Genomic DNA, 56,091 nt, shown 5'->3' with positions numbered 1-56,091 from the left:
CCCTTGCCGGTTTCGATGGTCGCCGAGACCTGCGCGTTCCGCCCGGTGGTGCTGGAGGCGCTTAACGAGCACGGGCTGGAATGGCGCACCGTCTTCGAAAACGGCAGCATCGACGTGACGACGGCGACGGTACGTTCGGACTTGGCCGTCACCACCTGGTTGGCGTCAACCGTGCCTGCCGACCTCGATATTTTGGCCAACGATCCGGAACTGCCGTCGCTGCCGAATTTTTCAATCAATCTGCATTTGCCGAAGCACGGCGTCGCGCCGGCTGCATTGGCATTCGCGGGCCACCTCCGCGATGGGTTGGCACGGCGGCGAGAGGCGGCTTAGAAAACAGCAAAAAGGACGGCCGGTGTTCAGCCGTCCTTGATCGCCCCGCAGCCTCTATTTCCAGTTCTTGCGCCGCTCGATCTCGGCTTCGGACGGCTGTTCCGGAGCAAAGGACCCGGTCTTGATCTCGCCGGAGCGTTCATAGCTCGCCATCAGCACGCCAGTGGTCGATACCTGCGAACGGGTCAGCTTGAAGGCGGCAGGTATCGTGCCCCTGCCGAACAGTTTTTTGCCCTTGCCCAGCACCAGCGGGAAAATCAGCAGGCTGATCTCGTCGATCAGGTCATTGGCGAGCAAGGTCTGGATCAACTCGCTCGATCCCTGAATGAGCAGGTCCGGGCCGTCCTCCTGCTTCATCCGGCGCAACGTCGCCACGACATCGCTGCCGAGCGGCTGGCTGTTTTGCCAGGACAGCGTATCTGGCCTGTGCGTCGCCACATATTTCGTGACGGCGTTGAAGCTGTCGGCGATCGGACCGCTCTTCTGGTACGGCCAGTGGGCGGCGAAGATGTCGTAGGTCTTGCGGCCGAGAAGCAGCGCGAACGGTTTTGAAAACGTCTCGCCCATGGCGGCGCCCATCACATCGTCCCAGTAGTGAAACGTCCAGCCGCCGAATTTGAAGCCGCCGACAGGGTCCTCTTGCGGGCCGCCGGGTGCCTGCATGACGCCGTCGAGGCTGACGAATGTTGCGGCGATGATCTTCCTCATTGGAGCTCCCTTTCCCTGATCCGTGCCGTCATGGCCGGACTTCGGGCCAAGGACGGGCGAACGGACATTTGTCCGACAGCGGTCGGCAAATTTCCAGGGCTGGAAGGGCAGATGACTGCCGACCTTGTTGCGTCGGCTTGGAGCAGAGAAACGCTCAGCCCAGACCGACGACCGTATCGTAGAGCAGCTTGAAGTTGAGCACCAGGATGAGCGCGGCGACCACCCAGGCCAGCACGGCAACAGCGCGGGAAATGGCGAAATTACCCATCTTGCGCTTGTCCGAGACGAACTGCACCAGCGGTACGACAGCGAAGGGAAGCTGCATCGACAGGATTACCTGGCTGAAGACCATCAACTGGCCGGTTCCCTTCTCGCCATAGAGCGCAGTGACCACCACCACCGGGATGATGGCGATGCCGCGCGTCAGCAGGCGGCGCGCCCATTGCGGGATGCGCAGCCGCAGGAAGCCTTCCATCACGATCTGGCCGGCCAGCGTCGCCGTGACCGTCGAGTTCAGGCCGGAGGCAAGCAGCGCTACGGCAAACAGGATCGAAGCGATGCCGAGGCCGAGCAGCGGCGACAGAAGCTGGAAGGCCTGGCCGATCTCGGCAACGTCATGATGACCGGTGCCGTGGAACGCCACCGCCGATACGATCAGGATGGAGGCATTGACGAACAGCGCCAGTATCAGCGCGATGGTAGAGTCGGTCGTCGCCCATTTGATGGCGTCGCGCTTGCCGCGATCGGTGCGCTCATAGGCGCGGGTCTGCACGATCGAGGAGTGCAGGTAGAGATTGTGCGGCATCACCGTGGCGCCGATGATGCCGATGGCGATGTAAAGCATGGCCGGATTGGTGACGATCTCGGACGACGGCACGAACATCGCATGCAGGATGGAGCCGACCGGCGGCGCGGCGGCAAAGATCTGGATGGCGAAGCAGCCGAAGATGATGATCAAAAGCGCTATGATGAAGGCCTCGAGGAAACGGAAGCCCTTGTTCATCAGCAACAACAGCAGGAAGGCATCGAGCGCGGTGATGATGGCGCCGCCGATCAGCGGAATCCCGAACAGCAGTTGCAAGGCGATCGCCGTACCAATGACCTCGGCCAGGTCGCAGGCGATGATGGCCAATTCGCAAGCGACCCAAAGCATGAAATTGACCGGTCGCGGATAATAGGCGCGGCACGCCTGCGCGAGGTCGCGGCCGGTGGCGATGCCGAGCCGGGCGGCGAGCGCCTGCAGCAGGATCGCCATCAGGTTCGACAACATGATGATGAACAGCAGCGTGTAACCGAACTGGGCCCCGCCGGCGAGGTCGGTCGCCCAATTGCCCGGATCCATGTAGCCGACCGAAACCATGTAGCCCGGCCCCATGAAGGCGAACAGCCGGCGAAGCCAAATCCCCGAGTGCGGCACGGCGATCGTGGCGTTGACTTCGCGAAGGCTGGGCTGCTCGCCGTCCTCCGGGCGGGCAAATCGCCACATGGACCGGGGGGCTGAGGTGGCTTCGGCTTCCGACATGAACTGGCTTTCCACTCGCGCGATAGATGTTGCCTCCTTATCTATGCCACGGCTGAACATTATGCAATATGCTATATTTCATTGTCGGAGCTTTTTCGTGTGGCCGCTTGGCCGTGCGGCCGGAACGGCAGTGAACGCCGGTTGCACCGGCCACCGAATGGAAATAAACGGCCAGAACCAATAGGGTTCCGTGTTATGACTGCAATGTCGATTCAAACTGCCGGGAGGAGCGCGTATTGGCGCTGAAGAAAAGACCGGTTCCTCGCGAAAAGCCGCTGCCTGACGCAGAAATCCACTCGGAAGGCTTCAGGCAGACGCGTGAAGCGCGCCGCAGTGCGCTGGTCGAGGATTATGTCGAGCTCATCGCCGACCTGATCGAGGATGGCAACGAGGCGCGCCAGGTCGACATCGCGGCACGGCTCGGCGTCGCCCAGCCGACGGTGGCGAAAATGCTGACGCGGCTGTGCGCCGACGGGCTGGTCTCCCGGAAGCCCTATCGCGGCGTGTTCCTGACCGATGCCGGCCGCAAGGTTGCGGAAGAGAGCCGCATTCGCCACCAGACGGTCGAGGCCTTCCTGCGCTCGCTCGGGGTCAGCGCCGAGACGGCGCGCATCGACGCCGAAGGCATCGAGCACCATGTCAGCGCCGAGACGCTCGAAGCCTTTCGCAAGGCAATAATCGCCGCGCGCTGATTGATCGAAGCGATATGCAGTGCGACTGACCTGCTCACTCGTTCGTATCCTGCACCCAGTTGCGCGGGTGACCATCGACGCGAAACTGGAAGATGAAATAGGGTGGGATGCAAGTGCCCTTGCCGGGCTTTGCTTCCGGCAGATCGTCAAAACCGGCGGTGCAGATATAGTCCTCGCGGCAGGGATGGGCCTTGTCGCAAGCACGCAGGCCAGCGGTCTTGGTGAATTCCCTGGTGCAGAATTTGTGGTCCTTGCCGGAGCCTATGCAGTCGTTGAAGCCGGTCTTGGCGAGGCGGCCGCAGCTTGCCTCGTCGGGCAGCTTTTCGCAGGTCGCCTTGCGCAGCATGCCGCCGGGAAAGCCGCCAGTCTTCTGCTCGGGATTATCGTAACGCTGGCGCGCCGCGCCGTAGCCGGCGAGCTTTATCGGCGGTTTTCTGTCCCTGGCCGGGTCGATGGCGCAGGCCTTCGCGGTTGCCGGTGACAGACGGCAATATTGGTCGTTGCCCCATTTCGACATCCTGATCTCGCCGAACTCCACCGGATCGCCGACCGCGGTGCCGGCCTCGCTGACGCAGGTACCAAAGCCCGGATGGATGGCGCTCTCGTGGACCCCGGCGCAACGCAGGCCTTCGTCGCAGGTCCAGTCCACGAAACTTGGGTCGGCGCCGCGATAGCAGATCGAGCCCCATCCATTGTAGAGATCGGTGCCTTTCAGCGCTTCGGCGTATTTTGCCTCCGGACGGCCGGCAAAGCCGCGGCTGAAATCCGGGTGTCTGCCAGCGGCGAACGACTCGACAATGGCGCGGCGGCGCGGCAGGTCGGCAAAAAACACAGCCGAGCCCGGCACGAACACCGCGTTGCGGCGCGGTTCGTTGGCCGGGTCGGCGCCGGTGTAATGGAACCCGGCGATGCCGTGCGTCTGGTGACAGCCGGTGCAGGTCATCTCGTTGAGGCGCAGATTGAAGCCGGCCACCGATTTGACGGTGCGAAGCGTATTGCCCTTGGCGACATAGTCCCTGAGCGCTTTGTCGATAGCATCGTCGTCGAGCAGCCCAAAAGCCAAATTGTTTTGCGACCGGTTCATACCGCCGGGTGCCACCGAAACCGCGGTGGTCGCGAGGAATTTTTCGTCGATCACCAGACGGCCACGGTCGAGATCATAGATGTTGCGGTCGGTGAGCAGCCATCTTTCGAAGGTTTGCCTGTCGGCCAGCACCAGCTTGCGGTCGATCTGGTTCTCCATTTTCGCTTCCTGGAAAATGGCTTTGGCAGGGTCCCACTTGAATACCTTCAACAGATACTCGGCGTGGCCGCCGAAATCTCGCCGGCTCGAAGCCGATAGGCGCACGACCTGCATGTTGAGCTCGAGCCGCATGGTCTGCGAAGAATTCAACATCGCGCTGGAAAGCGGGCCTTCTTCCGAGCGCAGCCAGGCCGCCAGTTGATCCGGCTCCAGATTCTTCTGCCCGGCGACAAGCCAGCGCTTCGCCACGTCCGCGCAGGAACCGTTAGCCGAGCGCGGACGGTCCTTCGAGGCGCGAGTCTGTGCCGAAGCCGGTATGGCGTTGAAGACCAGGCTCAGGGTCAGCGGCAGGCGCGACGAAATGCGTTGCCCAGGCTTCTCCTCGACCGAATAGTGGAAGCGGTAGATCAGCCTGATCTCGCCGCATTCGGTGTGGCCGAGATAGCCGCGATCCATGCGATTGACGATGCCGGTCAGGTCCAGCGTCGAACCGTCGTCGTCGATGTATTTCGGATTGAACTTCTGGTTGATGTCTTTCGACTTTGCCAGAGCGGCTACATAGGAGTCGGGGCTGTTCCTTGGTTCGTCTAAGATCTGCTGTTTGACGGCGTTGCGGACCGGGCTCAGCGCGCGCACCGAAAACAGCCCGCGATTGTCGACGTCGCGTGTCAGTCCGAGCGCTGGCCCAAGCAGACGGCTGATCGATAGCCCGCCGCGCTCGAGCGCCTGCAAGGTCTCGGGATCGGTGATTGCGACACTGGAATCGAGAGTGACGGCGCTGGCCGGCGCGGGGCCTAGGCAAGACAATGCCGCAAACAGCAACAGAACCCGCCCGAGCATCCGCAAGCGCCCCCTCGCTTCCACAGCCACGGTGGATGCTACAGACCTTGCGACGTCTAAGCCAGAGCAGACCCGCGTCAGCAGGCATTGCTCGTTAGCGCGAAAAATACTGTGACTTGGCGTAACCATTGGGATAATTGTTTGCTGGGTTGGAACCGGCCAGGACATCGGCGGGTTGAGTGCAAACGTGCATCACGGGGAGTTGCCATGCTCTGGAGAGGCCGCCGTCAAAGTGACAATGTCGAGGACGAGCGCGGCCAGAGTGGCGGGCTTGGCGGCGGTCCGGGGCAGTTTCGCATCCCGATCGGCGGTCGCGCCGGCGGCGGCGGCATGTCGGGCATTATCATCGTAGCGTTGATTTTCCTGGCAGGGTGGTATTTCGGCTTCGACCCGAGCCAAATTCTCGATGACAGCGGCTTGCAGCCTGGCGGCGGCGGCCAGATCACCGACAATAGCGGCGGGCAGGGCGGCGGCACCGGTGCGCCGGCGTCCGACGAGATGAAGCAGTTCGTGTCGACCGTGCTGGCCGAGACCGAGGATACGTGGACCGGTATTTTCCAATCCGAAGGTCTGACCTATCAAGATCCAAAACTGGTCCTGTTCAGCGGTCAGATCCGCTCCGCCTGCGGTTCTGCCTCGTCAGCGGCCGGACCATTCTACTGTCCCAACGATCGCAAGGTCTATCTCGATACCACCTTCTTCCAGCAACTCGACCAGCAGTTCGGCGCCTCGGGCGATTTCGCACAGGCCTATGTTATCGCGCACGAGGTCGGCCATCACGTGCAGAACCTGACCGGCATCCTGCCCAAATTCAACCAGATGCGGCAGAATATGAGCGAGGGCGACGCCAACCAGATGTCGGTGCAGGTCGAGCTCCAGGCCGACTGCTTTGCCGGCATCTGGGCACATTTCACCGGTCAGAAGGGCATTTTGGAACAGGGCGACATGGCGGAGGCACTGAACGCCGCCAAGCAGATCGGCGACGACACGCTGCAGAAGAAGATGCAGGGCTACGTCGTGCCGGAAAGTTTCAACCACGGCACGTCTCAGCAGCGGCAGACCTGGCTGGCGCGCGGCTTCCAGAACGGCAAGCTATCGGACTGCGACACGTTCAACAACCCGATCTGAGCCGACGGTTTTCTCGTAATCCGAGAGACTGGATCGCAGTCAGGGGGATGTCAGGATGAAAACACTCTGCCCGTTCCCTCATTGTTCCCAGCGATGTGCTCGCCTATAAGGTGTGTTCCCGTTCGCTCGGGCGGCCCGAGGAGATACCATCATGATAGACCCCAAAACCGCCAGGCGGGGCCTTGCGCTTGTTTTCACCACCCTGCTGCTCGACGTCATTGGCTTCGGTATCATTATGCCGGTGCTGCCGGCCTATCTCAGGGAATTGACCGGCGTCGGCATCAGTGAGGCGGCTATCGAGGGCGGCTGGCTGTTCTTCGTCTATGCGGCGATGCAGTTCGTTTTCGCACCAGTGATGGGCGGGTTGAGCGACCGGTTCGGGCGGCGGCCGATTCTGCTCGCCTCGGTGCTGACGTTCGCTATCGACAATCTGATCTGCGCTATCGCCTGGTCCTATCCGATGCTGTTCATTGGCCGCGTGCTGGCCGGCATTTCCGGCGCCAGCTATTCAACGACATCGGCATTCATTGCCGATATCTCGACCGACGAAAATCGTGCGAAGAATTTCGGGCTGCTCGGCATTGCTTTCGGCGTCGGCTTCGTCATCGGGCCGGTCCTGGGCGGGTTGCTCGGCACGTTCGGGCCGCGCGTTCCGTTCTATTTCGCTGCAGGGCTTGCTTTCGCAAACTTTCTGATCGCGCTGTTTCTGTTGCCGGAAACGCTTGATAACAAGCACCGTCGCCGCTTCGCGTGGAAACGCGCGAACCCGGTCGGCACGCTCGTCCAGATGCGCAACTATGAAGGTATCGGCTGGATCGGACTTGTCTTCTTTCTGATGACGCTCGGGCACATGATGTATCCTGCGGTCTGGTCGTTCGTCTCCAGTTATCGCTATGGCTGGAGCGAACAACAGATCGGCTTCTCGCTCGGAGCCTTTGGCCTGTGCGGCGCGATCGTCATGGCGACAGTCCTGCCGCGCGTGATCCCTACACTTGGCGAGTGGAAGACGGCGGTAATCGGTCTGGCATTTACCGCACTCAGCGCCTTCGGCTACGCCTTCGCGTCACAAGGCTGGATGGTCTATGCAGTGATCGTCGTCGGATGTCTCGAGGCGTTGGCCGACCCGCCGCTCAGAAGCCTGGCGGCCGCCAAGGTGCCACCCTCCGCCCAGGGCGAACTCCAGGGCGCGATGACCTCGATCTTCTCGATCACCTCAATCATCACACCGCTGTTTTATACGGCGATCTTTTCCTGGTTCACGGGGCCGAGCGCGCCCATAGTTTTCGGCGGTGCCCCGTATCTGCTCGGCGCGATTTTCCTCACGCTGGCGCTCGTCGTCTTCGTCAGTAGGGTGGCCAAGCCGACGCCGAAGGAAGTCAAACGCATGCACGCGCAGCAAGCGGTGACGGACGGGGCTTGATCGGCGCCGGGAGCCCGGCCGGCGCCGTCAGTCAAATCCGTTTTTACGCAATGCGCTAGACACGCTCGGCCAGTGCCGGCTCGCCGCGCTTTTCGCGGATCAGATTGACGAAACGGCGGAACAGATAATGCGAATCCTGCGGGCCGGGCGAGGCTTCCGGATGATGCTGGACCGAGAAGACCGGCTTGCCGGTCAGCGCAATGCCGCAATTCGAACCGTCGAACAGCGAGACATGGGTTTCCTCGACGCCGCTCGGCAACGAGTCGGCGTCGACGGCAAAGCCGTGGTTCATCGAGACGATCTCGACCTTGCCGGTGGTGTGGTCCTTGACCGGATGGTTGGCGCCGTGGTGGCCCTGATGCATTTTTGCGGTCTTGCCGCCCAGCGCCAGCGCCAGCATCTGGTGGCCGAGGCAGATGCCGAACAGCGGGATTTCGGTCTTCAACAGATCCTGGATGACCGGCACGGCGTAGTCGCCGGTGGCTTCCGGATCGCCGGGGCCGTTGGACAGAAAAATGCCGTCCGGCCGCATCGCCATGATCTCCTCGGCGCCGGTCTTGGCCGGCACCACGGTGACCTTGGCGCCGAGGCCGGCCAGCAGGCGCAATATGTTGCGCTTGACGCCGTAGTCGATGGCGACGACGTGCATCGACGGGTCGGCCTGTTCGCCAAAGCCCTCGTTCCAGACCCAGGGCGTCTCGCGCCAGACCGAGGACTGGCCGGAGGTGACCTCCTTGGCCAGATCAAGCCCGATGAGCCCGGACCAGGCGGCGGCGCGGCGCTTGAGGTCATCGATGTCGAAGGTACCGTCTGGGGCGTGCGCGATGACGGCATTGGGCATGCCCTTTTCGCGGATCAGCGCGGTCAGCGCCCGCGTGTCGATGCCCGAAAGTGCGACGATGCCGCGCTTCTTCAGCCACTGGTCGAGGCCGGCTCCGGCGCGGTAGTTCGACGGGTTGGTGACATCGGCCTTGAACACGGCGCCGACGGCGCCGGCGCGGGCCAGCGGATTGAGGTCCTCGATGTCTTCGTCATTGGTGCCGATATTGCCGATATGCGGAAAGGTGAAAGTGACGATCTGGCCGGCATAGGATGGGTCAGTGAGGATTTCCTGGTAGCCGGTCAGCGCGGTGTTGAAGCAGACCTCAGCCACGGCGGAGCCGGAAGCGCCCAGACCGCGGCCCTCGATGACGGTGCCGTCGGCCAGCACCAGCAGGGCTGTCGGCCTCTCGGTGGCCCAAGGGGGGGTCGACGCGGCGGTCATCGTTGCCATGGCGGCACTCCTAAAGGCTGCGCCCCTCAATCGGCGCAACAAAAGGCGCGAAGCGGCAATCTCACAGCCTCGGCGCGCTAACTTTTCACTTGTGCATGTCGTGGCCCCAAAACCGCTACGCACTTTTGGGCGACGTGCACTAGAATTCAATTCATGCAAGGCCCAGTACATAGGGGAAGGCGCCAAGGCGGTCAATGATGCCGCGCCGTGCGAGCCTGGATTTATTTCGTCGAACAATATCAGCGGTTTGCCGGACGCCATCGAGTTTGCCTTGAGCTATCGGCACGACTATTGTCCGCCGCATTCGAAGGAGAAAGCACTATGCGAGGAAAAATCGCCGAATCCCTGAAGAGCGCGATGAAGGCGCAGGACAAGCGCCGGCTGCCCACATTGCGGCTGATCCAGGCGGCCATTCATGATCGCGACATCGCCAATCGCGGCGCCGGGAAGGAGCCGGCCAGCGACGACGAAATCCTGCAGATCCTTGCCAAGATGGTGAAGCAGCGCGAGGAATCGGCCAAGGCGTTCGATGACGGCAAGCGGCCGGAGCTTGCAGCGCAGGAGCGCGACGAGATGGCGATCATCCGCGACTTCCTGCCGACGCAACTGGGCCAGGCCGAGACGGAAAGCGCCGTCCGTTCCGCCATCGCCGAGACAGGCGCCAGCGGCGTCAAGGACATGGGCAAGGTGATGGCGGCGCTCAAGGAAAAATACGCCGGGCAGATGGATTTCTCCAAGGCGAGCGGCATCGTCAAGAGCCTGCTTCAGTAGACTGCTGTGGAAGGCCCTTGCCGTCGCGCCCGCAATCCTGGCGGACAGCCAAAAGCTCGCGCTCATGATCGAACTCGTCAAACCGGCGTTTGAACACCTGCCGTCCTACAAGGCGGCCCTCGAGCGCGGCTGGTCGCCGGACAATGTGCGGCTGCTCGACGCGACGCGCGAGCAGCTTGCGGCTATCGAAAAGGATCCAGCGACTTTCCTTGCCGATCTCGACGATTCCGATGGCAAGGGACCGCCGATTGCCTTGCCGGACGGTTCGACGGTGCCGCGGCTGCCCGGATTCCGGCGCTGGATCTGGGACGGGGAAGTCTTAGGCTCGATCGGCTTGCGCTGGCAGCCCGGCACCGCGGCGCTGCCGTCGCACGTGCTCGGCCACATCGGCTATGCGGTGGTGCCGTGGAAACAGGGACGTGGCTATGCGACCGAGGCGCTGCGGCTGATGCTGGAGGAGGCGAGGGCGGTTGGCCTGCCCTTCGTCGAAATCACCTGCAAGCCTCACAATGTGCCCTCGCAGAAGGTCGTTCTGGCCAATGGCGGCCGGCTTGTCGGGCGTTTCTTCGAAGACGCTGCCTATGGCGGCGTAGAAAGCCTGCGCTACCGGATCGATCTGTAGTCCTATTCGGCGGCAGCCGGCAGCGGCGGCGCAGCCCGGCTGCGCCATTCCCAGACATGCGAGGCAAGCGCGACCGCGACCGCGACCAGCATGGCGATCGCGCCAACCACCGGCAGGCTGCGATAGCCATAGCCGGCATTGAGCATGGCCGCGCCGAGCGATGCGGCGAGTGCGATGCCGACGTTGAAGCCCGACGGAATGAGTGACGAGGCAAGGTTGGAGGCGTCCGCGGTCCAGGTCAGGATGCGGGTCTGGATCGGCGTGCCGATGGCGAAGTTGAGGCCGCCCCAGACGAAGATCGCTATCACCATCGGCAGCGGGTAAGAACTGACGGCGTAGATCAAGGCGAGCATCACCGCCTGCAGGAAAAGCATGGCGATAAGCGACGGCATCAGCTTCCAGTCAGCGAGCCGCCCGCCGACAAAGACGCCGATCGTTGCGCCGACACCGTTGAGCAGGAGCACCCAAGGTATCCATTTCTCGTCGAGGCCGGTGACCTCAAGCAGCGTCGGCGTGATGTAGGTGAACAGGCCGAACTGGCCGATCATCAGCATCAGCATGATGATGAGCGAGGTCCAGACCTGCTGGCGTGCGAGTACGCGGACCTCACTGCCAAGACTGACGGACGGGTTCGACGATCCCGTCTTGCGCGGCAGCAGGGCGCCGATTGCCGCGAAGGCCACCACGCCGAGCGCGCACATCACCCAGAATGTCGCACGCCATCCCCAGATGTTGCCGATTGCCGTGCCGGCCGGAACGCCGATTACGTTCGATACGGTGAGGCCGGACAGGATCAGCGCTACCGCCATGCCGCGCTGGTCTTCGCGCACCAGGCCGACGGCCACCACCATGGCAACGCCGAAATAGGCACCATGCGCGACGGCCACCGCTATCCGCAACAGCAGCATCGAGGCGAAGTCGGGCGCCAGCGCGCAGGCCGCCTGGCCGATGGTAAAAGCCGCAGTCAGTCCAAGCAGCAGAGCCTTGCGGGAGAACCTTTTGGTAGCGAGCGCCAGCAGCGGGCCGCCGACTGCAATGCCGCCGGCATAGCCGGAAACGAGATAACCGGCGGTCGGGATCGCGACGCCAAGGCCATCCGCCACCTGCGGCAGCACGCCGGCTATGACGAATTCGGTGGTGCCGAAGGCGAAGGCGGCAATGAACAGGGCAATGAGGGGGAGCATGGCGGAAAGGCGATCCTCGGATAAGGTGGCCTCAAACCACGGATGAGGGCGGCGGGCAATCCAGAAATTGTCGACGCCGCTTTAGCTTTTCTTGATCGCCGGTCAGGCGCCCGCCGCGGAGGCAAGAGCTAGGCGGCTGCCTTCCTTCCATAAGGAATTTTCAGCCACGCCCGCTCGTGAAGATAGTAGAGTAGCGACTTGGTGACGACCTCGGTCAGGCCGATGGCCGCGGCGAGCTTGATGCTTCCGGTCACGACGAGCGAAATGATCATCGTGTCGATGGTACCGGTGACGCGCCAGGAAAGCGCTTTGGCGAAGCTGCGAGAATGGGTGTCCATCGACTTTCCTTCCGGTAGATGCGGCGATCTTTAGCCGACAGACAGGAGGTGGCGCAAAGATAATTTTTGCGCATTGGCCCACAGCAATTTTCATAGGCGATGTTCTGAAGCTACCCGGCTTGTGGACGCAATCTATCCAGCCTTCAGCCGCGAACCGGTGAGCAGGCCGCGCTCCTCGAGCACGGGATAGGCCATCGAGGCGAGCAGCGAGTTGATCTGCTTGAGGTCACGAATGGTGTCGAGATGGATGGAGCTGGTCTCGACGCTCTTGGCGGTGCCGTCGCGCAGCCGCACGAAATGGCTCTGGCTGGTTTCCTTCTCGCGGTCGCGCAGCCGGTCCTTTTCCAGCACCAACTGGCGAGCGGTCTCCGGATCGCGAGACACCAGCACGTTGAAGGCAAGCCTGGCATTGGCAAGCACCAAGGCATGGAAGGCGCAAAGCTCGCGCCAGCCTTCCGGCGTGAACTCCAGCCCGCGCTCGAATTTCTTCTTCACGTGGACCAGCATGTTGCGCACGATGATGTCGCCGACCTGCTCCAGCTTGACGCAGGCGCCGATCAGCTCCTGGCAACGCAGCGCCTCGTCCTCGCTCAGCGGGTTCTTGGTGACCTTGGCCAGATAGAGCTTTATCGCCGCGTGCTTCCTGTCGACACGGTCGTCGAGCGCGGCCAGCGCGCTGATCTTGTCGGCGTCGGCGCTCTCATAGAGTTCGATGATCCGTTTCAGCATGATCTCGACCGTCTCGCAGACCCGCACCACCTCGCGGGTGGCGTTGGCCAAAGCCTGGCTCGGCACGTCGAGCGCACTTTCGTTGAGCGCCGAAAGCTCGACGACGTCGAGCGCGTTGGCGGGCTGCGGCTTGGTGCCCAGCGCCACGATCTTTTCCGAGGCACGATAGACCAGGCTCGCCAGCGGCAGGCCGGCGATCAGGATCAGGATGTTGAAGACGATGTGGGCATTGACGATCTGCTCGGGCACGGTGCTGCCCAAGAAGGCGACCGGCGGCCTGAACGTCAGGAACAGGATCAGCATGATCAGCGAACCCATGCCGCGCATCAGGAGATTGCCGATCGGCACGATACGAACGCCGGGTTCTGCGTTGCGGGTTAGAAGCGGCGCGATGATCGAAGAGCCGAGATTGACACCGAGCACCAGCACGATGCCGAGTTCGGGCGGGATGAAGCCGCGGCCGGCCAGCGTCACCATCAGCAGCACCGCGGCGATCGAGGAATGGAACAGCCAGGTGACCAACGCCGCCAGAAGGTAGGCGGTGACCGGATCGCCAGAGAAGTAATCGACGATGAGTGGCATCAGCGTGCTCTGGCGTAGCGGCTCCGACGCCTGGCCGATCATCTCCAGCGACAAAAGCAGCAGGCCGATGCCGACCAGGATGCGGCCGAACTGGCGCCAGTCGCGCCGCTCGGTGGCCATGAACATCACCGTGCCGGCGACAAGGCAGACCGGCACCAGCAGCGACAGATCGAAGGTAAGCAGCTTGACCACCAGGGCCGAGCCGATCTCGGCACCGCGCACCGCAAGCTGGCCCGACATGCCGCTGACAATACCGGAGCCGGCGAATGAGCCGACCAGCAAGGTGACGGCGGTCGAGCTTTGCAGTGCGACAGCTAGGCCGCAGCCGGCCAGAACCGCCATGAACGGATTGCGCATTGTGGCGCGCAGTTTGTGGCGCAGCACATCGCCATAGGCGCGCTCGACGCCGGTCTTCACCAAACGGGTGGCAAACAGCATCAGTGCGACCGCACCGGCAAGGTGCAGCAAAACGACGGAGCCACTCATGCCCGACCCCGCAACCCGACCGGTATCAGCGACGCGGGCGCCGTGACGTCAAAGGGGCAAAAGTGGGCGCGAATCGTGGACATTGCAGAGGTTAATATAACTCCGATTTATTTTAGCCGAATAATAAATTTTGCGCGGTTCGGACGCCTGTTGGCACGCGACGGAGCGTGTCGGAAATGGATGGCTGACAAAATGGTTGCATAGACTGCCGAGTTGCGGAGGGTCATGCGTCCATTCTCGGACGGCCGCTTTAAAGGTAGCGCTGAATTAGTCGTGCTAAATGTAAGAAATCATTACGAAAACGTAATCTCTGTGTTCAGTTTCGGTTCATTCTTCCGGCTCTATTCCGTAGGCATCGACAACCAAGGAGTACCCGCTATGAAACGTATCGTTCTTTCCGCCGTTGCCTTCTCGATGCTGGCTGCAACCGCCTTGCAAGGCCAGGCTGCACCACTGAACACACCAAACGCGCCGCAGTCGAACTACAGCCAGGTCGACTGGCAAAGGCCCGGCAGGCATGTCGACGTGAACAAGCATGTCGACGTGAACAGGCGCGTCATAGTGAAGAAGAAGATCGTGGTGAAGCGCAGCCATTGGCGCAACGGCCAGAGATATTCGAGCTGGAAGCGTCACCAGCCGATCCGCGACTATCGCCACTATGGCCTGCGCCGTCCGGGTCCCGGCCAGGAATGGATCCGGGTCGGCAATGACTATCTGCTGGTCAGCGTTCTCTCCGGCCTGATCTTCGGCGCCATCGCCGCGCAGTAGGTGCGGAACGGCTGACCGGCGCTGCGCCGGATTAGATCGACAAGGCGGCCCGCGGCCCGCCTTCTCTTTTGGCCTGTGAAAACCGGGTATGGTCGCCATTAGGAGTCGTCGGGCTTCGCCCGTGTGATTATATGGAGGCCAAACGAGCTGTCCCCCATGCGCTTTCCGCCTGCTTTCCTCGACGAGATCCGCGACCGCGTACCGATTTCTTCGGTGATCGGCCAGCGCGTCGCGTGGGACAGGAAGAAGACCAACGCGCCACGCGGCGATTATTGGGCGTGCTGTCCGTTCCATGGCGAGAAGAGCCCGTCCTTCCACTGCGAGGACAAGAAGGGCCGTTATCACTGTTTCGGCTGCTCGGTTTCGGGCGACCATTTCAAGTTCTTGACCGAACTCGATGGGATGAGCTTTCCCGAGGCAGTCGAGAAGATCGCCGACATGGCCGGCGTGCCGATGCCGGTTCGCGACGCCGATGAGGAACGGCGCGAAAAGGAACGCGCCAGCCTGACCGATGTCATGGAGATGGCGACGGTGTTCTTCCAGGAACGGCTACAGGGACCGGAAGGGGCAAAGGCCCGCGCCTATCTGCGCGACCGTGGGCTGACACCGGCGACGCAGCAGTCTTTCCGCCTCGGCTATGCCCCCGACAGCCGCAACGCGCTGAAGGAGCACCTTGCCGCCAAGGGTGTCCCCAAGGCCGACATCGAGGCGTGCGGGCTGGTGCGCCGTGGCGACGACGTTCCGGTTTCCTACGATTGGTTCCGCGACCGCATCATGTTCCCGATCCCGGATTCCAGGGGCAAGATCATCGCCTTCGGCGGGCGGGCACTGGCGCCGGATGCGCTGGCCAAATACATGAACTCGCCCGATACGGAGCTCTTCCACAAGGGCAACGTCCTCTACAATTTCGCCCGTGCGCGCCAAGCGCTGGGAAAGGCGGCGCTGGGAAAGGGGACGCTGGCCAAGGGCGGCACGGTCATTGCGGTCGAAGGCTACATGGATGTGATCGCGCTGGCGCAGGCCGGCTTCGAAAACGTGGTGGCGCCGCTCGGCACCGCATTGACTGAAAACCAGCTCGAACTTCTATGGCGCATGGCTGGCGAGCCGGTGCTGTGCTTCGACGGCGACCAGGCCGGGTTGAAGGCAGCGTGGCGCGCCGCCGACATGGCGCTACCGGCGGTCCAGGCAGGCCGCTCCGTGCGCTTCGCCCTGCTGCCGGAGGGCAAGGATCCCGACGATCTGGTCAAGGCCGAAGGGCCGGACGCATTCCGCGCCGTGCTTTCCGAGGCGCGGCCGCTGGCCGACCTCTTGTGGATGCGCGAGACCGCCGGCGGCATCTTCGACACGCCGGAACGGCGGGCGGAGCTCGAAAAGACGCTGCGCGAACTGACCAGCCGCATCCGCGACGAGAGCCTTCGCTATCATTACCAACAGGAAATGCGCGAGCGGGTACAGAGCTTCTTCGGGACCCAGCGCGGACGCCAGGGACGTCAGGACGGACGGCCCGGTGAGCGCTTTCAGGGCAGGGCCTCAGCACCCGGCGGGCAGTTTGCACGTGGCGGCGGTGCCGGTGGGCGCACCGCGATCACCGAAAGCCTCGGCCGCTCGGCGCTGGTCAAACGCGGCGGCGAGGGCATGTCGGTGCGCGAGGCGACGATCATTGCGGCCCTCGTCAACCATCCCGTGCTGATCGACGAGAATTTCGCCCATGTCGAGTTCCTCGATCTCGCCAATTCCGATCTGAAGCGGCTGCATGCGGCCATCCTCGACGCCATGGCGCATGATATGGCCAACGACCGCAACGCAGTGATCGCGACGATCGAGCGGGCCGGCTGCGGTGAGATCTGGCAGCGCGCGGTGGCGCTGATCAAACGTGCGCGGCAATGGCCGGCGCTGGAAACGGCAGCACTCGACGATGCTCGCGACGCGTTCAGCCAGGCTCTCCACTTGCAGCGCAGCGCGCGCACCTTACATAAGGAGCTGAAGCAGGCGGAAGCAGCGCTCGCCAGCGATCCCACGGACGAAAACTACTGGCACCTGGTCGAAATCCAGGCGCAATTTCGTGATGTGCAGGCAACGGAAGCGCTGATCGAAGGGTTTGGCGTATCGTCGGGCAGGGCTGGGCGCGTTTAGATCGAAGCCTCCAGAAGACTGAAATGTCCAGAAGACTGAAATGTAAGGACGTGCTTGCGCGTTGAATCAAGCGTGCGGTGCTCTAAGTCGGGTAATTGATTCGCTTTTTTCATGCGAATCATGCGAGAGGCGCTTGACCTTCCGGCAGAATGGCGGAATCAGGTCGATTCGAAACGTTAACCCGCCCCGGCATCGACGGGAATGCAGCGATGTAAGGTACTGATCACTGGACAGGCAGTCAGCTTGCCACAGATATCAGGGTTAATCTGGACTTAACGAGAGATGCAGTTACTGGCCCGGTAAAGCGCGTTCTGGAAGGAGCGCATCCAATTTGACCGGACCGGCAGCTTACGCGGCTTTGATACTCAGCCGCTTGGAGAAAATAAAGACTATGGCGACAAAAGAAAAGGAAGAAGTCGAGACCGAACGCGAGGCCGCGACTGATGGCCCTCTGCTCGACCTTTCCGACGATGCTGTCAAGAAGATGATCAAGGCCGCCAAGAAGCGCGGCTATGTCACCATGGACGAGCTGAATTCGGTGCTGCCCTCGGAGGAAGTGACCTCCGAGCAGATCGAGGACACGATGGCCATGCTTTCCGACATGGGCATCAACGTGGTCGAGGACGACGAGCAGGGCGAGGAGCCCGAAGCCGCCGATACCGCCGCTGACGCCGAGGAAGACGCCAACGAGCTGGCCGAGCAGACCGGCACCGCCGTCGCTGCCACCACGACCAAGAAAGAGCCGACCGACCGCACCGACGATCCGGTCCGCATGTATCTGCGCGAGATGGGCTCAGTCGAGCTTCTGTCGCGCGAGGGCGAAATCGCGATCGCCAAGCGCATCGAGGCCGGCCGCGAGACGATGATCGCGGGCCTGTGCGAAAGCCCGCTGACCTTCCAGGCCATCATCATCTGGCGTGACGAGCTCAACGAATCGAAGATCTTGCTGCGCGAGATCATCGACCTCGAGGCGACCTATGCCGGGCCGGAGGCCAAGCAGGCGCCGGTTGTCGAGCGTATCGAGGAAGCCAAGACCGAGGAAAAGTCGCGCCGTTCGCGCGAGGACGAGGACGACATCACCAATGTCGGCGGCGACACCCGTGGCCTGGTGGACGACGACGAGGAAGACGATGACGAGGCGAGCCTGTCGCTGGCGGCGATGGAAGCGGAACTGCGCCCGCAGGTGATGGAGACGCTCGACGTCATTGCCGACACCTACAAGAAACTGCGCAAGCTGCAGGACCAGCAGGTCGAGAACCGGCTGGCCGCCGCCGGCACGCTGTCCCCCAGTCAGGACCGCCGGCTCAAGGAGCTGAAGGACCAACTGATCAAGGCGGTGAAGTCGCTGTCCTTGAACACGGCGCGCATCGAGGCGCTGGTCGAGCAGCTCTACGACATCAACAAGCGCCTGGTGCAGAACGAAGGCAAGCTGCTCAGGCTGGCCGAAAGCTATGGTGTGCGCCGCGAGGAATTCCTCAAGGAATATCAGGGCTCGGAGCTCGATCCGAACTGGACCCGCTCGATCGGCAATTTGACCTCGCGCGGCTGGAAGGAATTCACCAAGAACGAGAAGGACGCCATCCGCGACCTGCGCGCCGAGATCCAGAACCTCGCCACCGAGACGGCGATTTCGATCCAGGAATTCCGCAAGATCGTCAACCAGGTGCAGAAGGGCGAGCGCGAAGCCGCGATCGCCAAGAAGGAAATGGTCGAGGCCAATCTGCGCCTCGTCATCTCCATCGCCAAGAAATACACCAATCGCGGCCTGCAGTTCCTCGACCTGATCCAGGAAGGCAATATCGGCCTGATGAAGGCGGTCGACAAATTCGAATACCGCCGCGGCTACAAGTTCTCGACCTACGCGACATGGTGGATCCGGCAGGCGATCACCCGTTCGATCGCCGACCAGGCGCGTACCATCCGCATTCCGGTGCACATGATCGAAACGATCAACAAGATCGTGCGCACCTCGCGCCAGATGCTGCATGAGATCGGCCGCGAGCCGACGCCGGAAGAACTGGCGGAAAAGCTCGCCATGCCGCTGGAAAAAGTGCGCAAGGTGCTGAAGATCGCCAAGGAGCCGATCTCGCTCGAAACGCCGGTCGGCGACGAGGAGGATTCGCATCTCGGCGATTTCATCGAGGACAAGATGGCGATCCTGCCGATCGACGCGGCGATCCAGGCCAATTTGCGCGAGACGACGACGCGCGTGCTGGCCTCACTGACGCCGCGCGAAGAGCGCGTGCTCAGAATGCGCTTCGGCATCGGCATGAACACCGATCACACGCTTGAAGAGGTCGGCCAGCAGTTCTCGGTCACCCGCGAGCGTATCCGCCAGATCGAAGCCAAGGCGCTGCGCAAGCTCAAGCATCCGAGCCGCTCGCGCAAGCTCAGAAGCTTCCTCGACAGCTGAGGATTTTTAGGTGGGCGCGACCTACGGAACCGTCAGCATAAAGGGGCCAACGCAAGAAGCGTTGGTCAACTGGCTGAGGACGAAGACCATCGACGCCTTCGTCACAACCGAACAGAATGGTTGGACCACTTTCTCCGACCGTTACACAGACCAGCTCGACCCGCGCTGGATTGAATCCTTGCTTCAGAGCCTGACCCTCGATCTGACCTGCATCGGCATCGCGATTGCCGTCTATGATGAGGAACAGCTAAACCTCTGGGCGGCAAAGCACGGTGTTCTCCAATCGCGCTACAATTCCTGTCCGGGCATGGAGATGAGTGACCCTGACGATGAGGACATGCGTCCTCGGCTGGAAGACGCTCCCGCCTTGCTGGCTATGATCGGCAAGCAGGCCGCGCCTGACGATTTGCTTCAGATATTGGGAATGGATGGAGCGAAAGAGTACATGGCTCCGCTCGACCTCCATGAGGAACTCGCCGCCTATCTGGGACTTCCGGAAAATTCGGTTGGCCTTGGCCACAGATACATTCTGAAGGACAAAATCGATCTGTCAGAGCAGGGCTTGATCAGGACGGTCGATAGCTGACGTCGTGCTCGAGCATGCTCGGAACCGTCTGAGGAGCTGACACTCAAGAATGACCGAACGATTCAGAGGGCGCCATCCGGCGCCTTTTTAATTTTATCATCCGGCCGGTTGTTCTTGCGGTGCACCGGTCGTGGGAGGATAATTCCGCGACGGATGCATTCTCTGGGCGACAACCCCGGATGCCCGCCCCGGCGGTTGGACGCCGTGCTCCGTGGCTCCGGAGGGAGGTGTGCCATGACAACTTACATCGTGCTGATCAACTGGACGGAGCAAGGCGCCAAAAATGTGCGCGAGTCGCCGAAGCGGCTCGATGCCGCCAAAAAGCTGTTGGGAGACATGGGCGGGTCCTTCAAGGCATTTTATCTCACCATGGGGGATTGCGACATGGTGGCGGTGGTCGAAGCGCCCGACGATGCGGTGCTCGCCCGTTTCTCGCTGATGCTGGCGACGGGCGGCAACGTCAGGACGCGGACGCTCAAGGCTTTCCCGGAGGATGCCTATCGCGAGATCATCACCTCGCTCGGGTAGGTTGCACTCCAGGCCTGGCCATTTCGCGGGTGTCGTGTTGCGTTGCGGCGCAACGGCGTTTGCCGGATAGTCGGTGCGCGTCCCTCTGGTGCCGTTTCGAAACATGAGCAAGCCTCTGCTGACCGTCTGGTATAATACGCGCTGTCCGGTCTGTGATGCCGGCATCAGCCGGCAGAAGCGGCGGCTGATCGAGGCGGTCAAGGCCGGGCGGATCGAATTTCGCGACATCAATGCCGAACCGACGGCGCTGGCCCGCTACGGCATCGGGCTGGAGGATATCCGGCGCCGGCTGCATGCGACCGACGCCGACGGCAAATTGCTGGTCGGCGCCGATGTTGCCGTTGCGGTGTGGCTGATAACGCCGGGCGAGGGCTGGTTGGCGACGCTGTTCGGCAATCCCGCCGCGCTGCCGTTGACGCGCTATGCCTATGATCGTTTTGCTGATCTGCTCTATGCCTGGAATCGGCGCAAACGCCGCTGGTGACGGTGCCAGTTCACTTGGCACCAAAAGCCACGAGATTGTTTCCAAGCCTTCGTATGGCCGGCTATCGAGCCACAGGCTCGCAAAGCCAGCCAACGATGCGGCGCACCGCCGGCAGCACCAGCAGCAGCGTCGGAAATGCCACCAGCCAGGACAGGCCCCAGGCTGTCAGCCAGGTGGCCGGCAGATCGGGCTGGAAGCCAAGGCTTTTCAGTGTCGAGATAAACGACACGATGAACGTCATCAGCAACGACAGCACCAGCGGGCTGACGATGGCGGCATAGTGCGCTGGCAGCTTTCTGCGCGAGGTTTTCACAATCATCTGGGATTTTCCCTGAAGCATCCGGTCCGTCGCTTTGGCATCCATTCGCCGGTCTTCGGCGTCACTGCCCGGAACGACCGAGGGTGGATGCGTTGCTTCACGTCAGACGCTTAGGGAGTGGCCTTCGGCCCTCACGCGCTTCCTAGCTGCGCTTCTCGCGCGAAATCAATCCTGCCGGCGCTATTTTCAGATACATCGTAAGATATATCTTGACTCGGTCGCTATGGGTATCTAATTGAGATATATCTTAAGACATAACTCAAGGAGCAGGCAATGCACAAAGGCAATCATTTCGGGCATCATCGTTTTGGCGAACACGCCGAGCGCGTTTTCATGCATATGGCCGGCAAGTTCGGCGGACGCGGCGGCTTCGGCCCGTTCGGGCATGGCATGAGAGGCGGCGGACGCGGCGGGCCGGGCGACATGTTCCGCGCCGGGCGCATGCTGGCTGACGGCGACCTCAAGCTGATCACGCTGTCGCTGCTGGCCGAGGCGCCGCGGCACGGCTACGACATCATCAAGGCGCTGGAGGAGCGCACCAGCGGCTTCTACAGCCCGAGCCCCGGCGTGGTCTACCCGACGCTGACCTTCCTGGAAGAGGCCGGCTACGCCGTTTCTGCGGCGGAAGGCAACAAGAAGGTGTTTTCAATCACCGAGGCTGGGCAGGCGCACCTCAACGAAAATCGCGAGATGATCGACCACGTGCTCGAACATCTCGAGCGCTTCGGCCGCAAGATGGCGAAGGCGCGCGACTGGTTCGGCTGGAACGATGACGGCGACGGTGGCCGCCGCGGCCGCGGCCGCTCGGAAAAGCGCGACGAGTTTCGCGCCGTGCGCCACCGGCTACGCGCCGCGCTCGGCGAAATCGTCGATGCGCCTGAAGCAAAGCAGGCCGAGGCAATCAGCATATTGGAAGCTGCCGCAGAGGCCTTGGAAGCGTTGTCGCGCGACTGACCTCTGAGTGCCAAACCAGCTGCGGCCCTTGCCCGCTCGGCCAAGGACCGGTACTGAAAATCATCCTGCACCGCGCTATGTGGTGCAGGATGATTGCCGTTGGAGGATACCCCATGTCTTTTCTGAAGCGTCTTTTCGGCGGAGGCAACGAAGCCGCCGAGCCAAAGACAGCGGCGCCGGCAAAGCAGATCGAGCACAAGGGATTTTTGATCAGCGCCACGCCCTACAAGGCGGAGGGCCAGTACCAGACCTGCGGCGTGGTTTCAAAGGAGATCGACGGCGTGATGAAGGAGCACAAATTCATCCGCGCCGACCGCTTTGCCGGGCTTGATGACGCCGTCGACATCTCGATCAAAAAGGGCATCCAACTGGTCGACGAGCAAGGCGAAAAGATCTTCGGGTAGATCGGCTACTACTACAGCCTTGGGTCGATTGGCTCGCTTTCCAACGCCAGCACGGCGAAGACACACTCGTGAACCCGGCGTAGCGGCTGCTTGGCGACAAATCGCGTTAGCGCTTCGTGACCAAGCGCGAACTCTCTGAGCGCCAAGCTGCGCTTGCCGGCCAGGCCGCGTTCTCGCAGGCGGACGAGATTGTCGGGCGCGTCATATTCGGGACCATAGATGATGCGCAAATATTCCGGGCCGCGGACCTTCAACGCAGGCTGGATGAGCCCCTTCTTGCCACGGCTGACGAAGTCGCGTGGTTTGACCACCATGCCTTCGCCGCCTGAGCCAGTCAGCGTCTCCCACCAGGCGATGGCCTCGGCACACGCGCTGCCGTCGGCCAGATCAACCATACGCCATCGAGTCGGCGTGACCACGCCACCATGGGCAGCCAGACGGTCCGCGAGCGACATGTGCCAGACATGGTCCTGGTCAAACCAAACACGTCCCTCGCTGGCCAGCAGGTGGAAAGGCGCGGCCTTGAGGTCCTCGACGCCCGAAACTGGCCATACGTAGGGCGCCCAGGCGGTGGCGTATTTGGCTGCGCGGACGGCCCGGTCTTCAAGGCGTGCGTTCAGGCCGGCTGCATCGACGCCGCGCGCCATCGCACGGGCCAGCGCCTCGCTGCTGGCCTTGAGATCGGCGGCAGAGGATGTGGCCACAGGCGCATACTGGCTTTCGATCAGACTGCCGGCTTTGGCCGACCAAGGCATTATCTCGGTGTCCAGCAGCAGCCAGTCGCTGTTCAATTCCTTCCACAGGTCCGCCGTGTCGACCTCGGCGCGGAGACGGGCGAGCAGGCCCTCCGTCATGGCACTGTCGTTGAAAAAGGAGCGTCCGGTGCGGGTCCAGATTGCGCCGGTTTCGTCGCCAGGGACCCCGAAGCGGCTGCGTGCCGCCTGCGCGTTCCGGCAGAGCGCGATCACTGCCCGCGAACCCATATGCTTCTCCTCGCACACGACCTGCGCAACGCCGCGCTCGCGGAAGTAAGCGAAGGCATCCTCCGGACGTTCCAGCCAGCCGTCCTGGCTGCTGGTCTCGGACGGCGACATGGTCGGCGGCAGATAAATCAGCCATTGCGGCGAGAGCGCGAAGCGGCTCATCACCTCCAGTGCTGCCGACGCATTCTCCTCGGCCACGACAATCCGGCCCCTCAGTCCGGTCTCGATCCAACGGCGACCGGAGACGTCCTGATAATCGAGCACGCCGTCGGCGTCGGCCTGTGCCGATTTGTCCGGACCGGGCCTGCCCAGCGGACGTATCGGCTCCGACCAGGTCTGGATTGCCGGCACCTCGACCAGTTCGCGTTCCGGCCAGCGCAAGGCCGTCAGCTTGCCGCCGAATACGCATCCGGTGTCGATGCACAGGGTGTTGTTGACCCATTCAGCCGATAGCGTGGGCGTATGTCCATAGATTATGGCCGTCTTGCCACGATAGGCCGCGGCCCAGTCGGCGCGGACGGGCAGCCCGAACTCGTCGGTCTCGCCTGTGGTCTCGCCGTACAGAGCGAACTCGCGCACGGCGCCGGAACCGCGTCCGACCATCTCTTCCTTGAGGCCGGCATGGGCGACGGCGAGACCTCCGCCATCGAGCCAGACATGGCTGCGCAGGCCGTCGAGAAAGGCCGGCAGCGCCTCGCGCAGGCCTCGGTCCTGTGCACTTAGCTGATCGACAGTCTGCTGGAGGCCGTGGGCGACCGTGACCTTGCGGCCTTCTAGCCAGCGGCTGAGTTTGCGTTCATGATTGCCCTGGACACAGTATGCGGTTCCAGCCGCGACCATGCTCATGGCAATGCGCAATATGTCGGGCGAGTTGGGGCCGCGATCGACGAGGTCGCCGACAAAGACGATCTTGCGGCCCTCTGGTGGGACCACGATGACCGTTCGGTCGCCCTGATGCTCGGACCAGGCGATGCTGTAGCCCAATCGAGCGAGCAGGATATGAAGCTCATCCGAACAGCCGTGGATGTCACCAATGATATCGAAGGGGCCATGGTCGTCGCGCTTATCGGTCCACAACGGCTGTCGCGACACCTCGGCCGCGTCGATGCTGGCCTCGCTGGTAAGCTTCCAGACTTGGCGGAAGCCCTCGCGTTGCAGGCCGCCAAGACCCTTGCGAATCTCGGTTGTCATGCGCTGGGCGACCCCGGCGCCAAACGGCCGGTCGGCCCGCACCGCATTGCGTGCGACGCACACCTCGACGCCTGGATCGAGGACCACGGCGACGGGCAAAGCGTGCCACTTGCGCGCCAGCTCAATCCAGGCCTTGCGGTCGGCGGCTCGCACATTGGTGGCGTCGATGACGCCCAGCCTGCGGTGTTTAAGCCGTTTGCCGGCTATTTCGCGAACCAGATCGAAGGCATCCGCAGAGACGTCCTGGTCCGTTTCGTCGTCGGAGATCAGCGCCCGGCACTGGTCCGAGGAGATGATCTCGGTCGGCAGAAAATGCTTGGCGGCAAAAGTCGACTTGCCCGATCCGGTCGAGCCGATCAGCACGACGAGGGCGAAGTCAGGAATGGTGAGGTTGGTCTTGTCGGGTTCTCTCATCGGGTGAACACCGCCATCTGTGTGGGGGCGCCGAGGGTAGCGTCCTCGGCTCCGATACCGCTGAAGGTGGCTGCATAGCCATAGATCTCGCCGATTTTGGCCGCCCAGGCTTGGAACTGAGCCCGGCTCCATTCGAAACGGTGATCGGGATGGCGAAATGCGCCGGGGGCCAGTCTTGGAAACAGAGCGTTGTAGTCCGCATTCGGAGTGGTCACGATGACGGATTTGGGCGCCTTCTCACCGAAAACGATGCGTTCGACCAGGGGCAGCCTGTCCTCGTCGAGATGCTCGATAACCTCGACCAGAACAGCGACGTCGGCTGCGGCCCAACGGCTGTCCCGGTAGGTCAGCGATCCATGCAGCAGCGTGACCCGGCCCTCGGGCGGCCCGCCTAATTCGTTCAGCTTGAGACGCTTTGCAGCCCATTCCAGTTCGCGCACCGCCGGATCGAGCCCGAACAGCTTATGCACCCATCGCTCGCGCACGAGCCGACCGAGCAGCTTGCCTTCGCCGCATCCCAAATCTGCAATCGAGGTTGACCCCGTCGCCTGAATGGCCTGGACCACAGCTTCCATGCGCAGATCGTTGAGCCGGATCGGCGTCTCCAGCGCTTCCTCGGGCGTAACGCGCAGCTCGGCAGATTGTGCCTCGCCAGCCGTCTCGGGAGCCAGCCGCTCCAGGGCGATGCGGGCCAAAGCCCTGCGATTGCCAAGATAGCGGCGCACGATCAGGTCTTTGGCCGGATGGTTTTCCAGCCAGCCCTCTCCCCTGGACAGCAGCTTGTCGATCTCTGCTTCGCCAATCCAATAATGCTTGGCATCGTCCATCACCGGGATCAGCACATAGAGGTGATTCAACAAGGCGCTGAGCCGGCCCGTGCCGGTCAGCTTCAGATGGCCGTATCGGGGCTCGGCTGCAGTCCCGATTTCTTCGATTGGCGTCAGATCGACTGTCCAGCCCAAGGGTTCGAACAAACTTCGAACCAGAGCCTCACCGCCGCGCATCGGCAGTGGAGTAACCACGGCCTCCAGCGGCAGTTCGCTGTCGGCTAGTTCCTGGCGCTCCTTCGATATACCGGTCATCGCCGGCCGCAGCATTTTGTTCAGCGCCACCGACAGGAAGGATGATGCAGCGTAAGGCCGGTCGTTCACATATTGGTCGAGCAAGCCATCTGCCTGGCCCTTGCCTCGCACCAGTCCCACCGGGTCAACGTCGAGCAGGAGTGCAGCCTCGCAACGGTCTTCGGTTGCCTCGGGATAGAACAGCCACGCCTTGCCGAAAGACAGGTCGGTCTTGTGCAGGCGATCCGGATGCTTGTGCAGCAAGAAACCGAGATCGGTGGCCGGACGGTGCGTTGTGGCAACAGACAGGAACATCAGCGACCGATAGCGCAGACAAGCGGAATAACCAATGGCGGTTGTGTGGCCCACGACAGGCTGTCGCTAACGAGAAACAAGGGCAGGCGCCGGGCGCCTGCCCTTGTACAATTCAGACGATGCTGACGCGTTACGCCGCGGTGGCGACGCGCTCGGCATTTCCGGTCGCAGCCACAATGGCATTGACCTTGGCCGTGGCCTTGGCCAGCGCTGCTGCCACCGCGTCGGCGCCCATGCCGACTCCTTCGATGCGGATGACCTCGACATCGGTCATGCCGAGAAAGCCGAGCACGCTGCGCAGGTAGGGAATGGCGTGATCGAACTGCACGGCCGCACCTTCGGAATAGATTCCGCCCGAAGCCAGCACGATATAGACCTTCTTGCCGGTGACGAGGCCCTTGGGGCCAGCATCGCCATAAGCAAAGGTTTTGCCGGAGCGGGCGACGTGGTCGACCCAGGATTTCAGCGTCGACGAGATGTTGAAGTTGATGAAGCCGGTGGCGAGAATGACGGTGTCGGCCGCAAACAGCTCGTCCAGTACAGTATCAGAAACGCCGACGACCTCAGCCTGGCGCTGGGTGCGCGCTTCGGCCGGCGTATAGATGCCGGTCGAATAGTCGGGGTCGATATGCGGCAGCGGGTTGGCGACGAGGTCGCGGGCGACAAGCTTGGCCGAAGGATCGGCGGCAAGCAGTTTGTCGGCGAGTTCGTTGGCGACGCGGGTCGAGTGCGAGGCGGCGCCGCGTGGGCTGGATGTGACAAGAAGGATGGACATGGTGACTCTCCAGGGTTGGATTAAAATCTCCCGGCAAATATGTGTGCGCAGACTCATTTGAAAAACTGGTATATTTTGTATATGATCCATCTAAATTGTGGATTGAAAGATGCAGCCCAACCCGACGCTTGACCAACTGCAGATCCTGGTTGCGGTGGCCGACACCGGTTCCTTCTCGGCTGCCGGCCGTAAGCTCAACCGCGCGCAGTCGGTCATCAGCTACGCCATTGCCAACCTCGAAGCGCAGCTTGGGCTGAAGCTGTTTGAGCGTGAGGGCACGCGTGAGCCGCAACTGACCGATGTCGGCAAGGCGACGCTGGAAGATGCGCGGCGCATGGTCGGCGTGCTGCAACGCATCCGCTCGCGTGTCGACGGATACCGGCAGGGATTGGAGGCGGAAGTTGCGCTGTCGGTCGACGTGACGCTACCGTCGCCGGTGCTGGTTCGGGTGCTAAAGGCATTCGAGGCGCAGTTCCCGGCAGTGACACTGCGTCTGCATATCGGCTCGCTTGGCCTTATCCTCGATCATGTTGTCGGCGGACAGGCCGATCTCGGCATCGGAGGGCTTCTGGGCGAGGCGGACGTGAATCTGCTGCGCATCGGTTTCTTCTCCCTGGTGCCAGCCGCAGCGCCTGATCACCCGCTGGCGCTGCTGCCAAGACCAGTTGCGCTGGAGGATGTCCGCGAACACATCCAACTGGTCGTCTCGGACCAGTCCGAGCGTACGCGCGGGCGCGACTATGGCGTCTTCGCCTACCGCACTTGGCGGCTGACGGATGTGCGCACCAAGCACGTGCTGATGCGCGAGGGGCTGGGCTGGGGTGGGCTGCCGCGATGGCTGATTGCCGATGATCTGGCGAACGGCCGGCTCGTCGAACTCGATCTCGAGCCTTACAGCGAAGTCCGCTCGCCGCTTTATGCCATGCACCGCGCCGATCGCAGCCCGAAACCGGCGGCCGCTTGGCTGATCGACCAGTTCAAGCGCCAGCTAGGCTGTTTCAACGAGTTCGAACCGGGTGAGGTGCCTGAGGGGGAGCCGGAGACAGGCCGTCGATCAGCGCCATGAGAACGGCGCGATAGTCCTCGATCGATGCTCCAGTTTCGATAGCGAGCGCTGCGCGGTCGAAGGCGGCGGCGAGCAAAGCGGTCAGTGTTTCCACAGGCAGTCTCGTCATGGAGTGCGAGCGCATTGCGGCGACAAGGCCCTCGCGCAGCGAACGGTTGCCATGGCGATTGTCGATCGCATCCATGGCGGCGCGGCCGAGCACGGCCGGGCCATCAAGCAGCAAGAGCCGCGTGCGGCCGGGCGCACGCATGGCAGCCAGATAGGCATCCGAGCCGGCTATCAGCGCATCGCGGGCAAATAGCGAAGGCGGTGACGCGCGTTCGATCTCTTCCGAGACGGCTTGCGCCTCCTGTTCGACCACAGCGGCAAACAGCGCCTGCTTGTCGGCAAAGTGATGATAGAGCGCGCCGCGTGTGACGCCGGCAGCGGCGACGATCTCGGGTGTGCCGGTTTCGGCATAGGACTTTTCGGTGAACAGTTTGCGCGCCGCGGCGATGAGCTCGGCGCGTGTCGCCTCGGTGCGATCACGGTTGGAGCGACGAGCGGACCCCGGTTGCATACATGCAGCCTGTATGTTAATGCGATTTACATGCAGACTGTATGTTATTCGCCGGGAGAAGGAAAGATGAGGACGACGAGCTATTATCCGGTGCTGATGACGAGCGACGTTGCCGGCACGGCGGCCTTTTATGTTGAGCATTTCGGCTTCAAGCGGCTGTTTGAGGCCGACTGGTACGTGCATCTGCGCTCAGCCGAAGATCGCCGCGTCAACCTCGGCATCGTCCAGGGCGATCATGAGACGATCCCGGAGGAAGCGCGGGGCCGCACGTCCGGTCTGCTGATCAATTTCGAGGTCAGGGATCCGGATGCCGTCTATGAGCGGATCACCGCCGCTGGCCTTCCGATCCTGCGAACGCTGTGCGACGAACCCTTCGGCCAGCGCCATTTCATTACCAGGGATCCCAACGGCGTGCTGATCGACGTGATCAGGCCGATCCCGCCGAGCCCAGAATTCCTGGCGCTATATGCGCAGGGTGCTGCGGCGCGCTAACTCGCCCGCGCCAACGGCATCACCGTGACCTGAGTGATGCCGGAGCGGCGCACCACCGTGCACAGTGTCTCGTGGCCGATGCGCTCGGCGTCGAGCATGCGCACCAGATCGTCGACGCCGGTGACCGGGCGGCCGTCGATAGCGGCAATAATGTCGCCTTCCTTGAGGCCGGCCTTGTCCGCCGGGCTGTTCTTCTCGACACTGCGCAGGCGCACCGCCGTGCTGCTCGATACTTGCGACAAAAGGGCTGCGCGGCGCGGCAGGTTGGTGGTGTCGGCGGAAACGCCGATGAAGGCACGGCGCACGCGGCCGAAGCGGATGATTTCCGAGATGACGAAATTGGCCGTGTTGGAGGCAACCGCGAAGGCGATGCCTTGTGCACCATGGATCATCGCGGTGTTAACGCCGATCACCTCGCCGGCCGAGGACACCAGCGGTCCGCCGGAATTGCCGGGGTTGAGCGCGGCGTCGGTCTGGATGACGTCGTCGATCAGCCGGCCGGTGGAGGCACGCATCGAGCGGCCGAGTGCCGAGACGACGCCAGTGGTGACGGTCCATTCGAAGCCGAGCGGATTGCCGATGGCAATTGCAATCTGGCCACGCCTCAAACGCTTGGAATCGCCAAGCGGCGCAACGTCGGCAAAGTTGCCGTCGGCGCGCACCAGCGCAATGTCGGTGTCGGGATCGCGGCCGAGCACGCGGCCTTCCCTGGAGGCGCCGTCCGGCATTGATACGCGCACGCTGCGCGCATCGCCGACGACGTGGAAGTTGGTGACGACCAGCCCGTCCGGCGCGATGACGAAGCCTGAGCCATGGCCGCCCGGGCCACCGACGCGCTCGATGCGGCAGACGGCGGGCCCGATACGGTCGACGGCATCGGCGACCGTCGCCGAATAGGCATCGAGAAGGCCATCGTCATATTGCAATTGCTGGGCGGGCAGGGCCATCTGAGGGCTCCGTAGCTTTTTTGGAACAAGATGAACAATGCCTATATGTGCGGAGCGGCCGGACCGGCCGCGACCTGACCAGATGGCCAGTCAAATGCCCAACTAGCCGTCAGGCGAGTATCCGCCAACGCTCTGCGGGGCGATATCTGGGTCACGAAGAACCCAGGAGACAAATCATGAGCGATTTCAATCTGAGCACGTTTTCCGACGCCATTGCCGACATCGCGGCAGCCGCGGCACCAGCGACGGCCAGCTTCGCGACGCACCACCGGACGTCAACTGCTTTCCACTGGCGGGACGGCTATTTCGTCACTGCCGAGGAGGCGGTCGAGGCCGGCGAGGAGATCGAGCTGACGTTTTCTTCGGGCGAAGCCGTCAAGGCCGAACTGGTCGGCCGCGACCCGTCCACCGGAACGGCCGTTTTGAAGCCGGCCGGCGCGCCGAGCGTGCCGTCACTGGTAAAGGCGGATGCGGTGCGGCCGGGCAATCTGGCGGTCGTCGCGGGCAATAGCGACGGCACCTCGCTCGCTACCTTCGGCACGGTCGGCGAGGTCGGTCCGGCTTGGCGTTCAATGCGCGGCGGCACGATCGACCGGCGCATCAACCTTGCCGTCAATGCCGGCGGCCGTTTCGAGGGTGGCCCTGTGCTCGACGCTAAGGGTGGACTGATCGGCATGCTGCTGTTCGGGCCACGCCGGCGGGCGCTGGTGATGCCTTACGAAACGATCGAACGGGCAGTCACGACGCTGCGCGAGAAGGGTCATGTGGCGCGCGGCTATCTTGGCGCCGGCCTGCATCCGGTCCGCAATGGTGATACACAGGGCGCCATGGTGATGAGCCTCGACGATAACGGGCCGGCGAAAGCAGCCGGTCTCAGTCTCGGCGACATCATCGTGTCGTGGAACGCAGAGACGGTGCATGGCCCGCGCGAGCTGATCCGCAAGCTCGGGCCGGACAGCGCCGGTGCCTTGGTGACACTCGGCGTGGTGCGCGGCGGCGAGAACCGTGAAGTCTCCCTGACTATCGGTGAAAAGCCACTGAGCTGAGGGATAGATGGTAAGCGGTGAGGTCGCTGGCAGACGGCTGACGGTGCTGATCGCGCTCGGTGACGTCGAGCGCGCGCGAAGTCTGTCCGCGGCTCTCGCTGCGACCGATGATCTGCGGCCGGTTCTGGCGGGCGAAGTCGACGGGCGTGGGGCGGCGGATGTCGCCATCGTCGATGATCATGGGCTACAAGGCGGTCTCTTCGACGCGGCGATGCCTCGCGTGCTGCTATCGCCGCGAGCGGCCCGTGAACGGCCGGCCGATACAGTGTTTGCCGTGCTGCCGATGCAAGCGGACGAGTTGCTGATCGCCGCCGCCGCGCGGCTGGCGGCGGCGGGCTACCGGATTTCGCGTGACAGCCATGCTCTATCCGATCGGCATCACGATTTGACCTTCCATGACAGCGACCGGTTCGAAGAGGAACTGACAGACGAGCAGATCGTCCGGCCGACGCTTTCGCCGCGCGAAAGCGAGGTGCTGGCACTGCTCGCCGAAGGCGCGCCCAACAAGGTCATCGCGCGGCGGCTGAACATCTCCGTGCATACGGCGAAATTCCACGTCGCAGCGATCCTGACGAAGCTCGGTGCCGCCAACCGCACCGATGCGATCGCCATCGCTATGCGGCAGGGCCTGGTGCTGGTCTAGCTCAGATTGTCTCAAGGCCGACGCAGCGTAACCCGCATCCGGTGTGTTGGGCCTTGCGCGGCGGTTCTCAGCCGCGCAAGGATCGTGTCTTTCATGTTGCAGGGAGGCGCGAGGATGTCGCTCAAGGGAAAGACGCTGTTCATCTCCGGCGGGTCGCGCGGCATCGGGCTGGCGATTGCGCTGCGCGCCGCGCGCGACGGCGCCAATGTGACGATCGCGGCCAAGACCGCCGAGCCGCATCCGAAGCTGCCGGGGACGATCTACACGGCGGCGCAAGAGATCGAGCAGGCCGGCGGCAAGGGGCTGCCGGTGCTGTGCGACATTCGGGATGAAGCACAGGTCGCCGAAGCCGTCGCCAAGACCGTGGAGAGGTTCGGCGGCATCGATGTCTGCATCAACAACGCCAGCGCCATCCAACTCACCGGCACGCTGGAGACTGACATGAAGCGCTACGATCTGATGCACCAGATCAACACGCGCGGCACTTTTCTCGTCTCCAAAATGTGCATTCCGCACTTGAGGTTAGCGGAAAATCCTCACATCTTGAATCTGGCGCCGCCGCTCGACATGAAGGCCAAGTGGTTCAAGAACCATGTCGCCTACACGATGGCGAAGTTCGGCATGTCGATGTGCACGCTGGGCATGAGCGCCGAGTTCGCCAGGGACGGCATCGCGGTCAATTCGCTATGGCCGATCTCGACCATCGACACGGCGGCGGTGCGCAACCTCCTGGGCGGAGCGACGGTGGCGGCGATGAGCCGTTCGCCCGACATCATGGCCGATGCGGCATACGCCATCCTGGTCAGGCCGTCGCGTGAGACGACCGGCAATTTCTACATTGACGAAGAAGTGCTGCGCGCTGAGGGCGTCAGCGATTTCTCGGCCTATGCGCCGGGTGCGACAGGCCCGCTCGCCGGCGACTTTTTTGTGCCGGACGAGGTGTTCGGCCGGACGGATACCAAAATCAAAGGTATCTACTGACGAAAAGTATCTAGCTACAGAAGCATCTCTTAAAAGACCGGCACAGACGCGTGCTCACTCCTCGGCTTTCTTGGCTTTGCCAAGACCCATCAGCCGGTCGATATAGGCAAGCATCAGTGCCGAGAGAACGAAGGCCAGATGAATGATGGTCAGCCACATCAGCTGGTCGGTCGTGTAGGAGACCGAGTTCAGGAACACCTGCAAGAGGTGGATCGAGGAGATCGCTACGATTGTCGAGGCGACCTTGACCTTCAGCGAGCCGACATCGATCGTGCCCAGCCAATGCACCTTGCCGTCATTTTCATCGAAGCGGCTGACGAAGTTTTCGTAGCCCGAGATGATCACCATCACCACCAGTGAGGCGACCAGCGCGGCATCGATGAGGCCGAGCATTTTCAGGATGGTGTCGGTATCATCGAGCGTGAAGGCGACGGGAACGAACTCGAACAGCTTCTTGCCGAAGGACACGGCATAGATGGCAAGTGCCGCACCCAGTCCGAGATAGAAAGGCGACCAGCAGCCAGCGCGAGGCGAGAATGATCGATTCGATGGCGAGTTCGAGGCGCTTCATGCGGCGGTTCGGGCTCCGTTGTCGGAGTGCCGTATTTCGGGCAGGCTGCGGCTGTTTGCAAGGTTCCAAAAAAACGAAACCCCGCCGGGGAGGGGAACCGGCGGGGCTCGTGTGTCCCGCTGGAGTCGGGACAGGGCAGGGAACGCCCTGTCCAGAATCTGGGATTGGTAACCACGCGTTTCAAGATTGATGACCGCGCGATTCAATGGTTGATCAAATCGCGCGGTTCACATTCCGATTTATTGGGCGCTGGCCACCGGCGCCACCAGGGGGGTAATCCGGCGGATGGCGACGCGGCGGTTCTCGCGGTTGGGTCCCGACGTGTTGACCTTGAGATACTCCTCTCCATAGCCCTGGGTCGTCAGGTTCTCCGGCGGGATGCCAAAGGCGTTGGTCAAGGCTTCGGCGACCGCCTCGGCGCGGCGGTCGGACAGAGCAAGGTTCGCTTCCGGTGTGCCGACAGCGTCGGTATGGCCCTCGATCAGGAAGCTCTCGGCCGGGTTTTTCTTCAGCAGCTTGTCCATGGCGTTGGCAACACCCTCCAGCTTCTGGACCTCGGTGTCGGAAATCGAGGCCGAACCGAATTCGAAGTTGAGCGTGTCGAGGTCGATGCGGCGGGCGATGTCGCGCACGCGGGCCGAGCGCTTGACCTCGTCGATCGAATAGAGGCGCTGGACCCTCTCGACCGGCGGCCGTTCGAGGAAGGTATAGTAGTCGTCCGGATCCTCGACTTCTTCGGAATCCAGAATGTATTCCTCTTGCGGGATGGTAAGGCGCATCGGCGGCAGGTCGTCGCCCGGGTCGCGCCAGTCTGCATCATAGTCATAGTTCCGCTCGTCGACATAGCTCAGCACATATTCGCGCCCGTCAGGCGCGATGCGTGAACGCTGGATGACGTCGCCGTAGCGGTTGCGGATAGTGACGATCCGGACACCGTTGTCGCGCTCGACGATCTCCCGGGTGCGATCGCCCGACAGGTCCTCATAATAGACATTCCTGGCGCCACGATGCATGCGCGGGGCATCGCTGCTTTCCACGAACGTCTGGTTGTTGAACTGGAGGATGACGCGGTCGCCGAATTCCCTGACGACGTTGGCGCCCTGGGGGCGCGGACGGCGGCGAACATCCTCGATGTCCGGCGCACGCTCGACACGCTTGCCTTTTTCCTCGGTCACCGGAGCGATCTTTTCAGGCTTGATCTCCTGCTGGGCTGCCCGGTCGTCGGTGGGTGGCGGTCCCTCCTCGACCGGAGCCGGCTTCGGGGCTTCCGCCTGGTTCTCGCCCTGCTGGGCGGGCTGGTTGCCCTGCTGCTTGCCGGCATTTTGGCCGCGCTCCTTGCCACCCTTGCGCTTGCGCAAGACATCCTTCTGGCTGTCCAGAACAGGTGCCTCGTTCGGATTGGCCTGGGCTTCACCCTGGACCGGATTTTCACCCTGGACCGGCGCGGCCTGGCCAGTCGAAGGCTGTTCGCCGGTCGAGGGCTGTTGCTCTCCTGTCACCGGCTGTTCGCCGACAGGCCTCTTGCCACGTTTCTTGATCTTGTCCTGGGGCTGTTCGTCCTGGACGGGAGCGGCCTGCTGCTCCGTCGGAGCCGGTTGGGCCTGTGGGGTCGCTTCCTTATTGGTCGGCGCCGGCTGGCCTTCCGGCTCCGTGGCGGGTCCGGTCAATTCAGCAGGCTTCTTGCGCTTGCCCGGCTTTTGTCCGGGCTCGACAGTCGGAGCCTGTTCTGCCGGGGCAGCCTCGATCTGCTGGTTCTGTTTTTGCTTCTTCTTGCGCGGATTGACGTTGGGCTGGTTGTCGTTTGCCGGCGCTGCCTGCTCGGCCGGTTGTTCCGATGGGGCCGCTTCGATCTGCTGCTGATTGCGCCGCTTCTTGCGGGGCTGTTCGGTCTCGGCCGGAGCGATCTGCTCGGTGGGAGCAGATTCCGTTTGCTGCTGTTGGTTGTGCCGCTTCTTGCGGGGCTGCTCGGTCTCGGCCGGAGCGATCTGCTCGGTGGGAGCAGATTCCGTTTGCTGCTGCTGATTGCGCCGCTTCTTGCGGGGTTGCTCGGACTCGGCTGGAGCGATCTGCTCGGCCGGAGCGGATTCTGTTTGCTGCTGCTGATTGCGCCGCTTCTTGCGGGGTTGCTCGGACTCGGCCGGAGCCGCCTGCTCGGCCGGAGCGGATTCCGTTTGCTGCTGCTGGTCGCGCTTCTTCTTTCTGGGCTGCTCTGCCTGCTGGCTTTGCGCGCAGGCCTCCGCCGACTCGCCCTCGGCGCAACTCGATTGCACTGGGATGAGCGGCGCTGCGGTACGTTGCACGGGGCTGAATGCGGCATTGCCTTGCAGCGGGAACGCGCCTAACGGCGCGGACGCCATCAACAGGCCAAGCGCCGTGCCTGCCAGAATCCGTGGTTGGCGTTTCATCATAAACACTCCTTGTGGCGTCCCATCCCTGCCCAAACTTTCAGCAACCATGTTTGGTTCCTGTTTGTAGGTTCTAGCTGTGGCACAGGGCGATTGACCGGCGTTTTGAAGGCGACTTCATGTCATTCGTATGGTCCTGGCGTATGTTCCGGCGTATGGTCCCGGCGTATCGTTCGGACGAGGGTGCACGGTTGCCGTGCTTGACCTTGAAGCGTCCGAGGGCCACATGCCGCCGATGGAAAAGCCGTTCTGGAAGACCAAGACCCTCGAGGCGATGACCCCGGCCGAGTGGGAATCACTCTGCGACGGTTGCGGTAAATGCTGCCTGTCCAAACTCGAAGACGAGGACACCGGAGAGATCTACTGGACCAGCGTCGGCTGCCGGCTGTTCGACGCTGGAAGCTGCCGCTGCTCCGACTATGCCAACCGGCTGGCGCGTGTTCCGGATTGCGTCGGGCTGACGCCGCAGAATGTGCGCACCATCAGCTGGCTGCCCAAGACCTGCGCTTACCGGCTGGTCGCCGAGGGCCGCGATCTCTATTGGTGGCACAGGCTGGTGTCTGGAAGCGACGAGACCGTGCACGAGGCCGGCATCTCGATGCGCGGCCGGGTCAGCGCCAGCGAGACCGACCTTGCCGAGCCGGACGACTATTTCGACCATATGCTCGCAGACGAGCCTTAGGATTTTACCGCGAAATCGAGAATCCGGAACCGACGGCAAAACGGACGTTGCCCATCCGCCGTCCATCGCACCGGTTCCAGAAGCGAGAGAGACTATTCCGGTTCTGCCTCATGAACTGGAGATGAACGGCCGGTTCGCAAAAAATTCAGACAGACGGGTGCATTCTCCTCGCATCGGTTCGACGAAAACGGGTTGAAACCCTCAACAAGGAGAGACACAATGTTCAATACCATCAAGACGGCTGCTCTTTCGGCTCTTGTCGGCCTTGGCACACTTGCTGCCATCCCCGCTCATGCTGACAGCATCTATCTCGGCTTCGGCAATAACCAGGATCCGCGCGTCGGCGTCTATACCGGCGACGAAGATGATGGTTACTATCGCGAACACCGCCGTCATGGCGGCTGGCGCCGGTCCTGTTCGCCGGAGCGTGCCATCGACAAGGCCGAACGCATGGGCCTGCACCGCGCCCGCATCATCGACATCAACCGCCGCACGGTCAAGGTCGCCGGCCGCCAGTATGGCGACCGCGTCGTGATCGTATTCGCTAATGAGCGCGGCTGTCCGATCATCTATCGCTAAGGTCTTGGGCCTGCGGCCGGCTGACTTGCAGCCGGTAGAGTAGCGGAGCCCTTTCCGCCAGGACGGAAAGCGTGGCTCAAAAAAACCCCGGAGGATCGATCCTCCGGGGTTTTTTATGCTGCAAGCGATGATCATTTCAATTCGAAAGTCACCGTCACCTGTGCGGTATAGGAATTTTCGCCGGCTTGCACCGGGACCGACGCACCGGCGGCATCGAATGCCTTGGCGTTGATCGGCATCGGCGGTGGTGCGAAATTCTGGTCGGTGATTTCCAGGACCCGGCCGATGCCCACGCCCGCCGCTTCGGCCAGCGTTTTGGCCTTGGCCATGGCATTGGCGACAGCCTTCTTGCGGGCCTCGGTGACGGCTGCCGCCGGATCGTCGTTGGAGAAGGAGATGCCGCCGCCCTGGTTGACGCCGAGCGACACCGCCTTGTCGAGAATGTCGCCGGTCTTGTCGATGTCGCGGATGCGCACCGAAAGCGTGTTGGTCACCTGGTAGGCGACAAGCTCGGCCTCCTGGCTGCCGTCGGGCTTGTTGGTGTAGTTATAGCGCGGGTTGATCTGGATGCCCGCGGTCTGCAGATCGCGCTCCTTGATGCCGGACGATTTCATCGCGGCGATCACCGCGGCCATGGCGTCGTTATTGGCATCGAGCGCAGCACGTGCCGTCTTGGCCTCGCGCATGACGCTGAGCGTCAGCAGAGCCAGATCGGGTGCTATCGCCGCCTCGCCTTCGCCGGTGACGACGATACGCGGCGGCGGTGGTGAATCGGCGGCGCCGGCGATCGCCGGAAATGCGATTGCGGCGGCAATTGCCAGGGGCAAAATACGTCTGGTCATGAAATCTCCTCGATCTGCGATCCCAAGACGGCCGAGTGTTGGGCGGCGTCCAATGGGCGACGTGCAATAGGTTATCAATATGGGCTGATTTGGGCGATCTCTGCCAGCCCCTTGGAACGTCTGCTCGGAAAGCCCAGGGAAAGCCTTGTGCGGTTCAGGGAAAAACACTAATCCAGCGCCGTGGGGCCTGTAGCTCAATGGTTAGAGCCGGCGGCTCATAACCGCTTGGTTGGGGGTTCGAGTCCCTCCGGGCCCACCATTGGCTTTTGTGGCCGTTGATTTAATTGGATTTTTTGGCCATTTTTGTCCCACCTCTTTCAACCCCCTCAGAAAGTGGGACAATTTTGTTCTCTTTTCGATCGATAACCAGCAGGTATTTCGCCGCTCTCGCTACCTTCCGGCGACGCGCTTTCTTGATGTAGTGGTCGGGCTGCTGGTACGTAGTCCACCCATATATCGCCTTCAGCTGCTCGTGCGTCGCGCCGTTCTCAGCGGCGATCGTCGCGCCGGCCTTGCGAATTCCATGAGCACTGCAGTGCGGCAGCCCAGCTTGATCACACCACTGGCGCATCTTGTTGCCCAGACCGTTCTCCGAGAACGGGCGACCATACTCATTGACCAGGAAGGTCATCTGGTCGGAGGGCGTGTGCTCAAGTTCCGCCTCTAGTTCGGGCAGAAGCGGGAGCTCCACCAACACCGCATCCTTGTTACGACTGGTCTTCCCAGGCTTAATTCTGATCCACTTCTCCCACTGCTCGGTCTCCTCGTTGTAGACGAGCGTGATGTGCTGTCGACCGAAGATCGCGACGTCGGACAACCGCAGGCCAGTAAACATGAAGATCGAGAGCGCACGTCTGGCTGCGGTACCCAGCGGATGCCGCTTCTCATATTGAACGATCTCCGACACGTCCCATGGGTGCCAGCCGTCGCCGCTCTTTAGCCGTCTGATGCCGCGGGCGGGATTGGAGTCGACGCCCGGAATCTCTGTGTCCTTTGCCCACTCAAACATCGCGCTGATGGCTTTTACGATATTGTTTGCCGCGCCAAGGGCGTCGAGCCTGGTGTCCCTGATCTCCTTAACATGAGACCGTTTCATACCGGCGAATGGCAGAGATCCCTTGGTGGGATACTGAGGATCCGGGTCACCTTCGAGGGGATGAGGTAATTCGCATACGCGCTCCAGAATTGCTCGTCGGCGCGCCATAGTGTCTTGGGTGATTTCCGTGCCGCCCCGACGGTAATACTCCTGGCAAAGCCACAGCAACGTGCCTTTCTTCGCTGGCTCGGAAGGCTTGGGGAGGCGCCGGCAAATCTCGGGAAGAGTGCCGGGCCGAACATAAGTGACCTCGGCGCGCGCGCACCGCAGTTCCTCGAGGAACTCGTCGCTGCCGGTCGGTTCACGGAGCCGGACCTTCTTCCGACCCGGTGCGCGAAAATAGTACCGATCATTGCCGTGGCGATCAGTGTCCTTCACCACGCCCTTAAGATCGATTTTCACGGGCTCATCCGTCATGTTCGTGGTTTTCGATCCCAAGGATTGTCTAGTGGCGGCGAATCTTCGTCAAGCTTTGGTGCTCCTCCGATTTGGCGATGAGGGAGCTTTCGAAAGGCCAATACAAGTTCCTCGACGTCCCAAACAATGCGCCCCTTGCTCGGCATTCGTGGCTGGGGCATCCGGCCGTCCTGGACCATTTCATCAAAGGTCGTTGAGCTTACGCCGATGAACGTCGCAGCCTGCTCGCGATTGATTCCTACCGGCGGGAGCGAGGGCGGCAAGACGCTCGGGGTGCGTAGCATCGGTTTAGCGCGTTGAAAGCGCGTTTTTGACGCCTGCCTGTCTTCCTATGTACCCGTCCGAATATTGCAGACGCTCAATCATGTCCTAGCCCTGTGCTTGCAGGCTCACCCTAGGTCTCCAGACCTCAGGATCGCTCAAGACACCGGACTCTTTTCCAGCCTTTGTGTACGATGATGGGTATCTTAATGCGCTCGAGGCCAAGAACTGAATGGTCGGCGACTTGGAAGGGCAAAATGACCGTGGAACCACGAATCTGAGTCAGAGGCGGAATCCAACTGAGGAAAGTATGGCTGTGTTTTCAGACGGTTATGACTCTCATGCATGCGTAACAACCAACAAGAATACCAACAAAATGTTTCTGTGGTTACTTTCATTCCTCATGGAATGCGCGACTGATTTGGTCCGACAGCGGCTTCACAAAATAAGAAAGCGCCGTACGCTCGCCCGTCTGGATCATCGCTTCGGCCGGCATGCCGGGCACGAGCGTCAGGTCCTTGAGCTTCGTCAGTTCCGCATGCGGAACCGACAGACGCACCAGGTAATACGAAACGCCGTTTTTTTCGTCCGTCGCCAGATCGGCTGCGATCCGGCTGACATATCCGTTCAATACCGGCGTGGTCCTCAGATTGAAGGCTGACATCCGCAGCACGGCCTTGTGACCAAGCTGGATTTGGTCGATGTCCTTCGGGGTGATTCGTGCTTCAAGCGCAAGATCGTCGCCTTCCGGCACGATTAGCATAATCGGATCGGCGGGCGTGATCACTCCTCCGACCGTATGAACTGCGAGTTGTTGAATGGCGCCTGACTGCGGCGCGACAATATCGATCCGTCGCAGTTCCTGTTCAGCCGCCACCTTGCGCTCAACATACTCCCCAACCTGCGCCTGAACCTCTCTGAGCTCCTGGCCGACTTCCGTCTTGAAATCCGGATCGATCTGCAGGATCTGCAGGCGCGTTTCGGCTATGCGGGCTGCCGTCTGTGCCTGATGTGCAATCTTCTCACCGCGTTCGCCGCCGAAAGTGGCAACCTGCGTCTTCAGACTGTTCAAGCGTTGGTCCGAGACAATGCCTTGGTCGCGCAGCCCACTCAGGGCAGCAATTTCCTTTTGGAGGATCTCGGTGCTTTTCTCAGAAGCGATTGCCTGCGCCTTGAGCCCCTCGATCTCGTGCTCATATTGAGTGATGCGTTCCGCTAGCTGCGCCTGCCTTCCGTCGCGGGATTGTCTGCGGAATTCGAACAGCCGCGTCTCGCCATGTACTGCCGAAGCTACGTCCGGAACATCTCTGCGGGCGAGCAGCCAGTCCGGGAAGGCGATCTCCGCCAGATCGTCACGCTCAGCTTCGAGTCGTGCCAGGTTGGCGGCCAGCTCATCGAGCCGCTTGGTGACTACAGCGAGAGTGGCGCGCGTCTGGGTGGCGTCGAGCCGCATGAGGATGTCGCCGGCTTTTACTTTATCACCTTCGCTCACCAGGATTTCTCCCACCACCCCGCCGGTCGGGTGCTGCACCTTCTTCACATAGGAATCGACGACAAAGTGTCCGGACGCGACAACCGCGCCGGAGAGATTCGTGAAGGCCGCCCAGGCTCCGGCTCCTCCCACAAAGATCACGCTCGCCAGCAGGCCCGCCACCAGGTGCCGGCGAATGGACCTGGAAACGTCATTGTTCTGATGAATGCCGGACACCGGGATCCTCCATGTCAGCGCGCTCGTTATCCTGTGTAGACTCGATGGCCTTGACCCCAGCGCCTGATGCCATCGCTGCCCCCTTAAGGACTTTGGAAAGCGCCTCATCACGCGCACCGAATGCTCGCTGCCGTCCACCTTCCATCACCAACACCAAATCCACGGCGCGGATGGCGCTCGGCCGATGGGCAACGACAACCGCAATGCCCTTGCGCTCGCGCACGGAGGCGATCGCCTTGACAACCGCAGCCTCGCCTTCCGCATCGAGATTGGCATTGGGTTCATCCAGCACAACAAGGAAAGGGTCTCGATAAAGAGCACGGGCAAGACCGATACGCTGGCGCTGCCCGGCGGAAAGTGCCGATCCGGCCTCACCAATCGGAGTTTCGTAGCCGTGCTCAAATCGGAGGATCAGTTCGTGCGTGCCCGCTGCTTTCGCCGCGGTGACAATAGCCTCAGGGTCAGGATTATCTTCAAAACGAGCGATGTTTTCGGCAATGGTGCCGTCGAATAGTTCAACACCTTGCGGCAAATAGCCGATATGACGGCCTAGCGCTTCCCGGTCCCATTGATCGAGGCTTGCGCTGTCGATGCGAACCTTTCCGGCGACCGGCGCCCATGCGCCGACGATGGCGCGCGAGAGTGTCGACTTGCCCGAACCCGATGCACCGATGATCCCGAGTGCGCTTCCCGCCTGAACGGCAAACGCAAGGCCGGTCACGGTCGGCTTCCTTTCGCCGGGCGGAACGATTGTCACGCCTTCGAGGCGGAGTTCGCGTTCAGGTGCAGGCATTGGCATAACAGGAGCGGTTTCAGGAACCTTTCCCAAGAGGTCCTCCAGCCGCGCCCAACCCTGGCGCGCCATGAGGAAGGATTTCCAGCTTGAAATGGCCAGATCGACCGGAGCCAGCGCACGCCCCATCGTGATCGAACTGGCAATCATGACCCCGGCCGTAGTCTCCTGCCTGATGACAAGGTACGCGCCGACGGCAAGAATGGCCGATTGCAGCAGCACGCGCAGCGACTTTGAAATGCCACCCAGCCCACCTGCCACGTCCCCGACTTTCCGGTTGGCGGCCAGATACTTGGCATTGGCCTTGTGCCATCGGGCAGCGATCCGCTTTGCGAGACCGAGAGCTTGCACGACCTCGGCATTGCGGCGCGCTGCTTCCAGTAGACCATTGCGTACCATGTTGTGGTCAATGGTATCGCGTATCGGCCCTTGCGAGAGAGTGTTGGTAAGGAGTGTCAGAGATGTGAGACCGATCGCCCCGATAAGTGCCGTCATGCCGATCCAGAAATGAAAGAGGAAGCAAATGCCAAGATAAATCAGCATCCATGGCAGATCGAAGAACGCTGTCGGGCCGTTTCCACCTAAGAATCCGCGAACATTGTCGAGATCGCGTAGCGGCTGCAAGCCGTCGCCCGGCATGCGCGTTAAAAGCGGAAGGCGAACGATCGCATCGTGAACGCGTCCGGAAAACTGTTCATCGAAACGCTCGCCAATCCGCAGCAGCACGCGCGCGCGCAAAATGTCGAGCAGGCACTGGAACGCATAAAGCCCTGTAGCAAGCACGACGAGCCCCACTAGCGTCGATACGCTGCCACTTGCCAGAACGCGGTCGTAGACCTGAAGCATGAACACCGGCGAGATCAGCGCAAGCACGTTCACCACGCCGCTGATCAACAGAATTCCCCAAATAGCGGAAGTCAGAGGGAAAGGTCTCAAAGCTGAATCCTTCAAGGAATGGTTACTCACGTAGGTCTCCGTGAGGATCTGGCGACCCAGCTCCCTATATTGCTCCCCGAGCGGCGACCGACTGCATCCGCTCGCTGATTCAGGATCAGTGCTCCCGCCGAATATGTTTGGTTTGGCATCTAATGGAGCGGGTCAACAACAACACCGTCCGGCTGAAGGTTTGGAAGGGCAACGTCATCGTGGCCGGCCGCAAGGGCCCGAACAGGCTTCCGCCTCCACGCCTTCAGGGAGATTTCGGTGTACGACCAGCGCGACGTGCAGGGCTTCGTCAAGCTGTACACGCTGCGACTGCTCCCGGGCGCCCCGGCCCATCGCAAGTAGCGGAAACGGAAAGCGCCCGCCCAGGGGGGCGGGGCGCTGTTCCGTATGGGTTTTCTGGATCAAACGAAGGTGAAGTCCGACGCGGTCAGGCCTAGGTCGGCCACGGTGACCACACCGCCCAGGTGGACGAACTCATGCGCGCTGTTGTCGGCGGTGACATAGGCCAGAGTTGCGACTCTGTCGGTGTAGCTGCTTTGGTAGACAATGATGTCGCCGGCGTGCTCGCCGGAGATCGCACTCGCGGCTTCAGAAGCAGAGTTGAAAGATTCGCCAGTGATCACCACGACGTGTTCGCCGTTCGCACCCGAGGCCGCACCACTGTAGAAGCTGCTCACCGGGTAGCCGGACTGTATGCTGGCGTTGTTGACGAAGTTCGCGCCAAAACCGTCGTTGTAGAGGCCCACCGCATCGAAGGCGAACTTGTCCTCCGCCGGGTTGAAATCGGTGATAGTGGAAATGTCCGGCTTCGACCCGACACTCGGGACGACCCCAGGCACCGGATTGTGGAACTGGAACACGAACGTGTCACTGTCGGTGCCCCCGGTCAACGTGTCCTGGCCGTCACCCACGTAGACGACATCCTGGCCGGGACCGCCGCTGAGCCTGTCATTGTCCTCACCGGAGATGCGCGCGTTGAAGCGGCCGTTGTCGCCGGAGAGATCGTCCCAGCCATCTCCGCCGAAGATGCGGTCGTTACCCTCGCCGCCGAGGGCTCGGTCACTGCCCGCGCCAGCCGAGATCTCGTCGTTGCCGCCACGACCGTCAATCCAGTCATTGCCCCCGAAACCCTCCATCCAATCTTCAAGCTTGGTGCCGAGGAGTGTTTCGGAACCCGGGCCACCCTCGATAATGTTTGCCATCGAAAATACTCCTAATGATGCACCCTGCCTGACGCGTTTCATATTCCTCATCGGATAATTAGAGAAATCGATTGCTTGGATAGACACACATTTACGAAATGGATGCACTCACGTTCACTTCCTTCTGCTGAGCAGTTGCGGGCTCGCAGGCAGCGGGGACGCTGGTCGCCGATGCAATCGATGAAGATTCGACACTCAAACCGGGACTAGACTAGGACGAACTTCGTAACGGGGCCGTCCTGGTTGGGCCCCAAACTTCTCTCTGTTTGCTCGACGCCGGCATACCCGCACCGTGAGCGCTGGACGAGGACAAGTTCCGCTGGCGGAGAACGGCGTGATCGGCTTGCCGCGCCGAAACTGATGGCGCTCGTCGAAGGCATGGACTGGACGCGCGTTCGAGCCGAACGGCGACGGCGTCCGGCCGGAAGGCGGTGGCGAAGTGACTCAGGCGCAAAAGGCGGGCTTCAGGCCGTGTAAAACAAGCTCCTGTCGGCGTCATGACGAGAAGCGCTTCGGCCCGTCCCCACGAAATCGATCCGCTCAAGGCGATGTTCGTCGCCATGGCGGCGGAGAAGGCCGAACTGCAACAACTCCGGAGCGAAACACTCAAGGCCGAGATCGTCCGGATGGCGACACTCAACGAGCGTGCCCAGGGGAGGATCGCCGACCTTCATGGGATCGTCAAGCAGCTGGAGCGCGCCGCTTCGGTCGCAGCTCCGAGAAGCTCGAACGTGCCCAGCAGGCCTTCGCCTTCGAAATCCAGACCGGGCTCGGCGCGATTGAGTCCGAGCTCGAGGCCGCAAGACCGACAGGCGAGCCGCGACGTGCTGCGCGACCGCGCAAGGCGTTCCCGGCGCATCTGGAGCGGGTCGAGATCGTCATCCAGCCCGAGCCATGGGGGAAGAAGCGCTCCCGCAGCCAATCGTCCAGTCCGTCAAACGCGGTCGGCCGCACAGGCTTGCGAAACGGAACAGTCCCGCCCTCGCTTAGATACCGAGGCACCGAGTTGCGAGCGCACCCGAATTCTTTCGCCCGTCGGTTCCCCAGCCAAGCTCATGCAGCGGCAGCATCGCTGCCACCTCTTCAGGCTGAAGGATCTGCTCTCCCTGCATCGTTCTCGACAATGCAGGAATCGCCCAATCCCAATCGCCATCCATGCCTCCTCTCATAACCGAGGGGTCGTCGGCCGACAACTGAGACGTCCGGTGCTCTTAGGCGGGGTAATCATACGAGATGCCTCCTGCAACATCATTTCCCGCATCCATAGGCTTGCCGGATCATTATTGTGAAGCGCAGGCCATTGGACGGCCTCCGTGAATGCGGCAGGAAGTGGCGGCGGAAGTTCGACAATCCGCAGGGGTGTTAATTTTGCGAAATGCTGCGCCAGCCGTAAGGGCATTGTCCCGATGCGGTTGGTGCCTGATAGAAGGGGCGGGATCATGCTAAAGCCCTGTACGACGACCTCGATACGTCTCTCGAAACCGTTCTCGAGCAAATACCATTCCTCGATGGAGGGCTGCCGGGTGTCCCCGAATTTAAGCACAACCTGCCCCATCGACAAGTATCGGTCGAATGTAAGTGGCTCTGACAGCTGCTTGTTCGTGCCGCAGCCTACGCATACGAGCATATCTTCGAACAGGGCTGCGCGAGGATGTTTCGACATGAACACTTCCGGCATAATCAGAAAATCAACGTCGCCGCGCCGGAGAAGCTCCTCGGGGTCGTCGGAAATAAGCAGACATTCGAAGCGGACGGCGGGAGCTTCCCGCGCAGCACGCTTTACGATCTTCTTAAAAAATACGAGCGTGAGGTAATCGGAAAGGATGATGCGGAAGCGACGATCCGATCGGGCCGGGTTAAAGGCGTCCCAGGAAATAATCGACAGCTGGATGTGCAGCAATGCGTCCCGGACTGCTGTGGCGAGTCCCTCCGCGCGCGGTGTCAAAATGAGTTCGCGGCCGTTCATCGTAAATAGCTCATCGCTGAAATAGGCGCGTAACCGACCGACGGCGGCGCTCATGGCCGGCTGACTCAGGTTAATACTGCGGGCCGCGGCGGTGACTTTACGCTCCCTGATCAAAGCGTCCAGCACAACCAGGAGATTTAGATCGAGTCCCTTAAAACGCATGTATTGACCTATCCGACGCGTGGATGGGTATCGCCCAAAGAATCAATTTTAAATGGTGAGTAGCGTCAACGCATCAGCCGACGACGAAATAGAGCAACCGATAGGAAGAACGGCAAAACCGTGTATATGCAAAGCGCGCCGATATGCAGGCCCATGCTGCCGGCCGGACGGCCAAGCATCGCCGGACGAATGAGGTCAATTGCATGTGCGAGCGGCAACAAGGAGGCGACGTCCTGAAAAGCGCCGGGCAATTGGTTGACCGGAAACATCGCGCCGCAAAGGAACAGCATGGGTGTTATAACAAGCGTATTGTAAAATATGAAATATTCATAACTGGGCGCAAGCGCCGTGACGACCATCGCTAGACTCGCGAAGGCGAGGCCACTGAGAGCGATGACTGGCAGCAAGCAGAGGATGGATGGCCACGATGTGTAGCCGAGCGTGGTGGCAACAACAGTGATTGCAGTGCCCGCCATCAGGGCCTTGGTGGCTGCCCACGCCAATTCGCCGAGTAAGATATCGCCGAGCGTCAGCTGAGTGCATAACATTCCTTCCCAGGTGCGCTGGTTGTCCATGCGGCCGAAACTCCCGTAAACCGTTTCAGCAGTCGCCGATGCCATCGCGCTTGTGGCAACCATGCCAGCCGCGAGAAACGCAATGTACGAAGTGCCCTCAACAGGACCTATCATTGTTCCGATGCCAAAGCCGAGACCGAACAGGTAGATCATCGGATCGGCGAGGTTTCCGAGAACCGATGCAAGCCCGATTTTCTTCCATCCAAGATAGTTGCGGCGCCAAACCGCGACCCAATTCCACGCATTGGCGGGCATGGCCGCCGCATAACGTTCGCCCATTGTTCAGTCCTCCATCTCGCGCCCGGTTAGCCGCAAAAACACATCCTCGAGATTGGGGGGACGCTGCAGAAGGCGTAGACCCGCGCGCCCGCGTAGCTGCACCAGCACCTGCTCCGGATCGGGTGCATAGCAAAAAAGCGTCTCACCGCTCACCTCGATGCGCTGTGCGTACGGCCGGATCAGCGCACCCAGTTCATGCGGATTGCCGCCGTAGACCTCGACCACGTCACAGCCGATCTGCTCGTCAATGAGTGCGGACGGGCGGCCTTCGGCGATCTTGCGCCCCTCCTCCATAACGCACAGCCGATCGCACAGCCGCTCGGCCTCTTCCATGAAATGGGTAGTCAAAAGAATAGTCTTGCCCCGCGCCAGCAGCGATCGCAGCCGTTCCCAGATCAGGTGGCGGGCCTGCGGATCGAGGCCGGTGGTCGGCTCGTCCATCACCAGCAAGTGCGGGTCATTGACCAGCGCACGCGCGAGCGTCAGGCGCCGCTTCATGCCGCCGGACAGTTCGGCGACGCGCGCATCCGCTTTGTTCTCGAGGCGGGCGAACTCAAGCAGCGATGGTATGACCGCTTCGATCTGGCGTCTGCTCATCCGGAAGTAGCGCCCGAACACCAACAGGTTCTCGCGTACAGTGAACGCGGTATCAAGATTGTCGAACTGCGGGACCACGCCGATGCGCATACGTGCCAAACGCGCGCGCGCCGGCACTGGAGCGCCGAGCACAGTAATCTTCCCCGCATCAGGCGATGTCATGCCGAGGACCATACGCGCAATCGTGCTTTTGCCCGCACCGTTCGGTCCCAAGAGCCCGAAGCATTCCCCCGCCGCAACGCGGAACGACAGTCTGTCGACAACGAGCTTGTCATAAGTTTTGCTTACGTCAGTAAGATCGATCGCTACCATGGACATGGGTTCATTTTACCGAGAGGGACGCCAAGACTGGCAGTTGCTTGGTTGCCTGCCGGACCTGAAACTGTGACTCGTCTTCGCCATCCCAGCCGTCGATAACGAACTGATCGACATCACAAGGATTTAGCCCCTGTTCCGCCAAAGCGGCGACAATTGCGTCGAGATTATCGATGGTTTGATAACGCGGATTGTTGTGCCGCTTTTCCTGCTCAACGCAGAAGACGAGCCGTCCATCCTCGACAAGGGCGATCGCCCCATCATGGGTCAGCTTGGTACCACAGATGCGCATAGTGTCTCCACGTTAACGGCGATAGATTCGATTCATCAGGAAGCGGAAAGCGGGTTCCGGAAACGGACGAGCAAGCAGTCTTCGTTGACCGACTCGCCCCGACACTCAAGACGCTCTACCTCGATCAACGTTTCGTTCAGCATGGCGATGACCGGCTCAGCACCAGCGGCGTGACCCCAGCGACGGCAATTAGCATCTCTTGCCGATCCGAAGATCAGATGCCCGCCTGGCGCAAGCACCCGCACCAGGTTTTTGACGGCCGCGCGCATCTCGGCTATGTCTTCGAGGTAGTATAGGACCTCCGCCACAACGATCAGGTCAAACAACTCGCCGGTCGAAAACTGTTGAACATCGGAGACTATCCAGTTGATGCGCGACGGCTCCTTTATCCGTTGACGTGCTCGAGCAATCGCTTGCGCCACGACATCGATGACGGTGAGCCCTTGGCAGTAGGGAGCCAGTTTTTCCGTGAATGCGCCGGCAGCGCACCCGACTTCGAGGGCATTTGTAATGGAGCCTTGGGCAAGCGCCAGCTGGAGCATTTGCGTGTGGCGCTCCCGCTCGAACGGATTGCCGTCGAGGCGCCACGGATCGTCTGCGGCCAATTCCCGATCGAGCAACTGATGATTCATGTTCTGGGTCAACTCGTCCACCTCTCGTCCACCTAGGAAATTAGCGATCACTCGTCGCCGCAGATGTTGCTCGAAGCGCTAATCCCGAAGAATCCGCGCAAGATTGAGCCTGCGAAGCGGAGCCGCATGCGGTGAGAATTCTGCCCTGCTTGATCCAGTGATCGGAGTTTGGATGGGGGCCTGTTTTCCCCCAGTGTTCGATGTAGCGACAGCAGAGCTTCGCGACAGCCAATCGCTATTGCTCAATGTACACAGCGCGTAGGCCTTCAAGGGAAGTAAGAGAAAGATGTTGATGAACGTGTGCAGGGAAAAGCCCAGAAATCGAAACTGTCGAGCACGAAATGCTACCACGCTGCATCGGAGCATGGTCATGGACACAATCATCAGTCCTGTCCACCAAGGCACAGTGCCTGTCAGTGCGAAATGTGCGAGGCCCGTTAGTACCGATAGGGCGAGGAGTAGCGGCCCGAGATTCTGTCCGACCACGTCCAACGTGAGATAGCTATTGAGGCCGGGCAGCAAGCGCAGCCCAAGCAGCGTGTCCCGGAATGTGCTTCGTGCCCAACGGAGTTGTTGGCGCAGATACGGTCCGAGTCTGTTCGGAACGACTGTGGCCGCGATGGCGCCCGGAACGTACTCGGTTCGAAAGCCTGCTTTCAGCATGAGGATAGTGAGATGGCGATCCTCCCCGAAGTCGCTTGGCTTGCCCCGAAAAAATTGCGACTCGTACTGGTCCAGTAACAAAAGGAGCGCAGATCGGCGGTACATGGCACATGGGCCGCAACAGCACATAACGGCACCGAAGCGAGCCTGTGCCGCGCGCTCCTCGTTGCAAGCCAGCCAGTACTCCATGTCTATCAGCCTTGTCAGCCAGCTCTCGCTCCGGTTACTGGCAATCAACTGACCCATGACTGCGCCGACCGCTGGATCTCGCATCTTCGGTACAAGCTTGGTAATGACGTCGGACGCGAGTATCGTGTCTGAATCAACGTTAAGCACCAAATCCCCGGATGAGCGGCGTATCGCGGCGATCTGCGCCTTGCGCTTTCCAACATTCTCGGGAAGCAAAATGATGTCGAACCTAGGGTCGCGCGCGTAGGTTTCGTGGACAGTTCCTACGGCTTCGCGATTTCCAGAACCGTCATCAACCACATAGACCCGAAGTCTTCCGGCGTATTCTTGGTCTGCAATGGAAGCCAGGCACTCTGAAAGCGTGCGCGGATCCTCGTTGAAGCAGGGGACGATGACATCCACGCTGGGCAGTTGATCGGAGCCGACGAGATCCTTCAACGCCGATGAGTCGTTTGTCGGCAGAGCATAAATCCCCTGCATGCTCTTATAAGCAGTCGAGAGCAGTGCATAAAGCGAAATGGCCACAGTGCTGGTTGTACCAAGAAGAGTCATGGGATCTCGTTTGTTCAGTGATGTTGAGGAAGTGAGCGGATTACAAATCCGCGCTCATGCAGTGCTGGAATCAGACGGGACAGCGCCGTGACCGTCTGGTCGCGCAGACCGGCGTGAGCGCCCTGGCTCAACTCGCCGGGAGGGCATCCGTCGTGCAAGAGTACGATTGCGCCCGGCCGGACAGAGGCGAGCACGGTATCGATAATCGCGTCGACCCCAGGGCGAGACCAATCTCGTGGGTCGACGGACCAATGGAGGGCCGTCAGCCCGGCGATCTGTGACGCTGTGAAGACTTCTTCGCTCCAGGCGCCATAGGGCGCGCGAATATAGCGCACCGAGGCCTGAGGGCACGCCCTCATGATGGCGCCGTTCGCTTCAAAGATCTCACGTTGCACTTCGCCGAAGCCGCATTTGTACAGATCCGGATGAGTCATCGTGTGGTTGCCTAGCTCGTGCCCTTCTGCAAACATTCGTTGGATTAGATCCGGGTGCTCTAAGGCGTAGGCGCCGATGACGAAGAAAGTCGCCGGCACCCGCTGCTCTGCCAACACATCCAGAATCTCCGGTGTGAAAAGTGGATTGGGACCGTCGTCAAACGTCAGATAAACGCTGCGACGGCCGGTGCGGTCAGAGCACTCACGGCGCACTTCGTACAAGCAATCGGGACGGCTCATAGCTCTGGTCCGTTCCGATCGATCATCGTGCCCGTGGGCCATTCGCTGATCGGCCGTCCAACTGACAGAACAATGGTGAGTGCGTCATCGATGCGTGTGGGCGGCAGGTCGAGGCGCGCCTCTGGTCGGGTGGAGCGCACGCGAATTCCCGACAAAACGGCCAAAGGGCTGTATCGCCGTCCGAACCTCTCAACATGATTCCGCAGCGCGTCCCGGACGGTTCCGAAAGCGAATGGAACGCCAAGCTCCTGCAGTATTGGAAGCATGACATGGATTGAATGGGCGATTCCGAGACCCTCAAGATCCGGACGTACCCCGTACAGGCCCAGCTCAGCCACCAACAGGTCGACCGCGTCAACCTTGATGAAACGGCGCAGTATGCCCATGTGAGCCGCTACACCGCTCGAATCATAGGCGATTACGCGGAGTTCAGGCCTGGCTCCGGCCCAGCTTCGACTACCTTCGAACGGTTCTGCGTTGGACGCCCCAGTCGGCCCGTAGGTATTACGAAAGAACTGGGCGAGCTCGACGTGGTCCGAGAGCTGCAACTCGTTTTCCCAGCACAATTTCCACTGCACCTGAGGGCGCATTCAGGACCTCTCTTCAAAATAGTTTCTTGCGGGCTGCATTACCCGGCCAAAGCGGCGGCGTTGTTGGCTGCACTCAACCGTTGTCGTTAGCGAAGGTGAGCCAGCCGGTGGGGCTCGCCAATGAGCTCTCTCGATGTTCCCGCCCGTGTCGCGGCGCCGTCGATTTGAGCTTGACGTCGGTCATTTACGTTCCTCTAATGCATGGTTCGTAAATTCGTAAAATTGATTGTTTAGATGATGCCCATCCACACGCTGGATAGATCAGGATATGCGGTTTAAGGGGCTGGATCTGAATCTCCTCGTTGTGCTGGACGCTCTGATCAGGGAGCGTAAAGTCACTGCCGCGGCCAACAGTATTAACCTGAGCCAGCCGGCCATGAGCGCCGCCGTCGCTCGGTTACGCGCCTATTTCAGCGATGAGCTATTTGCGATGAACGGCCGCGAGCTCATTTTGACACCGCGCGCGGAGGGGCTCGCCCCAGCAGTCCGGGACGCATTGCTGCACATCCAGCTATCGATTATTTCCTGGGACGCCTTTAACCCAGCCCAATCGGATCGTCTCTTCCGAATCATGCTTTCCGATTACCTCACGCTCGTATTTTTTAAGAAGATCGTAGAGCGTGCTGCGCGGGAAGCTCCCGCCGTCCGCTTCGAATGTCTGCCTATTTCCGACGACCCCGAGGAGCTTCTCCGGCGCGGCGACGTTCATTTTCTGATTATGCCGGAAGTGTTCATGTCGAAACATCCTCGCGCAGCCCTGTTCGAAGATATGCTCGTATGCGTAGGCTGCGGCACGAACAAGCAGCTGTCAGAGCCACTTACATTCGAGCGATACTTGTCCATGGGGCATGTTGTGCTCAGATTCAGGCACACCCGGCAGCCCACCATGGAGGAATGGTATTTGCTCGAGCACGGTTTCGAGAGACGTATCGAGGTCGTCGTACAGGGCTTTAGCATGATCCCGCCCGTTGTATCAGGCACCAACCGCATCGGGACCATGCCCTTACGGCTGGCGCAGCATTTCGCAAAAACAACACCCCTGCGGATTGTCGGACTTCCGCCGCCACTTCCTCATCCCGCATTCACGGAGGCCGTCCAATGGCCTGCGCTTCACAATACTGATCCGGCAAGCCTGTGGATGCGGGAAATGATGTTGCAGGAGGCATCTCGCCTGGCGCCTTTGCTTGAAATTATTGAGCGTCTCGGGCACGCCGGATCCGACCTTGCCGTTGTTGGTACCGAATTGACTGCCGCCTCCGATTTCGCGTGCGAAGTCCCAGAAGAGATTTAGCCCCACTTAAACACCGGCTGTAAGAATAATGTCATTAATCAGCATGTTAGGCGCGCGCCGGCGCGTGTTACCACTACCTTTTTGGGGGTGATCTCAGGCGAGTTGTTTGTCGAGGTGTGTCGCAGAGCGATGCCAGCTGCCTTCAAGACGTTGCCCACTTTTGCCGTGACGTGGTGGTGACGACGCGACCATCCTTTTCGACGGTGGCTCCTGGAGGCGGTCGCGGAGGAGCGGTTGCCATTCGGGGCAGAGCGGCGCAGTTCCTTGCTGAGTACGAGGGCCAGGAACGAGCAGAACACATGCCCGGTTGGTGCTGAGTTGACTGCCGCCTCCGATTTCGCGTGCGAAGTCCCAGAAGATGTTTAGCCCCACTCAAATGCCAACTTTGCCGGCCTTGCCGCGGCTTTTCACGCGCGGCCAGGCGAGGAGATGGCGGTCGACGAGGTCGATCCCAATGGACTGTGCCGGCCTCGCTCGGCTACTGGCGTGAGGCATCCTTGACGACACCGCCCTGCACCGACAACGTCGAGATGTTGGCAATGAAGCCGGTCGAGGTCGACGCTGCGGATGCAGGGAATTTACCTCGCGCTTCCGCCTGAACGCGCGGCCGATCCGTTCACTCAATCGGCGCTTTCATCCTGGGCCGCGGCTGAGGCCTGTGGGGTGCGGCTACCCCGCGTGGATCGGATCATCAATCAACTTTCTCTCATTTATGAAAGGAAACTCCCCGCTTACGATAGAATCCATCAGCTTCATATATTTTCCGGCAGATGGATGTCGAACGGCAGAAATGTCTGTCCTGGTGTTTCAGCAGTGCCGGTCTCGATAGCCCGCGTCATCAGCGTTATCAGCTCCTGGGAAAGCCGGCGCATTGGCGTGGCGACCGCCATCGTGATGATGTTATCTGCGAGTGCCGCCCGAGATTCCGGCGTGATTTCATTCACGATCGCGACGAGATCGCGACTTTTACCCTCTTCCCGGACCGCGGAGATGGCGCCCTCCATGCCGCCGCCGGCGACATAGAAGCCGACGAGCTCGGGTTCCCGCTGCATGAGATCAAGCGTTGCCTCGTAGGTGACCTGCCGTTTCTCCAGGTTCACAAGCGGATCGAGCACCTCGAACGTCGGCGCGTTCTCACGGCAATAGGAGCGAAAGCCGACGTCACGGAGCTCGTGCCCCTGGAAACGATGGCTGCCGACAAACACCGCCACCTTGCCGGGCCGTTTTGCGACCTTGGACACCATCCAAGCGGCCGTGCGCCCCACCTTGCGGTTGTTGAGGCCGATATAGCCCTGTCGCACGCCGGCGGCGAAGTCGGAAAGCAGCGAGAAAACCGGAATGCCTTTGGCCTTGAGGTCCTCAACCGCTGCTGTAATTTTCGGGTGGTCCGGTGCCACCATCGCGATCGCATGGCAGCGTGCGCCCAAATCCTTGAGCGGTGCGATTAGGTCGCTCGGCATATGTGACGGGGCGAATTGGATGAGCGGAATGCCGTGGAAGGACTGGGCCAAATTGACCGACGCTTCGACCTCGCGCGCAAAGTCTTGGTAGAAATGCTGGGCCGGTTTTCTCAAGATGAAGCCCAGACGGTAGCACGGTAGGTCTCGCCGCAAGCGCTGCTTGATGAGCCCGGCAGCATGATAGCCGATCGCGTGGGCGGCGTCGTGGACCCGCCGCGCGGTCTCCTCGCGCACCGGATGGCGGGCGTTCAGAACCCGATCGACCGTTGCTACGCTGACTCGGGCTTCGCGGGCGAGATCGGCAATTGTGGGGCGCTTGGTCATGGATCCTATTCTGATTGGTTTTTGACGCAGGCTGGCTCTCTGTCACCTAGCGCGATTCGACAATGGTTTCGGGTGGGCAAAGTGGAGACGCCCGCATACTGAATGATCGACAGCGTATTGGACTACTCCAGATGTAGACCGGCCGGGTATAACGGAAGGTTCATTCGCTTAGGGCGGCGATGATTTGCACTCACACATATTGCGCTTCTGATACATGGTCCGTGAGGCGCCGTTTAGAGCCTGCGAGTCGATCGTTCAGGTCATGTGACCAGCTTGGCGAAACCGGTCGCGGTGCGTCGACCTTACTCGGCGGAGGATAGCCGGTTTGATGCCTCGGCAAGCTGATGACCGCAGAAGGCGGCTTTCATCTGCGCTCGGTCCAATTCTCCTTCCCAGCGGGCAACGACGAGGGATGCCACTGCGTTGCCGACGCAATTCGTCAGCGCCCGGCATTCGGACATGAAGCGGTCGATGCCGAGTATCAGTGCCATCCCAGCAACGGGAACACTCGGAACTACGGCGAGCGTAGCAGCCAGGGTGATGAAGCCCGCACCTGTCACACCTGCAGCGCCCTTGGAGGAAAGCATCGCAACGAGCAGCAGCAGCACCTGATCGCCGATTGACAGATCCGTGTTCGTCGCCTGCGCGATGAAGAGGGCCGCCAGGGTCATGTAGATATTCGTGCCGTCCAGATTGAACGAATATCCGGCCGGGATGACGAGACCCACAACCGAACGCCTGGCGCCCGCCTTCTCCATCTTCTGCATGAGCGAGGGGAGCGCGGCCTCCGAGGAGGACGTTGCGAGGACAAGCAGCAGCTCTTCCTTGATGTAGCGAATGAGAGAACAGATCGAAAAGCCGTTGTAGCGGCAGACCGCGCCGAGAACCCCGAACACGAAGAGGAAGGCGGTGAAATAAAACGTCGCGACCAGCATCGCGAGGTTGACGACCGAACCGATGCCATATCTACCGATGGTGAAGGCCATTGCGCCGAAAGCGCCGATCGGCGCGGCTTTCATCAGAATGCCGACGAGCTTGAAGACAGGCGCGATGAGCGCCTGAAGGAAGGAAACGACAGGCTTGCCCGTCTCTCCGG

At 61.5% G+C, this 56,091-nt stretch carries 51 protein-coding genes, 1 tRNA gene and 5 pseudogenes (1 of these 57 only partly in view); 24 read left to right on the top strand and 33 right to left on the bottom strand.

The features are described from left to right. Positions 1 to 333 carry the 3' portion of a LysR family transcriptional regulator gene (locus tag NKI95_RS28295; RefSeq protein WP_352720884.1) on the top strand. Its footprint begins 537 nt before the window's first position, so the window shows 333 of its 870 coding nt (coding positions 538-870); its start codon lies beyond the left edge, outside the window; it ends in the stop codon at positions 331 to 333. A 54-nt stretch (positions 334 to 387) separates the two neighbouring features. Here the strand turns inward: NKI95_RS28295 and NKI95_RS28290 are convergent, their stop codons facing one another. Next, a complete protein-coding gene (locus NKI95_RS28290) occupies positions 388 to 1,041 on the bottom strand; it encodes a dihydrofolate reductase family protein (protein WP_352720883.1) in 654 nt (217 codons plus the stop codon). A gap of 154 nt (positions 1,042 to 1,195) precedes the next feature. Then, entirely contained in the window at positions 1,196 to 2,563 is a 1,368-nt protein-coding gene (locus NKI95_RS28285) for an Nramp family divalent metal transporter (RefSeq protein ID WP_352720881.1), read from the bottom strand. A gap of 236 nt (positions 2,564 to 2,799) precedes the next feature. On the opposite strand from NKI95_RS28285, the gene mntR reads away from it, so the two are divergent. Next, entirely contained in the window at positions 2,800 to 3,255 is a 456-nt protein-coding gene (gene mntR / locus NKI95_RS28280; RefSeq protein WP_023678308.1) for a manganese-binding transcriptional regulator MntR, read from the top strand. 34 nt (positions 3,256 to 3,289) lie between these two features. Here the strand turns inward: mntR and NKI95_RS28275 are convergent, their stop codons facing one another. Then, complete coding sequence (locus tag NKI95_RS28275) at positions 3,290 to 5,338, bottom strand: hypothetical protein (RefSeq protein WP_352720880.1); 2,049 nt, start codon at positions 5,336 to 5,338, stop codon at positions 3,290 to 3,292. Positions 5,339 to 5,545: 207 nt separating this feature from the next. Between NKI95_RS28275 and ypfJ the strand changes: the two genes are divergently transcribed. Further along, entirely contained in the window at positions 5,546 to 6,466 is a 921-nt protein-coding gene (gene ypfJ / locus NKI95_RS28270) for a KPN_02809 family neutral zinc metallopeptidase (RefSeq protein WP_352466697.1), read from the top strand. 151 nt (positions 6,467 to 6,617) lie between these two features. Further along, positions 6,618 to 7,886, top strand: coding sequence for a TCR/Tet family MFS transporter (locus NKI95_RS28265; RefSeq protein WP_352720878.1), 1,269 nt, complete (start codon positions 6,618 to 6,620; stop codon positions 7,884 to 7,886). A gap of 55 nt (positions 7,887 to 7,941) precedes the next feature. On the opposite strand, the gene carA is transcribed toward NKI95_RS28265, so the two are convergent. After that, complete coding sequence (carA, locus tag NKI95_RS28260; RefSeq protein WP_352720876.1) at positions 7,942 to 9,159, bottom strand: glutamine-hydrolyzing carbamoyl-phosphate synthase small subunit; 1,218 nt, start codon at positions 9,157 to 9,159, stop codon at positions 7,942 to 7,944. A gap of 321 nt (positions 9,160 to 9,480) precedes the next feature. Between carA and NKI95_RS28255 the strand changes: the two genes are divergently transcribed. Together NKI95_RS28255 and NKI95_RS28250 are read left to right on the top strand one after the other, a co-directional pair. Then, a complete protein-coding gene (locus tag NKI95_RS28255; RefSeq protein WP_023678304.1) occupies positions 9,481 to 9,930 on the top strand; it encodes a GatB/YqeY domain-containing protein in 450 nt (149 codons plus the stop codon). Between the two features lie 64 nt (positions 9,931 to 9,994). Next, positions 9,995 to 10,552 carry a GNAT family N-acetyltransferase gene (locus NKI95_RS28250; RefSeq protein ID WP_352720874.1) on the top strand — a complete coding sequence of 186 codons (558 nt, stop codon included), beginning with the start codon at positions 9,995 to 9,997 and terminating at the stop codon, positions 10,550 to 10,552. A 2-nt stretch (positions 10,553 to 10,554) separates the two neighbouring features. Here NKI95_RS28250 and NKI95_RS28245 read toward each other — a convergent pair whose 3' ends face one another. From NKI95_RS28245 to NKI95_RS28235, 3 genes are all read right to left on the bottom strand, one after another. Further along, entirely contained in the window at positions 10,555 to 11,736 is a 1,182-nt protein-coding gene (locus NKI95_RS28245; RefSeq protein ID WP_352720873.1) for an MFS transporter, read from the bottom strand. Between the two features lie 128 nt (positions 11,737 to 11,864). Then, a complete protein-coding gene (locus tag NKI95_RS28240) occupies positions 11,865 to 12,074 on the bottom strand; it encodes a DUF2061 domain-containing protein (protein WP_023678301.1) in 210 nt (69 codons plus the stop codon). Between the two features lie 132 nt (positions 12,075 to 12,206). Further along, positions 12,207 to 13,871: a Na/Pi cotransporter family protein gene (locus NKI95_RS28235; RefSeq protein ID WP_352720871.1), complete on the bottom strand. Its 1,665-nt coding sequence runs from the start codon at positions 13,869 to 13,871 to the stop codon at positions 12,207 to 12,209. 378 nt (positions 13,872 to 14,249) lie between these two features. On the opposite strand from NKI95_RS28235, the gene NKI95_RS28230 reads away from it, so the two are divergent. From NKI95_RS28230 to NKI95_RS28205, 6 genes are all read left to right on the top strand, one after another. Then, positions 14,250 to 14,639 carry an RcnB family protein gene (locus NKI95_RS28230; RefSeq protein WP_352720869.1) on the top strand — a complete coding sequence of 130 codons (390 nt, stop codon included), beginning with the start codon at positions 14,250 to 14,252 and terminating at the stop codon, positions 14,637 to 14,639. Between the two features lie 156 nt (positions 14,640 to 14,795). Continuing rightward, positions 14,796 to 16,772, top strand: a complete 1,977-nt coding sequence (gene dnaG / locus NKI95_RS28225; RefSeq protein ID WP_352720867.1) for a DNA primase — start codon at positions 14,796 to 14,798, stop codon at positions 16,770 to 16,772. Between the two features lie 391 nt (positions 16,773 to 17,163). Beyond that, positions 17,164 to 19,185, top strand: a complete 2,022-nt coding sequence (rpoD, locus tag NKI95_RS28220) for an RNA polymerase sigma factor RpoD (protein ID WP_023678297.1) — start codon at positions 17,164 to 17,166, stop codon at positions 19,183 to 19,185. A gap of 10 nt (positions 19,186 to 19,195) precedes the next feature. Beyond that, positions 19,196 to 19,771, top strand: coding sequence for a hypothetical protein (locus tag NKI95_RS28215; protein WP_352720865.1), 576 nt, complete (start codon positions 19,196 to 19,198; stop codon positions 19,769 to 19,771). Between the two features lie 234 nt (positions 19,772 to 20,005). After that, positions 20,006 to 20,299 (top strand): GYD domain-containing protein, encoded by a 294-nt coding sequence (locus NKI95_RS28210; protein ID WP_352720864.1) that lies wholly within the window; start codon positions 20,006 to 20,008, stop codon positions 20,297 to 20,299. 103 nt (positions 20,300 to 20,402) lie between these two features. Beyond that, complete coding sequence (locus NKI95_RS28205; RefSeq protein ID WP_352720863.1) at positions 20,403 to 20,783, top strand: thiol-disulfide oxidoreductase DCC family protein; 381 nt, start codon at positions 20,403 to 20,405, stop codon at positions 20,781 to 20,783. Positions 20,784 to 20,844: 61 nt separating this feature from the next. On the opposite strand, the gene NKI95_RS28200 is transcribed toward NKI95_RS28205, so the two are convergent. Further along, positions 20,845 to 21,102: a DUF2798 domain-containing protein gene (locus NKI95_RS28200; protein WP_352720862.1), complete on the bottom strand. Its 258-nt coding sequence runs from the start codon at positions 21,100 to 21,102 to the stop codon at positions 20,845 to 20,847. A 273-nt stretch (positions 21,103 to 21,375) separates the two neighbouring features. Between NKI95_RS28200 and NKI95_RS28195 the strand changes: the two genes are divergently transcribed. Then, on the top strand, positions 21,376 to 22,056 hold the full coding sequence (locus NKI95_RS28195; RefSeq protein ID WP_352720861.1) for a PadR family transcriptional regulator: 681 nt from the start codon (positions 21,376 to 21,378) through the stop codon (positions 22,054 to 22,056). A 113-nt stretch (positions 22,057 to 22,169) separates the two neighbouring features. Next, complete coding sequence (locus NKI95_RS28190) at positions 22,170 to 22,460, top strand: HlyU family transcriptional regulator (protein ID WP_023678291.1); 291 nt, start codon at positions 22,170 to 22,172, stop codon at positions 22,458 to 22,460. Between the two features lie 11 nt (positions 22,461 to 22,471). Here the strand turns inward: NKI95_RS28190 and NKI95_RS28185 are convergent, their stop codons facing one another. The 3 genes from NKI95_RS28185 to NKI95_RS28175 all read right to left on the bottom strand — a co-directional run bounded on the left by NKI95_RS28185 (position 22,472) and on the right by NKI95_RS28175 (position 27,199). Beyond that, the gene (locus tag NKI95_RS28185) at positions 22,472 to 25,048 is read right to left on the bottom strand and encodes a polynucleotide kinase-phosphatase (RefSeq protein WP_352720859.1); all 2,577 of its coding nucleotides are present in this window, start codon (positions 25,046 to 25,048) and stop codon (positions 22,472 to 22,474) included. Then, positions 25,045 to 26,424: a 3' terminal RNA ribose 2'-O-methyltransferase Hen1 gene (locus tag NKI95_RS28180; RefSeq protein WP_352720904.1), complete on the bottom strand. Its 1,380-nt coding sequence runs from the start codon at positions 26,422 to 26,424 to the stop codon at positions 25,045 to 25,047. The genes NKI95_RS28185 and NKI95_RS28180 overlap by 4 nt, the downstream gene beginning before the upstream one ends. 130 nt (positions 26,425 to 26,554) lie before the next feature. Beyond that, positions 26,555 to 27,199, bottom strand: a complete 645-nt coding sequence (locus NKI95_RS28175; RefSeq protein ID WP_352466683.1) for an FMN-dependent NADH-azoreductase — start codon at positions 27,197 to 27,199, stop codon at positions 26,555 to 26,557. A 109-nt stretch (positions 27,200 to 27,308) separates the two neighbouring features. On the opposite strand from NKI95_RS28175, the gene NKI95_RS28170 reads away from it, so the two are divergent. Beyond that, entirely contained in the window at positions 27,309 to 28,265 is a 957-nt protein-coding gene (locus NKI95_RS28170) for a LysR family transcriptional regulator (protein ID WP_352720857.1), read from the top strand. Here the strand turns inward: NKI95_RS28170 and NKI95_RS28165 are convergent. Next, the gene (locus tag NKI95_RS28165; protein ID WP_352720855.1) at positions 28,198 to 28,824 is read right to left on the bottom strand and encodes a TetR/AcrR family transcriptional regulator; all 627 of its coding nucleotides are present in this window, start codon (positions 28,822 to 28,824) and stop codon (positions 28,198 to 28,200) included. The genes NKI95_RS28170 and NKI95_RS28165 overlap by 68 nt on opposite strands. Before the next feature lie 66 nt (positions 28,825 to 28,890). Between NKI95_RS28165 and NKI95_RS28160 the strand changes: the two genes are divergently transcribed. Then, a complete protein-coding gene (locus NKI95_RS28160; RefSeq protein ID WP_352720853.1) occupies positions 28,891 to 29,316 on the top strand; it encodes a VOC family protein in 426 nt (141 codons plus the stop codon). Here the strand turns inward: NKI95_RS28160 and NKI95_RS28155 are convergent. Next, entirely contained in the window at positions 29,313 to 30,263 is a 951-nt protein-coding gene (locus NKI95_RS28155) for a S1C family serine protease (RefSeq protein ID WP_352720851.1), read from the bottom strand. The genes NKI95_RS28160 and NKI95_RS28155 overlap by 4 nt on opposite strands. Positions 30,264 to 30,439: 176 nt before the next feature. On the opposite strand from NKI95_RS28155, the gene NKI95_RS28150 reads away from it, so the two are divergent. From NKI95_RS28150 to NKI95_RS28140, 3 genes are all read left to right on the top strand, one after another. After that, complete coding sequence (locus NKI95_RS28150) at positions 30,440 to 31,309, top strand: S1C family serine protease (protein WP_352720850.1); 870 nt, start codon at positions 30,440 to 30,442, stop codon at positions 31,307 to 31,309. A gap of 7 nt (positions 31,310 to 31,316) precedes the next feature. After that, a complete protein-coding gene (locus NKI95_RS28145) occupies positions 31,317 to 31,952 on the top strand; it encodes a helix-turn-helix transcriptional regulator (protein WP_352720848.1) in 636 nt (211 codons plus the stop codon). A gap of 114 nt (positions 31,953 to 32,066) precedes the next feature. After that, positions 32,067 to 32,933, top strand: coding sequence for an SDR family oxidoreductase (locus NKI95_RS28140; RefSeq protein ID WP_352720846.1), 867 nt, complete (start codon positions 32,067 to 32,069; stop codon positions 32,931 to 32,933). A 54-nt stretch (positions 32,934 to 32,987) separates the two neighbouring features. Here the strand turns inward: NKI95_RS28140 and NKI95_RS28135 are convergent. Together NKI95_RS28135 and NKI95_RS28130 are read right to left on the bottom strand one after the other, a co-directional pair. Beyond that, a pseudogene (locus NKI95_RS28135) lies at positions 32,988 to 33,504 on the bottom strand (TIGR00645 family protein). Between the two features lie 239 nt (positions 33,505 to 33,743). Continuing rightward, positions 33,744 to 35,909, bottom strand: coding sequence for an OmpA family protein (locus tag NKI95_RS28130; protein ID WP_502909269.1), 2,166 nt, complete (start codon positions 35,907 to 35,909; stop codon positions 33,744 to 33,746). A gap of 235 nt (positions 35,910 to 36,144) precedes the next feature. Between NKI95_RS28130 and NKI95_RS28120 the strand changes: the two genes are divergently transcribed. Then, positions 36,145 to 36,591, top strand: coding sequence for a YcgN family cysteine cluster protein (locus NKI95_RS28120; protein ID WP_023678278.1), 447 nt, complete (start codon positions 36,145 to 36,147; stop codon positions 36,589 to 36,591). 219 nt (positions 36,592 to 36,810) lie between these two features. Then, positions 36,811 to 37,170 (top strand): hypothetical protein, encoded by a 360-nt coding sequence (locus NKI95_RS28115; protein ID WP_023678277.1) that lies wholly within the window; start codon positions 36,811 to 36,813, stop codon positions 37,168 to 37,170. A gap of 131 nt (positions 37,171 to 37,301) precedes the next feature. On the opposite strand, the gene NKI95_RS28110 is transcribed toward NKI95_RS28115, so the two are convergent. Continuing rightward, positions 37,302 to 38,012: an SIMPL domain-containing protein gene (locus NKI95_RS28110; protein ID WP_023719319.1), complete on the bottom strand. Its 711-nt coding sequence runs from the start codon at positions 38,010 to 38,012 to the stop codon at positions 37,302 to 37,304. 183 nt (positions 38,013 to 38,195) lie between these two features. Between NKI95_RS28110 and NKI95_RS28105 the strand changes: the two genes are divergently transcribed. Further along, a tRNA-Ile gene (locus NKI95_RS28105) sits at positions 38,196 to 38,271 on the top strand. 21 nt (positions 38,272 to 38,292) lie between these two features. Here NKI95_RS28105 and NKI95_RS28100 read toward each other — a convergent pair. The 5 genes from NKI95_RS28100 to NKI95_RS28080 all read right to left on the bottom strand — a co-directional run bounded on the left by NKI95_RS28100 (position 38,293) and on the right by NKI95_RS28080 (position 45,108). Next, positions 38,293 to 39,510, bottom strand: coding sequence for a tyrosine-type recombinase/integrase (locus NKI95_RS28100; protein ID WP_352720840.1), 1,218 nt, complete (start codon positions 39,508 to 39,510; stop codon positions 38,293 to 38,295). 670 nt (positions 39,511 to 40,180) lie between these two features. Beyond that, positions 40,181 to 41,494 (bottom strand): HlyD family type I secretion periplasmic adaptor subunit, encoded by a 1,314-nt coding sequence (locus NKI95_RS28095; protein ID WP_352450735.1) that lies wholly within the window; start codon positions 41,492 to 41,494, stop codon positions 40,181 to 40,183. Beyond that, the gene (locus NKI95_RS28090; protein WP_352720902.1) at positions 41,469 to 43,238 is read right to left on the bottom strand and encodes a type I secretion system permease/ATPase; all 1,770 of its coding nucleotides are present in this window, start codon (positions 43,236 to 43,238) and stop codon (positions 41,469 to 41,471) included. The genes NKI95_RS28095 and NKI95_RS28090 overlap by 26 nt, the downstream gene beginning before the upstream one ends. A 395-nt stretch (positions 43,239 to 43,633) precedes the next feature. After that, the gene (locus NKI95_RS28085) at positions 43,634 to 44,434 is read right to left on the bottom strand and encodes a calcium-binding protein (protein ID WP_023678272.1); all 801 of its coding nucleotides are present in this window, start codon (positions 44,432 to 44,434) and stop codon (positions 43,634 to 43,636) included. 464 nt (positions 44,435 to 44,898) lie between these two features. After that, entirely contained in the window at positions 44,899 to 45,108 is a 210-nt protein-coding gene (locus NKI95_RS28080; protein WP_352720838.1) for a hypothetical protein, read from the bottom strand. A 32-nt stretch (positions 45,109 to 45,140) separates the two neighbouring features. Between NKI95_RS28080 and NKI95_RS28075 the strand changes: the two are divergent. After that, positions 45,141 to 45,299 (top strand): annotated as a pseudogene (locus tag NKI95_RS28075) (IS66 family transposase); the annotation flags it as partial. Between the two features lie 29 nt (positions 45,300 to 45,328). On the opposite strand, the pseudogene NKI95_RS28070 reads toward NKI95_RS28075, so the two are convergent. The 9 genes and pseudogenes from NKI95_RS28070 to NKI95_RS28030 all read right to left on the bottom strand — a co-directional run. Further along, positions 45,329 to 45,591 (bottom strand): annotated as a pseudogene (locus tag NKI95_RS28070) (hypothetical protein); the annotation flags it as partial. 8 nt (positions 45,592 to 45,599) lie between these two features. Further along, positions 45,600 to 46,562 carry a LysR family transcriptional regulator gene (locus tag NKI95_RS28065; protein ID WP_352483784.1) on the bottom strand — a complete coding sequence of 321 codons (963 nt, stop codon included), beginning with the start codon at positions 46,560 to 46,562 and terminating at the stop codon, positions 45,600 to 45,602. A gap of 65 nt (positions 46,563 to 46,627) precedes the next feature. Then, positions 46,628 to 47,416: an ABC transporter permease gene (locus NKI95_RS28060; protein ID WP_023719312.1), complete on the bottom strand. Its 789-nt coding sequence runs from the start codon at positions 47,414 to 47,416 to the stop codon at positions 46,628 to 46,630. A gap of 3 nt (positions 47,417 to 47,419) precedes the next feature. Then, a complete protein-coding gene (gene nodI / locus NKI95_RS28055) occupies positions 47,420 to 48,331 on the bottom strand; it encodes a nodulation factor ABC transporter ATP-binding protein NodI (protein WP_352450739.1) in 912 nt (303 codons plus the stop codon). A gap of 55 nt (positions 48,332 to 48,386) precedes the next feature. Continuing rightward, positions 48,387 to 48,620, bottom strand: a pseudogene (locus tag NKI95_RS28050) (carbamoyltransferase N-terminal domain-containing protein); the annotation flags it as partial. 35 nt (positions 48,621 to 48,655) lie between these two features. Next, entirely contained in the window at positions 48,656 to 49,252 is a 597-nt protein-coding gene (nodS, locus tag NKI95_RS28045) for a nodulation methyltransferase NodS (RefSeq protein WP_352842597.1), read from the bottom strand. 78 nt (positions 49,253 to 49,330) lie between these two features. Beyond that, positions 49,331 to 50,656 (bottom strand): chitooligosaccharide synthase NodC, encoded by a 1,326-nt coding sequence (gene nodC / locus NKI95_RS28040; protein ID WP_352720834.1) that lies wholly within the window; start codon positions 50,654 to 50,656, stop codon positions 49,331 to 49,333. Between the two features lie 14 nt (positions 50,657 to 50,670). Then, positions 50,671 to 51,330 carry a chitooligosaccharide deacetylase NodB gene (nodB, locus tag NKI95_RS28035; protein ID WP_352720831.1) on the bottom strand — a complete coding sequence of 220 codons (660 nt, stop codon included), beginning with the start codon at positions 51,328 to 51,330 and terminating at the stop codon, positions 50,671 to 50,673. Then, on the bottom strand, positions 51,327 to 51,920 hold the full coding sequence (locus NKI95_RS28030; RefSeq protein ID WP_352720829.1) for a NodA family N-acyltransferase: 594 nt from the start codon (positions 51,918 to 51,920) through the stop codon (positions 51,327 to 51,329). Before NKI95_RS28030 ends, nodB begins: the two co-directional genes overlap by 4 nt. Before the next feature lie 268 nt (positions 51,921 to 52,188). On the opposite strand from NKI95_RS28030, the gene NKI95_RS28025 reads away from it, so the two are divergent. Beyond that, entirely contained in the window at positions 52,189 to 53,211 is a 1,023-nt protein-coding gene (locus tag NKI95_RS28025; RefSeq protein WP_352720827.1) for a LysR family transcriptional regulator, read from the top strand. Between the two features lie 93 nt (positions 53,212 to 53,304). Here the strand turns inward: NKI95_RS28025 and NKI95_RS34545 are convergent. The 3 genes and pseudogenes from NKI95_RS34545 to NKI95_RS28015 all read right to left on the bottom strand — a co-directional run. Further along, positions 53,305 to 53,549: pseudogene (locus tag NKI95_RS34545) on the bottom strand (IS1634 family transposase); the annotation flags it as partial. A gap of 414 nt (positions 53,550 to 53,963) precedes the next feature. Further along, positions 53,964 to 54,995, bottom strand: a complete 1,032-nt coding sequence (locus NKI95_RS28020; protein WP_023678260.1) for a LacI family DNA-binding transcriptional regulator — start codon at positions 54,993 to 54,995, stop codon at positions 53,964 to 53,966. A gap of 302 nt (positions 54,996 to 55,297) precedes the next feature. After that, positions 55,298 to 56,091, bottom strand: a 794-nt coding sequence (locus NKI95_RS28015) for a cation:dicarboxylate symporter family transporter (RefSeq protein ID WP_352720825.1), incomplete at its 5' end; no start/stop codon positions are given.

The organism is Mesorhizobium sp. M0306 (assembly GCF_040321655.1).
Taxonomy (GTDB): Bacteria; Pseudomonadota; Alphaproteobacteria; order Rhizobiales; family Rhizobiaceae; genus Mesorhizobium.
This window is presented reverse-complemented; position numbering and strand designations above follow the sequence as displayed.

What these genes read in the sequence shown, in the direction of transcription:
- NKI95_RS28245 (WP_352720873.1), bottom strand. Translation starts at nt 11,736, where the DNA reads ATGCTCCCCCTCATTGCCCTGTTCATTGCCGCCTTCGCCTTCGGCACC.
- NKI95_RS28065 (WP_352483784.1), bottom strand. Translation starts at nt 46,562, where the DNA reads ATGCGTTTTAAGGGACTCGATCTAAATCTCCTGGTTGTGCTGGACGCT.
- NKI95_RS28195 (WP_352720861.1), top strand. Translation starts at nt 21,376, where the DNA reads ATGCACAAAGGCAATCATTTCGGGCATCATCGTTTTGGCGAACACGCC.
- nodC (WP_352720834.1), bottom strand. Translation starts at nt 50,656, where the DNA reads ATGACTCTTCTTGGTACAACCAGCACTGTGGCCATTTCGCTTTATGCA.
- NKI95_RS28025 (WP_352720827.1), top strand. Translation starts at nt 52,189, where the DNA reads ATGCGGTTTAAGGGGCTGGATCTGAATCTCCTCGTTGTGCTGGACGCT.
- NKI95_RS28290 (WP_352720883.1), bottom strand. Translation starts at nt 1,041, where the DNA reads ATGAGGAAGATCATCGCCGCAACATTCGTCAGCCTCGACGGCGTCATG.
- NKI95_RS28285 (WP_352720881.1), bottom strand. Translation starts at nt 2,563, where the DNA reads ATGTCGGAAGCCGAAGCCACCTCAGCCCCCCGGTCCATGTGGCGATTT.
- NKI95_RS28085 (WP_023678272.1), bottom strand. Translation starts at nt 44,434, where the DNA reads ATGGCAAACATTATCGAGGGTGGCCCGGGTTCCGAAACACTCCTCGGC.
- ypfJ (WP_352466697.1), top strand. Translation starts at nt 5,546, where the DNA reads ATGCTCTGGAGAGGCCGCCGTCAAAGTGACAATGTCGAGGACGAGCGC.
- NKI95_RS28160 (WP_352720853.1), top strand. Translation starts at nt 28,891, where the DNA reads ATGAGGACGACGAGCTATTATCCGGTGCTGATGACGAGCGACGTTGCC.
- NKI95_RS28080 (WP_352720838.1), bottom strand. Translation starts at nt 45,108, where the DNA reads ATGAAGGTCGGCGATCCTCCCCTGGGCACGCTCGTTGAGTGTCGCCAT.
- NKI95_RS28255 (WP_023678304.1), top strand. Translation starts at nt 9,481, where the DNA reads ATGCGAGGAAAAATCGCCGAATCCCTGAAGAGCGCGATGAAGGCGCAG.
- NKI95_RS28150 (WP_352720850.1), top strand. Translation starts at nt 30,440, where the DNA reads ATGAGCGATTTCAATCTGAGCACGTTTTCCGACGCCATTGCCGACATC.
- NKI95_RS28200 (WP_352720862.1), bottom strand. Translation starts at nt 21,102, where the DNA reads ATGATTGTGAAAACCTCGCGCAGAAAGCTGCCAGCGCACTATGCCGCC.
- rpoD (WP_023678297.1), top strand. Translation starts at nt 17,164, where the DNA reads ATGGCGACAAAAGAAAAGGAAGAAGTCGAGACCGAACGCGAGGCCGCG.
- NKI95_RS28190 (WP_023678291.1), top strand. Translation starts at nt 22,170, where the DNA reads ATGTCTTTTCTGAAGCGTCTTTTCGGCGGAGGCAACGAAGCCGCCGAG.
- NKI95_RS28205 (WP_352720863.1), top strand. Translation starts at nt 20,403, where the DNA reads ATGAGCAAGCCTCTGCTGACCGTCTGGTATAATACGCGCTGTCCGGTC.
- NKI95_RS28120 (WP_023678278.1), top strand. Translation starts at nt 36,145, where the DNA reads ATGGAAAAGCCGTTCTGGAAGACCAAGACCCTCGAGGCGATGACCCCG.
- NKI95_RS28140 (WP_352720846.1), top strand. Translation starts at nt 32,067, where the DNA reads ATGTCGCTCAAGGGAAAGACGCTGTTCATCTCCGGCGGGTCGCGCGGC.
- nodI (WP_352450739.1), bottom strand. Translation starts at nt 48,331, where the DNA reads ATGTCCATGGTAGCGATCGATCTTACTGACGTAAGCAAAACTTATGAC.
- NKI95_RS28240 (WP_023678301.1), bottom strand. Translation starts at nt 12,074, where the DNA reads ATGGACACCCATTCTCGCAGCTTCGCCAAAGCGCTTTCCTGGCGCGTC.
- NKI95_RS28265 (WP_352720878.1), top strand. Translation starts at nt 6,618, where the DNA reads ATGATAGACCCCAAAACCGCCAGGCGGGGCCTTGCGCTTGTTTTCACC.
- NKI95_RS28145 (WP_352720848.1), top strand. Translation starts at nt 31,317, where the DNA reads ATGGTAAGCGGTGAGGTCGCTGGCAGACGGCTGACGGTGCTGATCGCG.
- carA (WP_352720876.1), bottom strand. Translation starts at nt 9,159, where the DNA reads ATGGCAACGATGACCGCCGCGTCGACCCCCCCTTGGGCCACCGAGAGG.
- NKI95_RS28250 (WP_352720874.1), top strand. Translation starts at nt 9,995, where the DNA reads ATGATCGAACTCGTCAAACCGGCGTTTGAACACCTGCCGTCCTACAAG.
- NKI95_RS28130 (WP_502909269.1), bottom strand. Translation starts at nt 35,909, where the DNA reads ATGAAACGCCAACCACGGATTCTGGCAGGCACGGCGCTTGGCCTGTTG.
- nodB (WP_352720831.1), bottom strand. Translation starts at nt 51,330, where the DNA reads ATGAGCCGTCCCGATTGCTTGTACGAAGTGCGCCGTGAGTGCTCTGAC.
- NKI95_RS28235 (WP_352720871.1), bottom strand. Translation starts at nt 13,871, where the DNA reads ATGAGTGGCTCCGTCGTTTTGCTGCACCTTGCCGGTGCGGTCGCACTG.
- NKI95_RS28060 (WP_023719312.1), bottom strand. Translation starts at nt 47,416, where the DNA reads ATGGGCGAACGTTATGCGGCGGCCATGCCCGCCAATGCGTGGAATTGG.
- NKI95_RS28185 (WP_352720859.1), bottom strand. Translation starts at nt 25,048, where the DNA reads ATGAGAGAACCCGACAAGACCAACCTCACCATTCCTGACTTCGCCCTC.
- NKI95_RS28155 (WP_352720851.1), bottom strand. Translation starts at nt 30,263, where the DNA reads ATGGCCCTGCCCGCCCAGCAATTGCAATATGACGATGGCCTTCTCGAT.
- NKI95_RS28115 (WP_023678277.1), top strand. Translation starts at nt 36,811, where the DNA reads ATGTTCAATACCATCAAGACGGCTGCTCTTTCGGCTCTTGTCGGCCTT.
- nodS (WP_352842597.1), bottom strand. Translation starts at nt 49,252, where the DNA reads ATGAATCATCAGTTGCTCGATCGGGAATTGGCCGCAGACGATCCGTGG.
- NKI95_RS28210 (WP_352720864.1), top strand. Translation starts at nt 20,006, where the DNA reads ATGACAACTTACATCGTGCTGATCAACTGGACGGAGCAAGGCGCCAAA.
- NKI95_RS28170 (WP_352720857.1), top strand. Translation starts at nt 27,309, where the DNA reads ATGCAGCCCAACCCGACGCTTGACCAACTGCAGATCCTGGTTGCGGTG.
- dnaG (WP_352720867.1), top strand. Translation starts at nt 14,796, where the DNA reads ATGCGCTTTCCGCCTGCTTTCCTCGACGAGATCCGCGACCGCGTACCG.
- NKI95_RS28275 (WP_352720880.1), bottom strand. Translation starts at nt 5,338, where the DNA reads ATGCTCGGGCGGGTTCTGTTGCTGTTTGCGGCATTGTCTTGCCTAGGC.
- NKI95_RS28110 (WP_023719319.1), bottom strand. Translation starts at nt 38,012, where the DNA reads ATGACCAGACGTATTTTGCCCCTGGCAATTGCCGCCGCAATCGCATTT.
- NKI95_RS28175 (WP_352466683.1), bottom strand. Translation starts at nt 27,199, where the DNA reads ATGTCCATCCTTCTTGTCACATCCAGCCCACGCGGCGCCGCCTCGCAC.
- NKI95_RS28230 (WP_352720869.1), top strand. Translation starts at nt 14,250, where the DNA reads ATGAAACGTATCGTTCTTTCCGCCGTTGCCTTCTCGATGCTGGCTGCA.
- NKI95_RS28020 (WP_023678260.1), bottom strand. Translation starts at nt 54,995, where the DNA reads ATGACCAAGCGCCCCACAATTGCCGATCTCGCCCGCGAAGCCCGAGTC.
- NKI95_RS28180 (WP_352720904.1), bottom strand. Translation starts at nt 26,424, where the DNA reads ATGTTCCTGTCTGTTGCCACAACGCACCGTCCGGCCACCGATCTCGGT.
- NKI95_RS28030 (WP_352720829.1), bottom strand. Translation starts at nt 51,920, where the DNA reads ATGCGCCCTCAGGTGCAGTGGAAATTGTGCTGGGAAAACGAGTTGCAG.
- NKI95_RS28165 (WP_352720855.1), bottom strand. Translation starts at nt 28,824, where the DNA reads ATGCAACCGGGGTCCGCTCGTCGCTCCAACCGTGATCGCACCGAGGCG.